Source organism: Citrobacter sp. MNAZ 1397 (assembly GCF_023613995.1).
In the GTDB taxonomy this organism is placed as follows: domain Bacteria; phylum Pseudomonadota; class Gammaproteobacteria; order Enterobacterales; family Enterobacteriaceae; genus Phytobacter; species Phytobacter ursingii.
Genome location: NZ_JAKIVH010000007.1, coordinates 57523 through 115193, shown reverse-complemented (window position 1 = coordinate 115193; position 57671 = coordinate 57523). Strand labels below are relative to the sequence as shown.

The following is a 57671-nucleotide window of genomic DNA, read 5'->3' as shown; positions in this document are numbered from 1 at the left end:
GTCTTTCACGAAACAACTGCTGTTGGGGCACAATCTGACTCTGGCGAGGCGCATCAGCACCCTGCACTAAATCCACAATGAACTTCGGATGAATGCACTCAAGCGTTCGCCCAGGCCCTTCCAGTAGTCGATTTTTCATAATTACTCTGCTGCGAATAGTGTTTGTATATCATCGCGTAAAAGACGTGCATCTTCTTGAATCCAGTTAGCAGTCTTGATGCAGTGTTTCAGGTGCTGACGCAATGCTAACACTGATGATTCGTTTTGCTGACGAATCGCGAGACTGTCACGCAAACTATCTTGTAGCCCTGCCAGACTGAGTGAGAACTCGGCAAAGAACGTCGCCATACCCGCCGTAACAGAAACATCGACCTGAGCAGCCAAAGCTTTACGAATTTGTTCACAAAAATTAGCAACATGCTGGACAAGCTTGTTATGCAATGACGCCACATCAATGACATAGCGTGTACGGGTCACCACATAATCATCCCAACCCCAGCTCGGATTATTTAGCCAGCGCGAAACCGTTTCACGTACGCTTCCGCTACGTGGCGCCTGCCCTGCCGGGGTATCTTCCGGCGCGATCGCATTGGTAAAAAGCTGGCGAGTATTAAAGTTGAGTGCGCTTGCCTGGAATGCCGGGAAACTGATACGAGCCCGGAAACCAGCGTGGCTGAGCTCTTCTTTAATGCGCATCTCAATCGGGCGCATCGCATCATTGAGTGAGCGGGCCAGGGTATTTTCCAGTTGGTCAAAACGCATCGCCAGTTCGCGACTGATCTTCTCCTGCGCGGTGACAAAAATCGCTTCGCAGGAGGAGCGCATTTTACTCAGGACAATCTGCGCCTGCCCTTCATCTTCCAGCACCAGTTGGCCTGGCGAAAATCCCGAATCAAGACGCAGGTCGGCCTGACTTTCGCTGGCCATTTCCATCATCCTGCCATCGCTAAACCAGGCGTTAATGACTTCAATAATTTCCAGTTGCTGGCCATGAATGAACACGTCCGCCGCCGCCAGCGCTTCATCCACCTCATGATCAATCTCATCGCTGACGCGCTCCTGACAATTTTTCAGTAGCGTCATATCTTCTTCAAGGCGTGTGATATTGTGCTCAAGGTTCTCAAACGCAACTGTCAGCCCCTGGTAGCGGAAGTCAAGATATTCCCGGGCGCTCTGGGCGTAATTAAGCAGCTTATGCGACGCCGAACGCAGCGCATACAGCGACGCGTTGGCGTGTGCGGCATGCAGCAACTTGCGAATCGGTTGCTCAAACAGCGAGTCTTCCCACAGCAGGTCGGCGGCGTGATGAATATGCTCAACGTCATCCAGGTCGGCCATTCTCCAGCGTCTGCCCAGCGCCGCTTCGGCAAAATCCTGCACCCAGCGCTGTTCTTCCGGGTCGGGTAATTTCCCCTGCTGTTTGATTTCATGGCGGGCGCGGTTAGCCAGATAGCCCCACATCGAAGAGACGGGAAAAATCTGCGTCGGGTTGATATACCCTTTCATTAACGTCCCGGCGATCAGCGCCCGTACCTGTTCTTCGTCATCGCTATTACGGTCTTTTTGATCGAACTTATTCACCAGCGCATACAGCGGAACAGAGCGCCCAACAGCGGAAATGGCGTGGCGTACCTCTTCATCAGAGATCGACTTAAGCTGGGTGTAATCCATCACCGCCAGTACCGCAGACGCGCGCGCCAGTTGCTCATTAAGCATTTTGTGCAGATGCGGCTGTCCCGCTTCGTTTGGCCCTGGGGTATCAAGCAGCGTCAATTGCCCCAGGTCGTTTTCAAGACCCGCCAGGTGAACAAATTCCACTTCAATAACCGGGATATTCTCTATAGAGGCATAAGCCGAGAAGGGAAAATCAACATCCAGCGCTCTGGACAGACGCACCAGGTCGTTAAGGCTCTTTAAACAATGAAAAATGGGCTGTGCGCCCAGATAATGTTTGTCGAATGCATCTCCTTTAGCGATGCGTTCGAGCAGGGCGCTCATGTCCTTATCGATTTCGAGCTTTTGCGCCAGCTTTTCACGGTCATAGGTATAAAGCCGCGTCTGGAGTTGCTGGGTCAACGTATCGATTGGCCCGACATGGGCGAAATGAAGTACAGGCTCTTTCTGGCCCGGTGTGTGGCGAATCAGTGTCGGTAGCGCCGTCATAGGGCGGTTGCGATTAGGCAAAACCTCAGTACCCACAATCGCGTTGATTGTGGTCGACTTACCTGCTTTCATCGTCCCGACAATCGCAAGTACCATCTCCAGTCGGGTGATTTTCCGTAATTCGTTGTGCAGAGTGGCTTGCTGCGTCTCAATGCCGCGAGCGCTAAAATGTAATGGCAGTACATTTGCGTTATCTGCTTTGCTGGAAGCCGCCTCATTAAGCGTTGCAATCGGCAGGGATTTGAGCGCCTGCAGATTATGCAAGGAGAGTTGTAACAACCTCTCTGCTTCCTGGCTTAATTCGAAAATTGTCTGTGTGTGCATGATAAAAGTCTTTCCTTAACGCAAATTTCTTACTTTTATTAAGCCGCGATGTTTTTATTTGTGAAGTTTCGGCTTTTATAATTACGTGTGGAAAATATCTTATAGAAGATAAATGCCTGATGGGAATCAGGAAAAATGTAATTTCTCGGTAGAGAATGACAGAGCGCGCCGTCCCGGACATAAAAAGCCCGAGAGATAGAGAGCGTAGCTCATTTTCAAGAACGACCAGGATATATCGTCATTTATTTACCCCCCCAATTTGCGAGGTAATTAACTGTCTTCGTCAGAAGACGCTGCTGACATGACTGTTTGCTAATTATTCACACCGGTTGCGTCACCTCACCTTATCTGAATTGGCAATGGGTAGCAATTTCCCGAGGAAAATATTCTAAATATCATACATAAGCTTTTTTCTCTCATCACCTGAGCTTAGCATCGCCTAAGGTAATGACAGGTTATGTCACCTGCATCACCTTTTTTATCTTTTTCTGAAAAAAAGAATAGCAACAGTAATTATACGGACTTGATGTATAATCGCGGACTTTTCTGGCATAAACCGCCTTTTTCGCTGGCCTGTTTCCAGCATCATATGTACTTTTTCGAGGATAACCCATGCAACTGCCAAACTGCCCGAAATGCAATTCTGAATACGCTTATGAAGATAATGGCATGTTCATCTGCCCGGAATGCGCCCATGAATGGAATGACAACGAAGCAGCTGCCGAAAGCGACGAATTGATTGTCAAAGATGCCAACGGCAATTTACTGGCCGACGGCGACAGCGTCACTGTCATTAAAGATCTGAAAGTAAAAGGAAGTTCTTCCATGCTGAAAATCGGCACGAAAGTGAAGAATATCCGTCTGGTCGAAGGCGATCATAACATTGACTGCAAAATCGACGGATTTGGCCCAATGAAGTTGAAATCCGAGTTTGTTAAAAAGAACTGATTGTCGTTCTACACGCCTGCGGATTAGAACTCATCTTCCAGTCGGCGCTCCTCGTCATCCAGTTGACGACGCTCCTGATCGAGCTGACGCTGCCGGTCATCGAGCTGGCGGCGTCGGTCTTCAAGCTGTCTGCGCCGGTCTTCATAGCGTCTGCTCTGCTCGTCACTACGGCGGCGATCGTCATCATACTGCCGATCATCGTCGTTACGGCTATCGCTGGGGTGATAGGCATCATTGATGGCCCGCTGAATATTGCCGATGGCATCATCGACAATATCAGCACGGGCAATATGGCTGGTAAGAGAGAGTGCGCTGATAAACAGCAAGATTGCGTAACGTTTCATAAAGCCAGTCTCAATAGTGGGCTGGCTTTACGTTAATCAAGCGCCATTCTCACGAGTAGCGGAGGAATCTCAAACTACGTCGGTTAGCCGCTTACAAACCATAGCGGTCAATGATCTGCCGATGGCGCTGTTCATCCAGCCCACCTTTAGCGGCGACGCTAAGCCAGTGCACCGGATGCGGCCAGTCACGCGTAAGCGTGAGCAACATACTGTCCACTTCCTGCGGCAGCATCGATAACGGCGTAGCCAGATTAAAATACACGCCTGGCAGCGGATGCTCAGGATGTTCGCGATCGGTTATTTCATAATCCGCTTCGCTGCTCACCCACACTTGCCCACCAAATTCGCGCACTTTTTTCTCAAACTGATCAAACATCTCCTCGCCCGGATAAACGCCATCTACAAACCATGATGGGGCATAGCTGCCTTCTTCAATGATTTCGACAACGTCATAGAGACCGATAAAATATTCCCGCTCGGCTTCATCTTCCGGAGGGGTATTGAGCAGTTCGACATCAAAGACCACGCTGTCGCCTAAATGCTGCTGCGCTTTCGGCCAGGCTGGCTGGAAGACTCTGGCCGTGGCAGGCCCGGTACGCTGAGCAAGGTAGTAAACATAGTCGTGCTCTTCCCTGAAACGTAGCCGCACAGCTCCCCAGTTTTCTTCAATGGGGCCGTCTTCGCTTTCGAATTTCATTCCCAGCTTCGTTCCGGCCTCACGCACCAGCGCCCACTCCTCCTGAATACTCGCCGCCGTGATCAGATCCCACAGCACATTGTTAGTCTCTTGTTCCTGCGCCTCAAGCATCGCAATAGCACGCTGAAGACGTGGGATAGCCCGCTCGCTGGCGCGCAGTTTCATTGCCGCACGGCTCGCCATCAACAACGGAGCAATCTTACTGCTACCTTCTGGCGTATTGAGCATCGACTCACTCAGGGTTTCCAGCGCCGCCCAATCCTCATTACCAAAGGCGACCTGCATTTCGAACCAGTACGCGACGTGGGGGAGCGTCTCGCGATAGTCCTTAGCGAGGGCTAATATCTCATCGAACCGCCGCGTACGTAGCAACACGCCCAGCAACTCGAACAGCAGAGGGGACTCACTCTGTGGATGGCGTAACCGCCAGGTTTGCAACAGCGCGATGGCTTCATCAGCGGCATGGCAAGCCTCCAGTGCGGATGACGCCAGCGCAACCAGTTGTTCATTATCAGGCAACTGCATGGCCGCCAGTTTCAGCCATTCCGCCTCTTGTTCAGGGTCACGCCCCTCGTTTTGTTTACTGCGCTCTTCAAGCCACTCATACAGCTCCTCAGCAGGAACCGGGAGCAGCACGTCTTGTTCTTTGCCGGCAATGTCGCGTTCAAGTTCCGCCAGAGCGCGATCGGCGCCCATTTGTTTACGTAAACGCGGCAAACAAGCTTTTGCCTGCCCTAACGCCCGGCGGGCAATCCAGGTCGCGTTGCGCGCCAGCGCCAGACGAATATGCACTATCGCGGTATCTATTGCTGCCCGCCAGGCCTGTCGGGCGATACGCTGCTCCAGGATTTGCTGTAACGACACGCCCGTCTGCCAGTTGTTATAAGACGCATCATGGCGGCAAAGCTGGTCAATAATCCTCACCCAACGGACGACGCCGCGTGTTTGCAGTTGCTTCCAGTGGATCAGACTGTTGCAGGCGTCATCCAGCCGTCCCATACAGGCATAGGCTTCCGCGCGGATCATCGTGCGCGTAAGCCGTATCTGTTCGGCGCAGCCTTCCAGTTCCTCAGGCGCGCAGAGGGGTTCAATCACCGCCAGCGCGTCTTCATAACGCCCTAAGTAAATCAATGCTTCGGCTTCGTTTTCCAGCAGGCCAGTGACATCAGGCTCCCCTGCATCACGCACTTTTTTTATCTGCCCCCGAATGTAATCCAGCGCCTGCTGCGTTTCGCCTTTATCGACCATGGCGCAGAATTGCTCGTCCGATAAACACTGGAAGCAGCTCCATAACGGCGTAATACGTTCCATTGTTTCCTGACACACGGCAATACGTTCATCCGCCCAGCCCGGGCCGTCGATATTGCCGTAGCAATCGCTGAGATCCTGAGTAACACAAACGGATTGGGGGCACGCAATAGCATCCGGTTGATGGGCCCGTTCAAAGAAAGTCACCGCATCACCCAGCGCTGTCTCACCTTCTCCCATGCCCAGTCGATGGCGCATCTCCCAATGGCCAATGAACACCTCAAGCCAGGGATTCCCCGCTGTCTTCTTAAATGATCGCGCCTCCGGCAGTAACGCTTCGCTCACATCAGGCTTAACGTCACAAATGGCGTTAATTAATTTATTCAAATGATCGGTAATATAGGGTTGGCCTGCAGCATGAAGATCCCTTTCATATTGGTTGTACCATTGCCATATATCCATTTTATTATTCCCCTTTATGTGCAAGAAATTGAGTCATTATTATCTGGTTAATATTATCCAGCGCCTGATGAAAATCATTGGGTCCCGAACGTTGCAGCTGAAAAGATAAAATGACCTTCAGGCTTTTCAATAACTGACAGGCAACATCAGTGTGCTTCCCGTTTTGCCAGGAAGCAGAAAGCGCCTTAATGGCCGGATTATTAAAATTAATATAGAGCTGTTTATCGGACTGCTCGCTGATCCGTTGAGTAAACTGCCGTGCCAGCATCAGTGCCGCAGTGCTCATTCGTCGATCGGCATCATCTTGTTCCAGTCGCTGTTTCAATTCGACTTCGCGATTCGGCACCACCACAAAAGGGAGCACCGCGGGCTCAAAGCGTGAAATAACACACTCTTCATCGTCAGCCAGTTGCTCGCGCCACCACTGTTCTTCTTGCTGACTAATTTCATGACAGGAGAACAATGATTGATTACCGCCCGAGGTGCCAATTTCAATCAATCGCGCTGAATAGAGCGTTGCCCAACGGCGAAGAAACGGTATAACGGCATAGCGATGCCCCAGCGCAACGGGGCGCCCGGAAAGACGAAATAACATCTCCTCGAAGGAGCTCTCTTCTCCCGGCATCACCAGTAGCGTATTTTGCTGGCGCAGATGGCTGACCGGAATCTCCCCTTTTGAGGTCGGGATGAGCAGATCATCTTTGAGCAGATCAAACAACCTTTCATCGCAAATCGCTGCGCCTAACAAGGCTTCATTATGACGCAGCAGCACACGCCGCCAGATAGCCGGCTGATTTTTTGCCAGCTCGCCCAGACCTTTAATTAACCCCTCGGCTAACGCATGCTGTGTGGCGAAATAGGCGTCATCACGCTGTAAATCTTCCCGATTCGCCGTAGGCGTCAGGATGTTGGACTCTACGACACCGCCTACAAAACCAGCCCACAGCGGCAACAGATCGTGCGCCTGATCGTCGAGCAGCATGCCGCGCAAAAAGAGCGACAGATTGCGGTTATCGCTGGTGCCGTAGGTCGCGCCATCCTGAATCCAGAGAATGCCGACCACATCGCTTTTGCCAGAAGGGGTGATATCAATGGTGCAAATAGGGGTAAAAGTACGTTCAAAACGGCTGGCAAACTCAATATTCTGCTTCTGCCGAAGCCCGGGATGGAGGACGACCGGCGAGTCGTGGTCCCGGCGCCAGGGGGGTGAAAGATGGTTGACCGCCGTTTCCGATTGACCCACAAACAGCGGTTCACGCATTAACACGCAATAGCGGCCAAGCAACGTTTCCAGCAACGGATTATCCGCAAGATAGCTGAACTCGTCTTTAAGGCTGAGGGTGACCGTAAAGCCTGGCTCCCTGGGGAAGGCAGATTCGATTCGGTACGTTTCCCCGTTATCTGAACGATAAACCCACCCTTCCTGAGGCGTTTTCCAGGAGGTGGTATGGACAGTAACCTGCCGTGCCAGCACGAATGACGATAAGAAACCCAGGCCGAACATACCAATGAGACCGGTGTCATCATCCTCCTGACGCAATTGCCGCGTATAGCCTATTCCGACCGTTGCCAGGAATTCATGGATTTCCTGTTTTGTCAGACCCGCGCCCGAGTCAGAAATCGTAATCGTTTTATTCTGCGGGTTTCCGGTCACCCGAATTTCAGGCGTGAAGGCAGAAGTAACGTCCTCCAGCCTGCGCCGGACTATCGCATCATGCGCATTTTGCACCAGCTCACGTAACGCGACGATGGGCGTGGAGTAAAGGTGTTTACTTAACACCTGCATAAGGCCATGCAGGTTTACCGCGGTATCATGCTGCTCAATAGCGACGATCTTATTATCCATAATTTTTTCAGATCTCTGATTTTTCAATTACATTGCAGACAGATAAGTATAGGTGCAGCTACAAAAAATTCGCGACTCCATATTATTATTTTCGGTCAGGAAGAATAAGCAGATAAAATCTTAAAGAATGTTGATTAATAGAATATGAATTATTACGGAAGATACTGTTCTTCCTGTAACGTGACGCAACATATATCAATGAGATGACAAGGTTATTAATTGCTGTCGCATACCATAACGAAATGGAATAGAATTTCGCTGTTCACTCTCTCCGTATTATCGCGGCTGCTGAACCCGATCAATCTGTGAGAGAAAATACAATGGAAAAACCCCATAGCCGGGACTGGCGCCTCGCCCAAAAGCGGCGCAAGAAATCCCGTGATGTTCACACCGCGCGTTTGCGTTTTCGTGGCGAAAAAAACTGGAAGATGCTGTACCTGCGTTCTGAAAAAGTCTCGCGGGCCGCACAACTGGGAATGGAGTATCCACGGATAACCCGTCGACAACGGACGAAGCGTGGCCTGGAAGAGTATCTGCTTGCCAATGAATGTCCTTTTCATTTGTAGCCGCAATCAATGGCGCAGCCCCACGGCGGAACAGGTGTTCCGCCGTTATGCCGGGCTTAATGTCCGCTCCGCAGGCACCAGCCGTAATGCCAAAAAACCGGTTTCTGCCGAATGGCTTCAGTGGGCGGATGTTATTTGCGTGATGGAACAGAAACATAAAAACCGGTTAATGGCCGACTTTCGCCGCATCATCGGCAACAAGCCGCTTCACGTTCTCGACATCCCTGATGACTACCGCTACATGGCGCCTGCATTGATCGCGCTGCTCGAAGAGATCGTTCCTCCGGTACTTGGCCTCGCCCCATAGTCTCAGTGTTCAGGGGTGCGTCAATGCCCGCAGCCGCTTTACGCCGCAATCCGTCGCAGCGCCTGCGCCAGTTGCACACGGGTAAAGGGTTTTCGCAGCAGTTCAACGTCCGGTAGCGCAGGATTATGTACCGGACGTAAATCCTGGCCGCTAATCAGTAACAGCGGCAAATGCGGATAGTGCTGACGGGCATAATTAATCACCTCTGCGCCGCTCATCTGCCCCGGCAGCATCAGGTCGCTGATCAGCATGCCAATATCCTCGGACGCAGCCAGCAACGCCAGCGCCTGTTCGCCGCACTCCGCCTCCAGCGTTAAGTACCCCAGCCCATGTAACTGTTCACAAAGGGTCTGTCGTACATCCGCCTCATCTTCCAGCACCAGGATTAATTTATCCGTACGGTCAGCTTCCTGTGCCGGTAACGGCTCAACCGGGCTCACGGCCTGCACCGACGCGCGTGGAAGTTGTAAACGCACTGTGGTTCCCTGCCCTGGCGCGCTATCAATAGCCACTCGCCCACCGGACTGGCGCACAAAGCCGTATACCATCGACAGCCCCAGGCCGCTGCCGCTGCCGGTCTGCTTGGTGGTGAAGAATGGCTCGAAAACGCGTGCCTTCACGTCTTGCGACATGCCGCAACCGCGATCGATCACTTCCAGCGCAACCATATCCTGCCTGCGTCCGTCGCTACGCGTGACGCGCTGATTCCAGGTACGGATCTTGATCGTTCCTTTCTGTCCTTCCATCGCATCCCGCGCATTCATCACCAGATTGATGATGGCATTTTCCAGTTGGCCAACGTCTATCCATGCAGGCCAGGCGGGTTGCTGAGCTTCAATTTCCAGCGTCAGCGTGGCAGGGAGAGAATGACGCATCAGTTCGCTTAAGTTTTCCAGCAGCGGCTGCATCTCCACGGCATGGGGGTGCAGAGATTGCTTGCGCGAGAAGGCCAGCAAACGCTGGGTCAGCATCGCTCCGCGCTCAGCCGCTTTTAGCGCGCGGGAGATACGCGGTGCATCCGGCGATTGCGGGTTCACCAGCTCAAGGCTCCCGATAATGACCGCCAGTAAGTTATTAAAATCATGCGCCAGCCCGCCCGTAAGCTGACCGACGGCTTTCATTTTCTGGCTGTGCAACAGCGCCTCTTCCAGCCCCTTGCGCTCGGTTCTGTCCAGCACGACGTTGACCATCCCGCGCCCAGGTACCGGGCTAAATCGCAGTTCAATGGTGCGGTTATCCGCCAGGCGAAGCTCCTGCGGTTTTGGCATCGGTCGCGCGAGGTTCTCCTGCACATGGTCCGGCAGCTCACTCACCTGACGCAGCAAGCCCTGATAGTGCTGACCACGTTGCAGCGCATCGGCAGAGAGGCCAAGCAACAGCGGGTACTGCGGGTTCCACACCACCAGACAGCCCTGGCTGTCAAACAGGGCAAAGCCGTCGCGCATGGCATGGAAGGTCGTTTCCAGTTGGGTGCTCTTCTCTTTGAGCAACTTTGAGGTGTGTTCCAGCGAGGCGGTATTGCGGGCAAAGACGTTAAAGGCCCGCGCCAGTTCGCCCAGTTCATCGCGCCGTTGCAGCGCCGGAACGGGAACATCCGGCTCACCGCGAGCCAGACGGGACATCGCCCGGGAGATCGCCGTTAAATTCGACCCCAGATTACGGTAGATATACCAGCCGGCAAACCCGGTAATCACCAGCGCCAGCAGAGCAAAGGCGCTGATAAAGATAATAATCGAGCGCATTTCACTGTGGCTTTGCGCGGTCCGCTGCTCAGAGGCCTGCGCAACCTGAGCAACGTACTGATTGATATCGGTATTCAGAATGGCGACCAGCGCTTTGATATGAAACATAAACCAGCTTATCGCCAGATCGCTGTCATCCAGTTGCGCCGCCAGAGGACCGAGCTTTGCCAGTTCATTGCTGAAATCCTGCAGGATACCGTTCACTACCGGGTTGTCGGTGCGGTCTGGCAACTGCGCGCGTATTTCCGTCAGTTGCTGTATCGTCGGGCGCGGCGAGGGAGTACGAATAGCGGCGGCAAGCAGCCGATCCATTTCGCCGAGTAAACGGGGATCGCCGATGGCGATGCCATCACGCAGGTTTATCTCCTGCAAATGGCGCAGATAACTTTGGTTCTGATACAGCGAACTGAGTAGCGCATTACGTTCAAGATGGCGACGTTGACCACGCTCCAGCATCTGCGTCACGCTCTGTTCGAGTTCATTGCTGCGCCAGGTAATGCGCTCCACCAGTTGCGGTTCCAGTTGGGCCAGCGGCGCACGGGCCAGTTGCTCCAACGATTTTTGCAGCGCCATCTGGGTCGCCTTAAGCCGTTCCGCTTCGCTTTTATATTCCAGCGCCCCCACGACCTGAGAAAGGCGCACTGCCGCCGTGGCGACATTCGCCGTATCACGCGCAAGGTTCATGCTGCCGGTCATGTCGTCCAGCGTCTGTTGCTGCACCTGTTCCTGGATTTGGCTGGCATGGCGAAACCCCAATACGGCAACGCCGCAAACCATCAGAGTCACGGTCATCACCAACAAATTGAAGAACAGTAACCGCCCGCGCGCGCTGGCGAAAAACGAGTTGTGCCGATAGGGCATAGCGGGCTCCGTTGTCAGTTTCTCCCCTCACCCTAACCCTCTCCCCAAAGGAGCGAGGGGACTGTTCGGTGCGGGCTGGGGTTTCTCTCCCAAAGCGCAGAAACGTGGGGGGTGTGGTCCTGGCGTTCCCCCTCTCCCTTCCAGGGAGAGGGCTGGGGTGAGGGTGAGGGTGAAGGAAGTCATGTTGCGTAACTGTGATCTTCGTTAACTATTCAGCAATATGACAAATATGAATGCCCAATGACATTCTGCATTTATTTTGCCGTGATGGACTGGCGCAATCGAAACCCTTGCAGGAGCAAGCCATGAGCAAGACGCCCGTTCTGGAGATGCGCAATATTGCCAAAGTATTTGGCAAGTTTTATGCGCTGAAAGGGGTGGATCTGACGGTATATCCTGGCGAAATCCACGCGCTGATGGGGGAAAACGGCGCCGGTAAAAGCACCCTAATGAAGATCCTCGCGGGGGCATACACCGCCACCAGCGGCGAGATATTGATTGACGGACAGCCGTTCAATATCAAAGGGCCAAAAGACGCGCTGGCGGCTGGCATCACGTTGATATATCAGGAGATGCAGTTAGCCCCTAATCTGACCGTCGCCGAAAATATCTTTCTCGGCAGTGAGATTTCCCGCGGCGGGCTGATTCAGCGTCGGGATATGGTCGCTCAGGCGCAAAGCGTGATTGACCGCCTCGGCGCCCAGTTCAAAGCCAGCGACCTGGTGATGAAACTCACCATCGCCGAACAGCAGCAGGTCGAAATCGCCCGCGCCCTGCACCGTAACAGCCGTATTCTGGTGATGGACGAACCCACCGCCGCCCTCTCCTCCCGTGAAACACACCGCCTGTTTGAACTGATCATGCGCCTGCGCGATGAAGGGATGGCAATCATCTATATCAGCCACCGCATGGCAGAAGTGTATGAGCTCTCCGACCGGGTCAGCGTCCTGCGTGACGGTCAGTATGTCGGTAGCCTGACCCGCGACAAACTCAACGCCTCAGAGCTGGTACGTATGATGGTGGGCCGCCCGCTCAGCGATCTCTTTAATAAAGAACGCGATATTCCACGGGGCGACGTCCGTCTCAACATTCATCACCTCACCGACGGCAAAAAAATCCAGCCGGCCAGCCTGCAGGTACGCGCCGGAGAGATCGTCGGCCTTGCCGGACTGGTCGGCGCAGGTCGTTCAGAACTCGCACAACTGATTTTTGGCGTGCGTAAAGCCACCGGCGGAGTGATTGAAATCGATGGCGAACCGGTAGTGATCCACTCCCCCCGAGCCGCCATTGATTTAGGCATCGGATTCCTTACCGAAAACCGCAAAGAACAAGGGCTGTTTCTGGAGCTGGCCGCGCAGGAAAACATCACGATGGCGACCATTGAGCGCGACGCCAGTTACGGTCTGCTCGATCGAAAAAAAGCGCAGTCCATCTCCGATGACGCCATCAAGTTACTCAATATCCGCGTCCCTCATTCACAGGTGCGGGCGGGCGGTCTTTCCGGCGGCAATCAGCAAAAGCTGCTGATATCCCGCTGGGTCGCCATCGGGCCGCGGATCCTGATCCTCGATGAGCCAACACGCGGCGTCGATGTCGGCGCCAAGAGCGAAATCTATCGCATCATGAGCCAGATGGCACACAAAGGGGTGGCCATCCTAATGATTTCCAGCGAGCTACCGGAAGTGGTCGGCATGAGCGACCGCGTGTATGTGATGCATGAAGGCAGCATCGCCGGCGAGCTGGAAGGCGAGCGTATCACCCAGGAAAACATCATGCAGCTTGCGACCGGTATGAACGAATCCCATCACCAGGCGGTACACCATGACTGAATCGAAAGAGACCTCTGTCCCCACGCCGCAACAGGTGGCGAAATCGGCCTCGGCGAAAAAAATGCTGATGGGCGATCTGATGCAAACGGTCGGCATCTTGCCAATCTTGATCCTGATCGTTGCTGTATTTGGCTTTATTGCACCTAACTTTTTTACAGAAAGTAACCTGCTGAATATCACCCGTCAGGCCTCGATCAATATCGTGCTCGCGGCAGGGATGACCTTCATCATTCTGACCGGCGGCATTGACCTGTCCGTCGGTTCCATCCTCGGCACAACGGCGGTGGCGGCGATGGTGGTGTCGTTGATCCCGCAACTGGCCTTCCTCTCCGTGCCTGCGGCGCTGATGCTTGGTCTGGTGCTGGGGTTGTTTAACGGCATACTGGTCGCTTTCGCCGGGCTTCCCCCGTTTATCGTCACGCTTGGCACCTATACGGCGCTACGTGGCGCAGCTTATCTGCTGGCGGACGGCACCACGGTCATCAACTCCAGTATCGGGTTCGAGTGGATCGGCAATAACTACCTCGGCCCCATTCCGTGGCTGGTGGTCATTGCGCTGGCTGTGATTGTGGTGTGCTGGTTCATCCTGCGTCGCACCACCCTTGGCGTTCACATTTATGCCGTCGGCGGCAATATGCAGGCGGCCCGTCTTACCGGTATCAAAGTGTGGCTGGTATTGCTGTTCGTTTATGGCATGAGCGGCCTGCTCTCGGGGCTTGGCGGAGTGATGAGCGCGTCACGTCTGTACAGCGCCAACGGCAACCTTGGCATGGGCTATGAGCTTGACGCCATCGCGGCGGTCATTCTCGGCGGCACCAGTTTCGTCGGCGGCATCGGCACCATCACCGGTACGCTGGTCGGGGCGTTAATTATCGCCACCCTGAACAATGGTATGACATTGATGGGCGTTTCTTACTTCTGGCAACTGGTGATCAAAGGGGCGGTGATCATCATTGCAGTGCTGATAGACAAGTACCGTACCCGACATCATCAAAGTGCATAACAACAAGATTTCCCTGAAAACCCTACGTGAGGAAAGACTATGCGTTTGAAGCCGTTAGTAACCGCGCTCTGTGCTGGCGCGCTGCTTGCCGCAGCGCCATTTGCGCAGGCGAAAGAACTGAAATCGATCGGGGTAACGGTAGGCGATCTTGCCAACCCGTTCTTCGTGCAAATCACCAAAGGGGCGGAGCTGGAAGCGCGTAAACTGGCGGGCGACAAGGTAAAAGTGACGCTGGTTTCCAGCGGCTACGACCTTGGTCAACAGGTAGCGCAGATCGATAACTTTATCGCCGCCAAAGTGGACATGATTATCCTCAACGCCGCTGATTCGAAAGGCATTGGGCCTGCCGTAAAACGCGCGAAAGATGCCGGTATCGTGGTCGTCGCGGTTGACGTTGCGGCGGAAGGGGCTGATGCCACCATTACCTCGGATAACACCCAGGCCGGGGAAATGGCCTGTAAGTACATTACCGACCGTCTGAAAGGCAAAGGCAATGTGGTCATCATCAACGGACCACCGGTCTCTGCGGTACAAAACCGTGTGGAAGGCTGCCAGACCGAATTCAAGCGCCACCCGGATATCAAAGTGCTGTCGTCTAACCAGAACGCCAAAGGCAGCCGCGAAGGGGGGCTGGAAGTCATGACCTCGCTGCTGGCCGCCAATCCGAAGATCGACGGCGTATTTGCGATTAACGATCCGACCGCGATCGGCGCCGATCTGGCCGCTAAACAGGCACAGCGTAACGAGTTCTTTATCGTAGGCGTCGACGGCAGCCCGGACGGTGAAGAGGCGCTGAAACGCGAGAACTCGCTGTTTGTCGCGACGCCAGCGCAAGATCCCCAGGTGATGGCGGCAAAAGCGGTGGAAATCGGTTATGACATTCTTCAGGGGAAACCCGCACCGAAAGAGCCTGTGTTGATCCCGGTGACGATGATCGACAAGAAAAACGTCGGCACCTATAAGGGCTGGACGGTTAAATAAGGTTTGTGCCGCCTGATGCCCTCACCCTAACCCTCTCCCACTGGGAGAGGGAATGTGTTCCTGACTCCTTTTTCACGGTCTGGTACGGTTTTCTCCCTCTCCCTTGAGGGAGAGGGCCGGGGTGAGGGGGTTTTCTGTAGACTCTGGGAGATCGCCATGAAACGCTCCGAAATCAATGAGATCCTCGGCCATACCCGGCAGTTTTTTTCCATGCACGACATCCACTTGCCGCCTTTCGCCAGCTTTCCCCCCACCAAATGGCAACAGCTTGATCACGACAGCTGGCGCGAAGTCTTCGACTTAAAGCTGGGTTGGGATGTCACCGCTTTCGGCGGTGACAATTTTTACACCCAGGGGCTCACCCTTTTCACCCTGCGCAACGGTTCTCCTAATGGCACCCCTTACGCCAAATGCTATGCGGAAAAAATCATGCACGTGCGCGACGGGCAGGTAACGCCCATGCATTTTCACTGGCGCAAACGCGAAGACATTATTAATCGCGGCGGCGGAAATCTGATTATCGAGCTATGGAACGCCGGTGCGCATGAAGAGACGATGTATACCGACGTGAGTGTGGTGATTGACGGTTGTATCCAGACACATTCTGCGGGCAGCCAGTTACGCCTCTCACCAGGGGAAAGCATTTGCCTGCCGCCCGGTCTGTATCACAGCTTTTGGGGTGAGTCTGGTTTCGGCGATGTGCTGGTCGGCGAAGTGTCGTCAGTCAACGATGACGAACACGACAACCACTTCCTGCACCCGGTGGATCGCTTTAACGACATTCTGGAAGACGAACCCGCGCAGCTGGTGCTGTGTAACGAATATGGTCTGTTTCTGAGCTAAGGAGAATACGATGGCTTTGATTTCGCTTGCCCAGGGTTTGGCGCACGCCCGTGAACATCAGTATGCGTTGGGCGCCTTCAACGTGCTCGACTCCCACTTTTTACGCGCGCTGTTTGCGGCGGCGAAACAGGAGCGATCGCCCTTTATCATCAATATCGCCGAGGTGCATTTCAAATATGTCTCCCTCGAATCGCTGGTGGAAGCGGTGAAATACGAGGCCGCCCATCATGATATCCCGGTGGTACTTAACCTCGATCACGGTCTGCATTTTGAATCCGTGGTGCGCGCGTTAAGGCTGGGTTTTACCTCGGTGATGTTTGATGGCTCTACGCTGGAATACGAAGAGAATATTCGCCAGACCCGGGAAGTGGTGAAGATGTGCCATGCGGTGGGCGTCTCGGTCGAGGCAGAACTCGGCGCCGTTGGCGGCGATGAAGGCGGCGCGTTGTACGGTCACGCGGATGAAGCCTGGTTTACCGACCCGGCCAAAGCGCGTGACTTTGTCGACCGCACGGGGATCGACACCCTCGCCGTCGCCATTGGTAACGCCCATGGCAAATACAAAGGGGAGCCGAAGCTCGACTTTGCTCGCCTGGAAGCGATTCGCCAGCAAACCGGCCTGCCGCTGGTGCTCCATGGCGGGTCCGGCATCAGTGACGCGGATTTCCGCCGTGCTATCGGGCTTGGCATCCATAAAATCAATTTCTATACCGGGATGTCGCAAGCGGCGCTGGACGCCATTGAAACACGCATGGCCAACCGCCAGCCCATCTACGACGAATTCGCCCAGCTCTTGCTGAGCGTGGAACAGGCCATCACCGACACCGTTGCCGGGCAGATGCGCATCTTTGGCAGCGCGGGGCAACTCTGATGGAACGAAAAGGCGTTATCGCCGCCGGAAATATGCTGGTCGATCACGTACACCAGATAGTGCAATGGCCGGAGCGTGGCTGGTTAGCTGAGATCACGCAAAGCGAGCGTTCAACCGGCGGAGCGCCGCTCAATGTCCTGCTGACACTGGCCAAAATGCGCACGGGCATGCCGCTACAGGCGGTGGGACTGGTGGGCGAAGACAGCGACGGTGATTATATTATGGCGATGCTCGACCAGTATCATGTCAATCGTCAGCATGTGCAGCGCACCAATTCAGCCCCGACGTCTATGTCGCAGGTCATGACCGATCCAACCGGGCAACGCACCTTCTTCCACTCCCCCGGCGCCAACCGTCTTCTGGATCTTCCGGCATTCGGCAGCCTGGACCCGACCATGAAAATCTTCCATCTCGGCTATCTGTTGCTGCTCGACAGCCTTGACCTGCCGGATGAGGAGTTTGGTACCCGCAGCGCCCGCCTGCTGGCGCAGATGCGCGAACAGGGCTACGAAACATCGCTCGATCTGGTCTCCCGTAAGGGCGACCCGCGTTATCAGCCGCTGGTGATGCCTTGTCTGCCGCATCTGGATTATCTGGTTATCAATGAGATGGAGGCAGGGGAATTTAGCGGGCTGGAAATGCGGCTGCCTGACGATTCGCCGCATATCGCCAACATCGCCACGGCCGCCTCGCAGCTACTCGCCGCAGGGGTACGCCAGCGCGTGGTGATCCACTGCCCGGAAGGGGCATGGGGCGAGGAACCTGGCCGCGAGGGGCAGTGGATAGCGACACAGATGCTCGCGCAGGAGGAAATTATCGGTAGCGTGGGCGCGGGAGACGCGTTTTGCGCCGGACTGCTCTACGGTTGCCACGAGCGCTGGCCGCTGGCGCAAAGCATTCAACTGGCTCATGCCTGCGCCCGCGCCAGCCTGCTCTGCGCGAACGCCATTGACGGGGCGAAATCGCTGGAAGAATTAAAACAAGAGATCGACAGCACGCCGTAGCGCCGCTATGCCGCCTGCTCGCTGTGTATGACATCCGCCGCAAACACATAGCCCAGCCCGCGTATCGTTTTGATTAACGCGGGTTGATGTGGATTGATCTCAATTTTACGGCGCAGGCGCATGATCAACACATCGATGGTGCGGTCGAACACCTCAATGCTCTCGCTGTGGGTCAGCTCCAGCAGTTGCTCACGACTCAGCACCCGCCGCGCGTTTTGTACCAGCGCCAGCAGCAAACTGTATTCCCCCTGGGTTAAATCGACGGTTTGCTGACGGGGGTCGCTGAGCTGGCAGCGTGCGGGATCAAGGTGCCAGCCATTGAAGGCGTAGCCGGCCATTTTCACCGTCTGCACATCTGCCGCCAGCACCCCCGTGCGACGCATCACCGCCTTCACCCGCGCCACCAGCACGCGTGGGGTAAAGGGTTTGCCGATATAATCATCGGCCCCCATTTCCAGCCCCACCACGACATCCGATTCGCTACCCAGCCCCGTGAGCATAATCACCGGCAGCTCAGGACGTTGTTTCTGCAGTTGGGTAAGCACCATCAGGCCGTTGATGTCAGGCAGAACCATGTCGAGTAGCACCAGCGCAATCTCAGGATGCCGCGCCGTAGTGGCAATCGCATCCAGTCCGTTATGGCACACATGTACCGTAAAGACATGCTCGCTCAACACGTCCCTGAGCAGCTCGCAGACCGCCAAATCGTCATCCACTACCAGAATTGCAGGTTTCATTGTCCGCATCCGTCAGGAAAAGTGACTCGTTGCTTTATTTTATTTGGCGCAACCATAAAGGCAGTGAATTAATGCTGTTTTTATAATCGCGGTCACATCCCCTCGTCTTCGACACGTCAAATTTGACGATGGCCTGCCCTTCGTCAGTATTTTGACCAAAATTCAGACGTAAAATCAGGCAATACCCACAAAAGAAGCATGGCATAAAAGATGCATAATGGGTCGAGTGAGCGCGCAAAGCGCGATCTTTCTTAACTGGAGCGATAGCGATGAAAAAAGTCGTCACGGTTTGTCCGTATTGCGCCTCAGGTTGCAAGATTAACCTGGTGGTGGATAACGGAAAAATCGTTCGGGCGGAGGCTGCGCAAGGAAAGACCAACCAGGGTACCCTGTGTCTGAAAGGCTACTATGGCTGGGATTTTATTAATGATACACAAATCCTTACGCCTCGTCTGAAAACCCCAATGATCCGTCGCCAGCGTGGCGGCAAACTGGAAGCCGTCTCCTGGGATGAAGCCCTGGATTACGTTGCCACTCGCCTGAGCGCCATTAAAGAGAAGTATGGCCCGGATGCGATTCAGACAACCGGCTCGTCCCGTGGTACGGGGAACGAAACCAACTACATTATGCAAAAATTTGCGCGCGCCGTTATTGGTACCAATAACGTGGACTGCTGCGCACGCGTCTGACACGGCCCATCGGTTGCAGGTCTGCACCAGTCGGTCGGCAATGGCGCAATGAGTAATGCCATTAACGAAATTGATAACACGGATCTCGTGTTTATCTTTGGCTATAACCCGGCGGATTCGCACCCTATCGTGGCTAACCACGTCATTCGGGCGAAACAGAACGGGGCCAAAATCATCGTCTGCGATCCGCGTAAAATCGAAACTGCGCGTATTGCTGATATGCACGTTGCATTGAAAAACGGCTCGAATATCGCGCTGTTAAATGCGTTCGGGCATGTGATTATTGAAGAAAACCTGTATGACCAGGCGTTTGTCGCCTCGCGTACCCAGGGTTTTGAAGAGTACAAAAAAATCGTCGAAGGCTATACGCCAGAGTCGGTGGAAGAGGTAACGGGCGTGCGCGCGGCGGATATTCGTAAAGCTGCCCGTATGTATGCCGGTGCGAAAAACGCCACGATTCTGTGGGGCATGGGCGTAACCCAGTTCTATCAGGGCGTGGAGACGGTGCGTTCACTGACCAGTCTCGCCATGCTGACGGGTAATCTGGGCAAACCGCATGTTGGGGTGAACCCGGTACGCGGGCAGAACAACGTCCAGGGCGCCTGCGATATGGGTGCGCTGCCGGATACGTTCCCCGGCTACCAGTTCGTCAAAGAACAGGCTCACCGCGATAAATTCGCGAAAGCCTGGGGCGTTACGGACCTGCCTGCGCATACCGGCTATCGCATCAGCGAACTGCCGCACCGCGCGGCGCATGGTGAAGTGCGCGCCGCCTACATCATGGGGGAAGATCCGCTGCAGACCGATGCAGAGCTCTCCGCCGTGCGCAAGGCGTTTGAGGATCTGGAACTGGTCATCGTGCAGGATATCTTTATGACCAAAACCGCGTCGGCGGCGGACGTCATATTGCCATCCACCTCCTGGGGCGAGCACGAAGGTGTGTTCACGGCGGCTGACCGTGGCTTCCAGCGCTTCTTTAAAGCGGTGGAACCGAAGTGGGATCTGAAAACGGACTGGCAGATTATCAGTGAGATAGCCACCCGTATGGGCTACCCGATGCATTACAACAACACGCAGGAAATCTGGGATGAGTTACGTCATCTCTGCCCGGATTTCTACGGCGCCACCTATGAGAAAATGGGTGAGCTGGGCTACATCCAGTGGCCGTGTCGTGACACATCGGATGCCGATCAAGGGACGTCGTATCTCTTTAAAGAGAAGTTCGACACCGATACCGGGCTGGCGAAATTCTTCACCTGCGACTGGGTCGCACCTATCGATAAACTCACTGACGAGTATCCGATGGTGCTCTCCACCGTACGTGAAGTGGGCCACTACTCTTGCCGTTCGATGACCGGCAACTGTGCGGCGCTCTCGGCCCTGGCGGATGAACCTGGCTACGCGCAAATCAACACCGCCGATGCCGCGCGCCTCGGTATTGAAGATGAAGCGCTGGTGTGGGTCAACTCGCGTAAAGGCCGGATTATCACCCGTGCGCAGGTCAGTGAACGCCCGAACAAAGGCGCGGTATATATGACCTACCAGTGGTGGATTGGTGCCTGCAACGAACTGGTGACGGAGAACCTGAGTCCGATTACCAAAACGCCGGAGTACAAGTACTGTGCGGTGAATGTGGAACGTATTCCCGACCAGCATGCTGCCGAGCAGTATGTGATCGACGAGTACAACAAACTGAAATCGCGCCTGCGTGAAAGCGCGCTGGGTTAATCGTGGCGTACAAAAAACGGGGTGCGATTATCGCACCCCGTTTTATTTTGTTATTTATGACATAACCATTAATTTATTATGGTTTTAAATTGAGCAGTGCTGAAATAACGGGCAAAATATTCTCTTCAAACGCGACGCGTTCAGGTTCACGCTTTTCACTTAAGAAGTCATCAGAAATGGGAATATCGCCACCGCCATGCTCGCTCTTACGGCTCAGGGCATAATGAAATGTTCTCATCTCTCCCACGCGCGAAATTGTATAGATCTCAGTAAAGCGGCTGAGATGTTTTTCCGGGAGGAATGGGGCTTTCTTCGTTATTCGCCCGGTGGCGACATCAAAAATGAGTACTTCCGCATTTTTAAGGGTGTAGATAAGCCCGTAGCCCGTCAGAATAGCGCCGAAAAGCAGAAACACGATGACTGATTGTAATGTTCTGCCATTCATTTGCGCCCAAATAAGGGTGCCGATCAGCAGGACAATACCGGCAATGACAAATACCAGTGCGCTGCCGACCTTCCACGGGCGATATACCAGACGTCGGTCATTCAATTCCACCAGCATAGAGGCTGGCATCATGCATCTCTCCGCTGGCTGATGCCCAGAAAGGTTTCCGTCTCTTCCATCATGGCCTGCGGCGCTTTCTGACCGGGGCCAAACTGCCTTATCGGCATTTTCGACGTTTTCCCGTCAACGTTAAAGACCACATTCACAATACTGTTACGAATCAGGCCAAAAAAGCGGTACTGACGAATCAACTCAAGCCCGGCGAAATTATCCAGCGATTGATTGTACGTCGTTTTACCACCGCCATTCTGGATATAAAAGATGCGCTTATCTAAATCGAATACCATCTTGATACGCAGCGTTGCCAGCATCACCCCTGCAACGGCAAATAAAACTAGCGCGACAATAATACCGCGCAGTGATGATTCATGTTTGAAATAAGCATAAACCCCCAACGCAGCAAACGCGATCGCAAGGGCTATTTTCAATCCCTTTTGATTTTTCACAATATAGCGATTGCCTTCGTGTAGATAAAAGTCTGACATTCCTGAACTCTCCTTATCATCAGGGAAACGTTAAACGCGCGCCAATATCCGCGACAGAAGTATTATGGCTACAATTATTTAATCTGCTATAAAAAAATCGCCCCCGCAATTTGGGGGGCGACACGCGCTATACAGATATTATAGGAACCTGTAAGGGGCTTTACGCCGCAACCAACTCAATGCGATTGCCGTCCGGGTCGGCAATAACCGCTTCATAAAAGCCATCGCCGGTCCATCTTGCGGGGCTGAGTAAACGCCCGTTAGCCTGTGCTTTTTGCGCCATCGCTTCCACATCCTTAACACTGCCGACAGTAATCGCGATATGCGCCCAGCCGACAAACTCCGGGTTAGCTGGCGCATCATCAAGCTCAGGCAAAGCCATCAGTTCAATGGTTGGCCCCTCGGTCAGGGAAATGAAGTGCGATGCGAACCCAGGACGATTTTTACTCAGATAGCGTTCGTTGCTCTGACCGCCGAACACGTCCTGCCAGAAAGCGACTTGCGCATTGAGGTTGCGTGTCCAGAGCGCGACATGTGCAATTTTCATCTTTTATCTCCATCGTGGTTATGCCCGGTGACAGCGTTGACAAGGCAGTTAAGAATGCTGGATTATGCTCATTATTGCTCGATGATATTTCAATAAAGAGGCTTTATGCTCGATTATGCAGCTTTCCCGCAACAGCGACAAGCACGTATTCGCCAGCTTTTGCAGGAAAACGGACGCGTTGTCTGTGCAGAACTGGCCAGCCAGATGCAGGTATCTGAACATACTATTCGCAGGGATTTACAAGAACTTAGCAATTCAGGCATATGCAAAAAGGTCTACGGCGGCGCGGTATTACCGTTGCCGGAAGCCGGGAATTTTCACAGCCGAAAAGTGAAAAACAGTTCAGAAAAGGACAAGATCGCGCAGCAATGCGCAGCGCTGGTGAAACCAGACACCTGTATTTTCATTGATGCCGGTACGACCAATCTGGCCATCGCCAGAGCGCTGCCCGCGGAGATCCGCATCACAGCAGTGACCAACTCCCCTGAAATCGCCGTAGAACTCATGACACGCGCGCATAGCGAGGTGATTCTCCTCGGTGGGCAGATTCATCAGGCCACCGGAGGATGCGTCGGCAGCGGCGCTGTGGCACAGATTCAGGAGATGTTATTCGATCAGGTGTTTATTGGCGGCTGCGCCATGGATCCGGATATTGGGTTGACGGGGTTTGATTTCGCCGACTGCGAATTTAAAAAGGCGGTGCTGAAACAGAGTAATCAGACGGTTGTCGCCCTGACGGCAGATAAACTGCCCGGCGTAGCGCGCTATGTGGTGGCACGGCCTCAGGCGCTTGACGTGATCGTCATTGAGGCGAATATCAGCGATGCACTGCGTACCGTCTTAAAGGAACATCACATTACGCTCATCACGGCCTGAAACAAAAGCGCCGCCTCCCGGACGGAAGGCGGCGTGAACATTACAGATCGGCCGTTTTGTCGAACTTCCCGAGCATTTCACGCTCGTAAGCCGCGGCTTTTTTGCGGTCGAACTTGTGTTCCCACTTGGCGATAACCAGCACCGCCAGCGCATTACCCACAACGTTCAGAGCGGTACGCGCCATATCCAGGATACGGTCAACACCGGCAATAAAGGCCAGACCTTCCAGCGGAATACCCACACTGCCCAGCGTTGCCAGCAATACCACAAATGAAACCCCCGGCACACCGGCAATGCCTTTCGAGGTAACCATCAGCGTCAGCACCAGAATGATCTCCTGGCCCAGCGACAGGTCGATACCGTAAAGCTGGGCAATAAAGATGGCCGCAATACTCTGGTACAGCGTAGAGCCATCGAGGTTAAAGGAGTAACCGGTCGGTACCACGAAGCTGGTGATTGACGCCGGCGCGCCATAGGCTTCCATCTTCTCGATGATACGCGGCAACACGCTTTCTGAACTTGCAGTGGAGTACGCCAGGATCAGCTCATCTTTGAGGATGCGGATGAGCGTCCAGATGCTGAGTTTGCACATCCGCGCCACGAGTCCCAGCACCACCAGCGCAAAGAACAGCACCGCAAAATAGACCAGCACCACCAGTTTCGCCAGCGGCCACAGGGAAGCAAAACCGAAGTTCGCAACCGTCACGGAGATCAGCGCAAAGACCCCGACCGGCGCGTAACGCATCACCATATGGGTCACTTTGAACATGGTTTCAGAGATAGAACGGAATACCGTAACCAGCGGTTCGCGGTGCGTTGCAGGCAGTGAAGAAAGCCCCAGGCCAAACAGTACCGAGAAGAAAATAATCGGCAGCATTTCGCCCTTCGCCATCGATGACACGATGTTGGTCGGCACCAGAGACAATATCGTATTCATTAAGCCATGCGCGTGGCTTTGCACTTCTGCCGTGGTGCTCTGGTATTTCGAAATATCCACCGTGGCGAGTTGCGACATATCAATGCCCGCCCCCGGCTGGAAAACATTCGCCAGTGTAATACCCAGCACAATGGCCACCGTGGTGATCACTTCGAAATAAATAATGGTCTTGGCGCCAATACGACCCAATTGTTTCGCATCACCTACACCGGCAATACCCACAACCAGTGTGGAAATAACAATCGGCACAACTATCATTTTAATCAAGTGAATAAAGATATCGCCTGCCGGAGACAGGAGGTTCGCAATCAGCCATTCGCGGCTGTCGCTTTGATAATGCAAGTAACTGCCCAGAAGAATACCCAGCACCAGGGCCAGCAAAATCTGCCAGGCCAGGCTGACTTTAAAATTTTTCATAACTCGAGACATCCTCAATGAAGCGACCTTCCCGGTGGGGAACGACTCATACGGAAAGGGTATGGTTAGCGTCACACGCTCTTGCGGGGTTTTTTAACGCGCATTATCAGTACCATTTGCAGGGCGTAGGGCGCAAGCCTTTACCAGAAGGGGGATTGACTGAATTTATGCATAAAAACGCTTTTTTATGCCATTTATCATGCATAACCAGTTGTTATGAAAAAACTTTTTTTCTGTCATTTTTAGATAATTAACCCCGGCAATTATTTTGCTTCAAAGATTCATTTGTTCAGTTTTCATACGGTTCAATCAATGCGTGATCTATAGCGCAAATAATAAACAAACCAGGCAAAGCCCCTATAATTAACGTTTATTTGACATATTATTAACATCCTACAAGGAGAGCAAAAGCCATGAGCCAAATCCATAAACACGATATTCCCGCAAATATTGCGGAACGTTGCCTGATTAATCCGGAGCAGTACGAGGCTAAATATCAGCAATCTATTACTGACCCGGATACTTTCTGGGGCGAGCAAGGCAAAATCCTTGACTGGATTAAACCCTATCAGAAGGTGAAAAACACCTCCTTCGCCCCGGGTAATGTCTCCATTAAATGGTACGAAGACGGTACGCTGAACCTCGCGGCCAACTGTCTTGACCGCCATCTTGCCGAACGAGGCGATCAGACGGCCATCATCTGGGAAGGCGATGACGCCAGCCAGAGTAAACAGATTACCTACCGCCAGTTGCATGCGGAGGTCTGTCGCTTTGCCAATGTACTGACAGATCTGGGCATTAAAAAAGGCGACGTGGTCGCTATCTATATGCCCATGGTTCCTGAAGCCGCGGTTGCGATGCTGGCCTGTGCGCGTATCGGTGCGGTCCACTCAGTCATTTTCGGCGGCTTCTCGCCGGAGGCCGTTGCCGGACGTATTGTTGATTCCAGCTCCCGGCTGGTGATCACCGCCGATGAAGGCGTGCGCGCCGGGCGCACTATTCCTCTCAAAAAGAACGTTGATGACGCCCTGAAAAACCCGAACGTGAAATCCGTTGAACACGTCGTAGTGCTTAAACGGACCGGTGGGAAAATTGACTGGCACGAAGGCCGTGACCTGTGGTGGGACGCGCTCACCGCTAACGCCAGCGCGGAACATCAGCCGGTTGAAGTCAATGCGGAAGATCCGCTGTTTATCCTCTATACCTCCGGCTCGACGGGTAAACCTAAAGGCGTACTGCACACCACCGGCGGCTATCTGGTTTACGCAGCCACCACCTTTAAATATGTCTTCGATTATCATGACGGCGACGTTTACTGGTGTACCGCCGATGTCGGCTGGGTTACCGGTCATAGCTATCTGCTTTACGGACCGCTGGCCTGCGGCGCGATCACGCTGATGTTTGAAGGTGTACCGAACTGGCCAACCCCAGCACGTATGAGCCAGGTCGTAGACAAACACAAGGTCAATATTCTCTACACCGCGCCAACGGCTATCCGTGCGCTGATGGCGGAGGGCGACAAAGCTATTGACGGTACCGATCGCTCTTCGCTGCGTATTCTCGGCTCAGTCGGCGAACCCATCAACCCGGAAGCCTGGGAGTGGTACTGGAAGAAAATCGGCAACGAGAAATGCCCGGTCATGGACACCTGGTGGCAGACCGAGACTGGGGGCTTTATGATCACCCCATTACCCGGTGCGATACAGCTCAAAGCGGGTTCTGCGACCCGTCCATTCTTTGGCGTACAGCCTGCGCTGGTGGATAACGAAGGTCATCCGCAAGAAGGCGCTACCGAAGGTAATCTGGTGATCACTGACTCCTGGCCAGGCCAGGCGCGTACCCTGTTTGGCGATCACGAGCGTTTCGAGCAGACCTACTTCTCTACCTTCAAAAACATGTACTTTAGTGGCGACGGCGCGCGCCGCGATGAAGATGGCTACTACTGGATCACCGGCCGCGTGGATGACGTGCTGAACGTGTCCGGCCACCGTCTGGGGACCGCGGAGATTGAATCGGCGCTGGTGTCCCACCCGAAAATCGCCGAAGCCGCAGTGGTGGGCATCCCACACAATATTAAAGGCCAGGCCATCTACGCTTACGTCACCCTGAATCATGGTGAAGAGCCAACGCCTGCGCTCTATACCGAGGTGCGTAACTGGGTGCGTAAAGAGATTGGTCCGCTGGCGACGCCGGATGTCCTGCACTGGACCGACTCTCTGCCCAAGACCCGCTCCGGCAAAATCATGCGCCGTATTCTGCGCAAAATAGCCGCCGGGGATACCAGCAACTTCGGCGATACCTCGACCCTCGCGGATCCGGGTGTTGTAGAGAAACTGCTCGAAGAGAAACAGGCCATCACCATGCCATCGTAACCTCGCATTCCCCCTCTCCCCGTGGGAGAGGGTCGGGGTGAGGGCATTACAACAACCCCCCCTCACCCTCTCCCTCAAGGGAGAGGGAATAACAACAAACCCTACCTTACCTCTGGAGAGTTCTGTGATGAATGACACCATTTATCAACGGATAGAAAACAATGCGCATTACAGGGAGCTCGTCGAAAAGCGGCAACGGTTTGCCTTCACTCTTTCCATCATCATGCTGATTATCTATGTCGGTTTTATTCTGCTGATCGCCTTTGCACCGGGCTGGCTCGGTACGCCGATCTCCGCGGGCAGTAGCGTCACGCGTGGTATTCCAATCGGTATTGGCGTGATTGTGATTTCGTTTGTGTTGACCGGCGTATACGTCTGGCGGGCAAATGGCGAGTTTGATCGTCTGACAAAAACCGTTCTGCAAGAGGTAAAAGCATCATGAAGCGTGTTCTGACGGCGCTCGCCGCCACACTGCCTTTTACGGCCAATGCCGCCGATGCCATTACCGGCGCGGTCCAACGCCAGCCAACCAACTGGCAGGCGATCATCATGTTCCTGATCTTCGTGGCGCTGACGCTCTATATCACTTACTGGGCGTCAAAACGCGTGCGTTCGCGTAACGATTACTACACGGCAGGCGGCAATATCACGGGCTTTCAGAATGGCCTGGCGATTGCCGGTGACTTTATGTCAGCCGCATCGTTCCTCGGGATCTCTGCGCTGGTCTACACCTCCGGCTACGACGGGCTGATTTACTCGCTGGGCTTCCTCGTCGGCTGGCCAATTATTCTGTTTCTGATTGCCGAACGTCTGCGTAACCTGGGACGTTACACCTTCGCCGATGTGGCCTCGTATCGCCTCAAACAGGGACCGATTCGCACGCTCTCCGCCTGCGGTTCGCTGGTGGTGGTGGCGCTCTATCTGATAGCCCAGATGGTCGGTGCAGGTAAGCTTATTCAGTTACTGTTCGGCCTCAACTACCACGTTGCGGTAGTGCTGGTCGGCGTATTGATGGTGATGTATGTCCTGTTCGGCGGCATGCTCGCCACCACCTGGGTACAAATCATCAAAGCCGTATTACTGCTGTTTGGCGCAAGCTTTATGGCCTTTATGGTGATGAAGCATGTCGGCTTTAGCTTCAATAGCCTGTTTAGCGAAGCGATGGCGGTTCACCCGAAAGGGGAGGCCATTATGCGTCCAGGCGGTCTGGTTAAAGATCCGATCTCCGCACTGTCGCTGGGCCTGGGGCTGATGTTTGGTACCGCAGGTTTGCCGCATATTCTGATGCGTTTCTTCACAGTGTCAGATGCGCGTGAAGCCCGTAAGAGTGTGTTCTACGCCACGGGTTTTATGGGGTATTTCTACATTCTGACCTTTATCATTGGCTTCGGCGCCATCATGCTGGTCGGGGCAAACCCGGCATTTAAAGATGCGGCGGGCGCGCTGATTGGCGGCAATAACATGGCAGCGGTGCATCTTGCGGATGCGGTCGGCGGCAACCTGTTCCTCGGCTTTATCTCTGCCGTAGCCTTCGCCACCATCCTGGCGGTGGTCGCCGGACTGACGCTCGCGGGCGCGTCGGCGGTGTCTCATGACCTGTATGCTAACGTCATTCGTAAAGACGCCACCGAACGTCAGGAGCTGAAAGTATCGAAGATCACCGTTCTGGTGCTTGGTGTAGTCGCCATCCTGCTGGGTATTCTCTTCGAAAAGCAGAATATTGCCTTTATGGTGGGGCTGGCGTTCTCCATCGCGGCGAGCTGTAACTTCCCTATCATTCTGCTCTCCATGTACTGGTCGAAACTGACCACCCGTGGCGCAATGATTGGCGGCTGGCTGGGCCTGCTGACGGCGGTGATTCTGATGGTTCTCGGCCCGACCATTTGGGTGCAAATCCTCGGCCACGCGCAGGCTATTTTCCCGTATGAATACCCGGCGCTGTTCTCTATCGCCGTGGCCTTTATCGGTATCTGGATCTTCTCGATTACCGACAACACGCAAGAAGGCATTCGCGAGCGCGAACAGTTCCGTGCCCAGTTCATCCGTTCACAAACGGGTGTCGGTATCGCCCAGGGCCGCGCACACTGATTTCCTCTCTCTCCTCCCCGGCTATTTTAGCCGGGGATCACATTTTTCCTCCGTCACAGTATCCATCCTTTCCGGTCGCGCTACAGTAAACAAGCAAAATGAAACATTGTTTTATTACTTGGTTTGTTTATTAACGTCAAAAGAGGATGCGATGAAAAAATATGCTCTTGTCGGGACAGGCGGACGCGCCGGATTGTATATTTCCGCCATCGGCGGCGAGTGGAAAGAGAACGCGCAACTGGTGGCTTTTTGCGATACCAACCAGACGCGAATGCATTACGCCAATACGTTATTACAAAATGAAGGCGCGGCGCCGGTATCAACCTGGAAAGCCACGCAATTTGAAGCGATGATCCATGAGACGCGCCCGGATATTATTATCGTCACCACCATGGACCGCACCCACGACGACTATATCGTGCGGGCACTGAAAGCAGGCTGTGATGTGATCACCGAAAAGCCGATGACCATTGATGAAAAACGGGCGCTGCGAATTCTTGATGCCATCGAAGATACCGGTCACACCGTTCGCGTGGCGTTTAATTACCGCTATGCGCCGCACCACAGTAAAGTGCGTGAATTGCTGATGAACGGCACCATTGGCGAGGTTTACTCCGTTCACTTTGAATGGCTGCTCAACACCGAGCACGGCGCGGATTATTTTCGCCGCTGGCACCGGGAAAAACGCAACAGCGGCGGCCTGCTGGTTCACAAATCAACCCACCACTTTGATTTAATGAATTTCTGGCTCAATAGCTATCCGGAGCGCGTCTACGCCGAAGGCGGCCTGCGCTTTTACGGCAAAGAAAACGCGGAAAAACGGGGTATGACGGAGTTCTATCCGCGCGCCCACGGCTATGCGGCGGCCAAAGAAGATCCGTTTGCCCTGCACATGGCGGACAATCCGCAGCTTAAGGCGCTCTATCTGGATGCGGAGCATGAAGATAACTACTGGCGCGATCAGAGCGTTTTCAGCGATGGCATCACTATTGAAGATACCCTCTCGGTGCTGGTGAAATACCAGAACCAGTGCCAGCTCAGCTATTCGCTGAATACGTATTTGCCCTGGGAAGGGCTGAATGTGGTGTTTAACGGCAGTGAAGGCAGGCTGGAGATGAAAATCGTCGAGAAATCCTATGTGAACGCCGGGGGAGAACGGGCGAACGAGGGGAGCCTGGAGTCCTGCAATATTACCGTCTTCCCGATGTTTGCCGCCCCCTGGGAGGCGAATTTTACCCTCGGCGAGGGCGGTCACGGCGGCGGTGATAACGCGATGCTGGCCGATCTGTTCGGCACGCCGGGTAACGATCCGCTCAACCGCGCCGCCGATCACCGCGCCGGTGCGATGTCGATCCTGACCGGCATCGCGGGTAATATTTCTCTGCAGCAACAGCGTCCGGTCAATTTCCGTGAATTCGAACTGGTGTCGCGTTTGAAAAAACAGGGTTAAAACATCAGCCGCGCCACCAGCGGCGCGGCTAATACCGTCACCACACCGGAGAGCATCATCACCAGGCTGGCGACCACCCCTTCCTGCTGACCCAGCTCGTAAGAACGCGCCGTCCCCGCACCATGGGATGCCGCACCAAACCCTGCGCCTTTTGCCATTCCTTCGCGAATCGAGAGGCGTAAAAAAAGCACATCCCCTACCGCCATGCCAAACACCCCGGTAATGACCACAAAGAGCGCCACCAGATCCGGCTGCCCGCCCAACGGCCCTGCCGCTGCCAGCGCAAACGGCGTCGTCACCGAGCGCACCGCCAGGCTGCGCTGAATGTCATCCGGCAGAGTAAATAAACGCGCCAGCCAGACTGAGCTGGTTACCGCGACCACCGTTGCGGTGATAACCCCGGCAGAAAGCGACATCCAGTGACGACGAATGACAGCAAGATTGTCATAGACCGGCACAGCAAACGCGATGGTCGCCGGGCCTAACAGCCAAAGCAGCCAGTGAGATTCACCGATATAACGCTGCCAGGAAATATGCCCGAACACCAGGATCAGCACCAACAGTATCGGGGTGAAGACTAACGGCATTAACGGGAGCTTATGGAATCGGCGGTACAGGCGTTTATTGAGATAATAGATAACCAGCGTCATGACAAGGCAGAGCACGCTCAGGGCAAAATCACTCATGATTCAGCCTGCTGATTTCGAAGCGATAAACCTTATCAACCACCCAGGCCGTGGCCCCCAGCACCATCAAGGTACTGAGAGCAATAACGGCAAAAATACGCCAGCCTTCCACCATCAAAAGCTGTGCGTAATTCACCACGGCGACAACGGCTGGCACAAAGAACAGTAGCATTTCGGCCAGCAGCCAGCGCGCGCCGGCTCTCACCCAGTTAAGGGGAACAATCCGGCATAAAATCAGCGCCAGCATCAGGATCATGCCCACCAGGTTAGCGGGAAGGGGAAGATGCAGCCACTGCACCAGATATTGCGCCACGATAAACAGCCCGGCATAGAGAAAAACCTGAACCGGAACCTGCAGTCGACGCACAATGGCAGGCGTAATACGACCTAACGCCATATCCATAGATAATTCTCGCGGAAATGAGACAGAGAGCACAGTATAGGGAGCCGCTACGCCATACTGAAATGAATTAAACTCATCGCATGCATAGTTTAAAGGAATAATTATGGACATCAGAACGCTGCGCTATTTTGTGGAAGTCGTGCGTCAACAAAGTTTCACTCGCGCAGCGGAACGGTTGTTCGTCACTCAGCCAACGATTAGTAAGATGTTGAAAAACCTCGAAGATGAGTTGAACTGTACGCTACTCATTCGCGACGGACGCAAATTACTTCTCACCGATACCGGGCGCGTGGTGTTTGAGCGCGGTCTGGCTATCCTTGCTGAGTTTCGTCAGCTTGAGGCGGAGCTCGATGATATCAACCACTTAAATAAAGGGCTGCTTCGCCTCGGCATCCCCCCGATGGTCGGCATGCTGATGGCCGGACCAATAGGCCTGTTTCGTCAGCGCTATCCCGGCGTCGAACTGAAAATCTCCGAGTTTGGCGGCCTGACAGTCCAGCAGGCAGTCATCAACGGCGAACTGGATCTGGCGATGACCGCCCTGCCCGTCGAAGAGGAAAGCGGTCTTTCTACGCTGCCGCTGTTTAGCCATCCCCTCTGTGTGCTGGTGCCGCGCTCCGGCGACTGGCTGAACGCCAGGTCGGTGACGCCTGAACAACTGGCCGGGCACCCGCTGCTCATCTATAACGAAGATTTCGCCCTCAGCCGCCAGCTTATGCAGCTGTTTAACGAGCATGGCGTCAAGCCCCGAATCGCCGTGCGTAGCGGGCAGTGGGATTTTCTGGCCGCGATGGTACAGGCAGGGGTAGGGATCGCGATTTTGCCGGAGCCTATTTGCCAACGGCTGGATAAACAGACGCTGCGCTGGGTCCCGCTGGAGAGTGATTTACGCTGGCATCTGGGGATGATTTGGCGTGAAGGTGGCTATTTGTCCCGCAGTGCGCAGGCCTGGCTGCAATGCTGTGAAGGGTTCTGGGTGAATACGAATATTGCGGATTTGCCGCCGGGCGAAGGAAAGATGTAGCCCAAGCGGGGGAATACCCCGGATGCGGCGTAAACGCCTTATCCAGGCTACAAAATCGATGAGGGCGGCTGGCCGGGAGCCCGGGGCGCCAGGGTGGTGGCGGTGAGCCATCACCCTGGCACGTTCACGGGTTCTGACGTGACAGAGAAGCAATGAACATGAAGTGAACGGAATGACCACCAGCGCCGCATTTCCCCCTCCCCCAGGCCCTCACCCTCAGAGAGGGGAAAACCTACTTATTCTCTATCAGCAGCGCTTCCAGCAAATCGAGATCGTGCAGCATCTTCTGAAGCGTCTCGTTGCTGATTTGCCGTGTTGCGCGCAGGTGGTAAAGCTCCGCCCGTTCAGAACGCAGGGCTGCAAGACGGAAACGGCGCTCAAGGTTCTCTTCGAGCAACGAACTTTCCGCATTGTTGCGCCCATCCGCACGGCGACGCAAATTACCAATGACCCTTGAGCTCACTTCCGTGAGCAGTTGATTATCGATGTTTTCTTCTGCATCGGCGGCCAGTCGTTCTTCCATTTTCTGAATGGCCACAATCGCCACTTCCGCGGTGATCGCCCGCGCGAGGCGCTCTTCTTTATGCTGCTGAGTATGATCGCGGACCTCAATATGTTGCAGCAACGCAGGCAGGGCAATGACGCCGACAAACAGTGAAAACAGAATCACCCCCGCCGCCAGGAAGACCAATTCATAGCGGGCAGGGAACCCTGAGCCATCGGGCAAAAACAGCGGAATGGATAACACACCGGCCAGCGTAATCGCGCCGCGCACCCCCGCAAAGGAAGCGATCAGCAATTCTCGCGTGCTCCAGGAGCCAAACTCCATCGGCTTTTTGTGCAAAAAGCGACTGCTGAATTTCTTCATCGTCCACAGCCATCCAAAGCGCACCAGCATCAGCGCACCGTAAATCAGCACGATATCGGTGAACAACATCCAGGTTTCGACATTCGGATCAACTTCTGCCGCCGCCAGCGAGGATTCCAGAATGCCCGGCAATTGCAGGCCCAACAGCAGGAACACCATGCCGTTAAACACAAACTCCAGCATTGCCCAGGTACTGTTGGCACGCAGGCGCATCGCCAGTGGGGCAGAGCGCATCACGCCGGAACGGGTAATGGTCATCCCGGCAGCCACCGCCGCCAGGATGCCCGAAAAGCCAATATGTTCCGCAATCAGGTACGAGGCAAACGGCAGCAGGAACAACAGAACGATTTGCGTGGCAGGTTCATCCCCCCCCCAACGGCTCAGAAAACGCAGCGAGCGACCATACAACCAGCTCACGACAAAGCCGGCGAGAATGCCGCCCAGCGCCACTTTCACGAACTCCAGCGTCGCCCCGCCGACGGTAAAGACCATTGTGCCCATGGCGACCGCCACGGCAAATTTCAGTGATACCAGGCCGGATGCGTCATTCATTAACGCTTCGCCCTGCAAAATTCCCATGATTTTTTTCGGGATGCGCCCTTCCCCGACGATGCCAGAAAGCGCTACCGCATCGGTGGGTGAGAGGACCGCCGCCAGCGCGAACGCCGGGACCAGGGGGATACCGGGTACCAGCCAGTAAATCAAAAAACCAATCCCGACGACAGTAACCACCACCAGGGCCAACGCAAGACCGAGGATCTCCCTGCCATGTTCAAGGAATTCACGCGTGGGGGTTTTCCAGCCATCGGCGAACAGTAACGGCGGAATAAACAGAACGAGAAACAGTTCCGGATCGAACTCCACATGCAACCCGAACGTCGGGAAAGCCAGCAGTGCGCCGATGGCGATTTGCATAAGAGGAAGGGGGATCTGGAAGGGCATTACACGCGTGACAACGCCCGAGAGCGATACCACTAAGGTCATGATGAGGATGGTAAAAAAGATTTCCATGCGTTCCCTGTTGCGATGTTTTTTATTAAGGCGTCATGCCTTGATGATAGAACATTCAGCTTAACGCAAAGGAAACAGGATGTGCGCAAAAAATGAAAACGGGCGGCCTGAGCCACCCGTTTTACACATGAAGCGGGATATTAGATTGCCCAGCCGCCAGCATAGAAAGCAACCAGCGCCACGGCGATAACCACAGTACCGATATTCAGTTTACGGAAATCACCGGAGACCACGCGACCAATCACCAGAGAGGCAAAACCGATCATAATGCCGGTAACGATGTTACAGGTGAGTACGATGAATACTGCGGTGATCAGACCGGACATCGCATCAACGAAGTCGGCAAAGTCGATCTTCGCCACGTTGCTCAGCATCAGCAGACCTACGTACATCAACGCCGGAGCCGTAGCGTAAGCCGGAACCAGGTAGGAGAGTGGAGAGAGGAACAGAATCAACAGGAACAGCACGCCAACGGTGATCGCTGTCAGGCCGGTTTTACCGCCTGCCGCCGTACCCGCCGCAGACTCGATGTACACCGCTGCAGGCGCTGCGCCCACCAGACCGGAGAACACGCTGCTCAGGGAGTCGGTGGTCAGCGCTTTGCCGCCATCGATAATCTGGCCGTCTTTATCCAGCAGATTCGCCTGTCCGGCTACCGCACGGATAGTACCGGTAGCATCAAATACCGCCGTCATCACCAGCGCCAGCACACTTGGCAGCACGACCGGGTTCAACGCGCCAACGATATCCAGGCTACCGATCAGGGAGTTGCCTTTATCATCGCTCAGCGATGGCATAGCGAAAATACCGGAGAAGTGCACGCTCGGGTCGAAGATCAGCCCGACAATCGAGACACCAATGATGGTCAGCAGGATGCCACCCGGTACTTTCAGTTTTTCCAGACCGATGATCACCGCGAGGCCAATCAGCGACATGATCACCGGGAAGCTGGCGAAATGACCCAGCGTGACCGGCAGGCCGTCCAGCGGGTTCTTGATAACCAGGCCTACGCCGTTCGCTGCGATCAGCAGCAGGAACAGACCGATACCGATACCGGTGCCGTGCGCAACACCTTGCGGCAGGTTGCGCAGGATCCAGCTACGGATGCCGGTTGCGGAAATAACGGTAAAGAGCACACCCATCAGGAACACGGCACCCAGAGCGACCGGAACACTGATATGTTGACCCAGCACCAGGCTGAACGCGGTGAACGCGGTCAGTGAGATGGCGCAACCAATCGCCAGCGGCAGGTTTGCCCACAGACCCATGACAATCGAACCTACACCAGCAACCAGGCAGGTAGCGACAAACACCGCCGCTGGCGGGAAGCCCGCTTTACCGAGCATGCCAGGCACGACGATAACGGAATAGACCATCGCCAGAAACGTGGTTAAACCAGCAACAATTTCCTGACGAACAGTACTGCCGCGAGCAGAAATTTTAAATAAGGCGTCAAGCGAACCGCCGGTACGCGCAGAAGGCGTAGACATAGGAAACATCCCCTGAGAGTTTTTATCTTTCGTTGATATGCGTGGCGGACAGTGTCCACTGCCGGTTAAACGTCGTCTCCCTGAGCTGCGTTGTGACGAAGGGGTGTCACAAAAAGCAAACGATTAACTCCGCGCATACAAAACGGTTGGTCAAAAAAGGCAAACGATTATCCAGCGTTTAGATATCGCTTTTCAACTGAACTTTGCCGCTTTTTGCTAATTTTCGCTTATGACGATGAAGAATTAACCGACCGATGCGCAAACGTTATCGTCCCTGCGCAACTTTGCAACATTTCAGGATCATTATTACGCACCGGGGAGATCAAAAGGGCCGCCCTGCTCAATCGCTCGTTGCCAGGCCGGGCGCATTTCAACGCGCTTTTTCCATGACTGCGTATGCGGAAGATCGGTAATACCGCCTCGCGACAGCAATGCGAAAATCGGGAAACTCATCTGAATGTCGGCCATGCTTAACTGCTCTCCGGCAAACCAGGGCTTCACCGCCAGCTGCGACTCGATAAAACGCGCATGGATTTCAATTTGCTTATTAAGCCAGGCTTTCTGGATGCCCTGGCCAAGCATTTTTCCTATCGTTCGCACACCAAACGGCACCGGTGGTTTACCGAGACTGGTGAAAACCAGCTTCATTAATAATAAAGGCATCAACGATCCTTCGGCATAATGCAGCCAAAAGCGATACTGCTGACGTAACTCTCTCTCCTGTGGCTTCAACTGGCTGTTTGTATCGTAGGTCTCCTGTAAATATTCCAGGATAGCGCCGGATTCAGCAATGATGAGATCGTCGTCCTCAAGCACCGGTGATTTGCCCAACGGATGCACTTTTTTGAGTGACGCTGGGGCCAGCATGTTTTTTTCACGTTGGTAATGAATGAGTTGATACGGTAAACCCAATTCTTCCAGCGCCCACAGAATGCGCTGAGAACGAGACTGGTTAAGGTGGTGAACTTTGAGCATGACAGGCTCCCGCTGAGTTATTCGAATTAACTATAGAAAAGCTTGCCCTTTGGATGAAAAATTTCCTAAAAAAAAGGGTTCTGATGTGGCGAAATTTTCGCCATTGCCTAGACTAAAAGTGTCAGCACAATCCGGAACCTCCAACATATTGAGGGGTGCTGATGTCGGGGGAAACCCTCCCATAACAGATTGGGATAGAGAGAAAGACAAAGACCGGACCGACTAAAGCGCCCCAGGTGGGCGCTTTAGTTTTTTGCATTGCTGTCGCCCCATCAGCGCCACCGGGGGACTGCCTTTTTTCGGCTAATCGCTTTCCAGCAGCCGTGCCCCTGTGCCCTGAGCACCTAACTGGTCCCCCGGATTTCGCAGCGGGCAATCACTGTGGGACAGACAACCGCAGCCAATACAACCATCCAGATCATCACGTAACGCCACCAGCGTGTGAATACGCCTGTCTAACTCTTCGCGCCACTGTGACGAAAGGTGCTTCCACTCTTTCGCGCTTAGCGTATGCCCTTCCGGCAGTACGCCAAATGCATCGCCGATGGTCGACAGAGGAATACCAATACGCTGGGCGATTTTAATGATCGCCACATAACGTAATACATCGCGCTTATAGCGCCGTTGATTACCGGCATTACGGGTACTTTTTATAAGCCCTTTGCTTTCGTAAAAATGCAGCGCGGAAACGGCCACGCCGCTGCGTTTCGCCACTTCGCCGGGCGTAAGCAGCGTCTTGATACGCGGTGTTTTCTTTTCCATAAAACCTCTTTACCTCAAGTTAACTTGAGGAATTATACTCCACCGCAGACAAAACGACGAATCGAGAAAGAGGCAGCTCTATGTCCCATCAGCAAATTATTCAGACCCTTACGGAATGGATTGATGAACATATCGACCAACCGTTGAACATTGATGTAGTCGCCAGAAAGTCAGGATATTCAAAATGGTATTTGCAGAGAATGTTTCGTACCGTGATGCATCAGACGCTGGGCGACTATATTCGTCAGCGCCGTCTGCTACTGGCTGCGGAAGCACTGCGTACTACGCGGCGTCCCATTTTTGATATTGCGATGGATCTGGGCTACGTTTCGCAACAAACGTTTTCACGCGTGTTTCGTCGGGAATTCGATCGGACTCCCAGCGACTATCGCCACCATGCGTAAGTGTCGCCGGGATGATTACTTTAGTGAAGGTGGCTGCGCGACCCAGGCTTTAAACTCCTGTGGCGGCAGTGCCTTCGCAAAATGCCATCCCTGACAGTACTGCACGCCACGCTTAAGTAACCAGGTTACCTGTTCTGCTGTTTCCACACCCTCCGCGATAATCTTCAGGCGCAAACTGTGTGCCATCTCAATGATGTGCTCGGCGATCAGGTGGCTGGTGCTATTGGTCGTCAGGGTATCGATAAAGGATTTATCGATCTTTAAGATATCGACATTGAGGGAGTACAGGTTGTGCAAGTTCGAGTAACCGGTTCCGAAGTCATCAATCGCCACCTCGTAACCTGCATGGCGAAACGCCTGAATGACCGGTGTGGTTTTGGGCACATCAATAAATCCACGTTCGGTGACTTCGATTTTAATTTGTTCTGCGCGAACGGAGTATTCCCTGGTTTTATTGGTAATGAGTGCAATCAGACGGGAAGAATGGAAATCGACAGCCGACAAATTGATCGAAATATAAAGATGCGGCCATGCCGCTAAGAATTCTCCCAGGTCGCTGAAGACTTCATCAACGACATAATCGGTTACCCGCTCAATCATCCCTTCTTTCTCTGCCAGCGGAATGAATTCCGCCGGACTCATTACCGGACCATTAAAACCCGGCCAGCGCAATAAGGCTTCAGCGCCTACACATTGGCCGTTTTTGATATCAATAATGGGCTGGTAATGAAGTTGAAGCTGATGTTTAGTTAATGCTCTGTGGAGCATTCGTCGTGGGGAGTTAAACTCCTGCCGTGTTCGCGACCACATCAATAAAATAATAATGCTGCAAATCATGCCTAACGGCAGCGTTAATGTTGCCTGATGATAAAGGTACTGGAAATATGTGTCGCTGGAGGTCGAAACAATGATTGCAATAGGACGTTTATCAGAATGGTCTACTGTATAAAAACGGCCATCCTGTTGAAAGGTAAGGTCATTTTTACGAACAAGTTTATTCAGCGTTTGTAGATCGGCCTGATCGCTGACAGAAAAAAAGAGACCCGTGACCGTATCGTATATACCATAAGCTAACGAACTGTCGTCTGACATCACTTCGCTGTAGGAAAGCGGATTAACTACCGCGACATAATTTCCTTTCTGCATATAGACCATTTTATATCCGGGATAAAATGGTGTATCACGATAGTAATAAATAGAGATGGCGGGTTTGCGTTTATACTCGGCAGGCGAAATAGCATACGATTGCGTGGGATAAAGAGCTGTGGAGCATAAAAACTGCTCGCCGTGCGCGTATATTAAATCGGCAACATACAGGCTACCGCGAATGATATTGAGCATGTAGTTACGATGCTCAGGAGAACAAACCTGCCCATGATATTTCTCTGCAGCGCTTCGGACCTGATCGACTTGTCCGATAACCAGTTCAGTTTTATCTAAAGCAAGTTGCGCAAAAGAACGAAGATGTAAACCAGTTTCTTTTACTGCACGGATGTGAGCAAACCATAGCGACAGCATCACCGGTAGGAGCACTACCATGATGATCCCGACGACTCTCAGCATCTTACGCTGCGCGCTATGATTCATTTCCGCCTATATCCCTGCATTTAGTGTGCCTGTAATGAAGGCAGGATGCTTTGATAAACAGGTGATTACGTTGCATGAATCAAACGACATTAGCAACTTACTTTTTTCATTAAAAACCTAATATTTGGTTATGACGATAATATTTGCCCGTAAGGCAAACTAAAAGTATGCGTTGTGTTTATATTAAGGAAAATATTTATCCAGTCGCCAGGCAGGGCTTTTAGTTTACGCAACAGACAATAGTTGATTAAGTCAAACTCTCCGCAGGATAAAAAAAAGACAGGGCGATCGGGTATTTTTTCATCTATTGCGCAGCCTGCCGGAAGGGAATTGGGAATATTTATAAAATTGCTTCGGCAACCACCGTCCGGCTGCGTCCGGTACGCTTCGCATCGTACAGTGCATCGTCCGCAAGCGTAAGCAAAACTGAAGTATCTGACACTCCCCCGGTAACAAATACAACACCGGCGCTAAAGGATAAGGTTATCTTTTCACCCCCATTAAAAAGCGGTTTATCGGCAAGCACTGCACGAATTTTTTGACTAAAACGCAGCGCAGTTTGACTGTCAGTTTGTGGTAATAACATCAGAAATTCCTCACCGCCCAGACGACCCAGCGCGTAATGCGGCATGCCAAGCTCGCGAATTTTCTCGCAAAAATGGAATAGCGCCGCATCTCCTGTCAGATGGCCCCAGCGATCGTTGATGTTTTTAAAATGGTCCAGGTCCAGCATAAGGATACTGAAATGACTGCGGGGATCACCCGGTTCACAGGTGGCAATGGCTTCTCTGAACTGCCGTAATATGGAGAACCTGTTAAAGCAACCGGTCAGGTCATCGGTTGTCGCTTTCACTGCCAGTTGCTGTTCAGCCTTCTTACGTTCGGTGATGTCCAGCCCAATACTGAGGATGGATTTATCCGGAAGCAAAATATTTGACCATAATACGGTCAATACTTCGCCCGTGCGCCTTACCGGGTGCCATTCATACATATCCACCGCAGGCGAAGCGCTGACAGAGGCCCGAACCCTGTGACGTACCTCATCATCAGGGAAAAATAATGCTAATGGATCAGGTTGACAGTTTAACTCCTCAATTGTCCAGCCAAACAGGCGTTCGCACTCCCCATTCCATAATATGCAGCGATTACTTTTATCGAATGAATTCATTAATACGGGGGCGCGATCAAATAAAGCTTTATATTGCGCAACAATCCGCTGCATTTCTCTGGCCATGCGTTCTTTGATAATAATTCCGGCGAGATAATCTTTTAATTTTTCGACAAGAATGATTACTACACTTTTAATAATACCCATCGAAGATAAGGGCTGTGGAAACGCCAAAAAGAAATATCCCTCAACACCATTCACGCTTGAAATTAATTTACAGAGAATGCCTCCATGGAATTTATCGGCAGCATGGTGAGTGGGAGAAAATAATATTGTTCCGACTTGTCGTCGCCAACAAATAATGCGCCAGGCATGCTGATGACGCCGCAATTGCGACTGTTCCAGGAAGGTTTGTGCATCTCCCAGGGTGCATGGAATCTGCCCCGCGCTCTCATGCTGGAAGTCCCCGTCCTGTTCAACCACAACCCAGGAAAGCGTTGAACCCACGGCACTATTAATTGCCAGTAAAATTTCTTTTAGCGTGCGTTGCGCATTGAAGCACGGCATCAACTTCGCGAGGATAGTAAGCGCCACTGCGCCATCATCCACAGGAATGGCGGTATTCTCTTTTTTCATTTTTTTTCAGTCGCAGATGATTAAACACCGGACCATACCCACAATGAGCTGTACAGGAAAAAACGAAAAACTAAATTCAGATGGCCAGCGCTGATTTACAGAAAATGCAGCGAAATGCGTTTAAAAGACGCAAGTTGAGGATATATCCATGCAGATCAGAATTCTAAAAAATGGCATCAAGATATATATAACTATTCGATCAAGAATAATCGATGTTCCGAAAAGTGCCAACTCTGGCAAAATAGGCATGAAATCACAATAGAAGTATCTTCATGAATTTAAAAGGATTCCTCGTGGCCATAGCAAAACGATATCGTCACATCGGGGATCGCTTCCCCTGGACGCAAAATGCCCCTTTGCACAGACAATTTTGCTCATTTGCACACTGGCGAATAAAAGAACAAATGTGATATAGTTCACACATTCTTGAGACAGAGAACACTGTTTCAACGTAGAACGTTATTTCAGCAGATTTTCTGCGCCTGCACACATTGATCAGGCTCATGGCGTATCCCCTTGTGCCTGAAAGTTTTTCTTTCGAGGATCGTTTTCATGGCAACATTAACCACCAGTGTCGTTCTTCTTCGTTGGCAGATACTGAGTGCAGTGCTGATGTTTATGGCCAGCACATTGAACATTCGCTTTCGTAAAGCAGATTATGTAGGTCTTGCTGTGATAAGCAGCGGCCTCGGTCTGGTAGCCGCTTGCTGGTTCGCGACGGGCCTGCTGGGCATTACGATGGTCGATGTCCATGCCGTCTGGCACAACGTCATCAATATCATGACGGAGATGTCAGAGAAATCTTCTCCCGAATGGCCGATGGTGATTACCTGACAGTAAGCCCTTCATAACGTCATAACGTCACCAGGTCACAAAAAACCCCGCAGCGCGGGGTTTTTGTCGATACGTTTCCCAGAACGGGTCGCGCTGATAAGGCCGATGGCCTGCAATCAGAACGGAATATCGTCGTCGAAGTCCATCGGCGGTTCGTTAGACGGCGCCGGAGCGGACTGCTGTGGGCGAGACTGCGCGCCGCCGCTGAACTGGTTACCGCCCTGCGGCTGTTGAGGTTGACCCCAACCACCTTGCTGGCCCTGGCCGCCGCCCATATTGCCGCCTGCCGGAGCACCGCCGCCCTGACGGCCACCCAGCATCTGCATGGTGCCGCCCACGTTAACCACGACTTCGGTCGTGTATTTCTCAGCGCCGGACTGATCGGTCCATTTGCGGGTACGCAACTGACCTTCGATATAGACCTGAGAACCTTTACGCAGATATTCACCGGCCACTTCCGCCAGTTTGCCGAACAGCACAACGCGGTGCCATTCAGTCTGCTCTTTCATTTCGCCGGTCGCTTTATCACGCCAGGATTCGGAGGTCGCCAGCGTAATGTTGGCCACTGCACCACCACTCGGCATATAGCGTACTTCCGGGTCCTGCCCCAGATTACCGACGAGAATCACCTTGTTTACGCCTCTGCTGGCCATGATCGTGTCTCCTGAAAACATTTCTAAATAGTGTAAGCGCGGGAGTGTACCATTTCCACGTGGTCTTTCGAAAGTTTCGAAGCATCTTCCAGAGTTCTCGCGGACTGTACATTGTTGCACAATTTGCCAAGTACCGCATTCCAATACTGTATATCCAGCCAGGTTAAATTGTGTCATAATTAGCCGTTTCTGACCGCCGGTTGTCCTTCAAATCGACCAGGCATGCCGAGTTATTACCGGGAAAGGTGAATGGATAAGATCGAAGTACGGGGCGCGCGCACCCATAATCTCAAAAACATCAACCTCGTCATTCCACGCGACAAATTGATTGTCGTTACCGGTCTGTCGGGTTCGGGTAAATCTTCACTGGCTTTCGACACTCTTTATGCCGAAGGGCAGCGTCGCTACGTTGAATCTCTTTCCGCTTATGCCCGTCAGTTTCTTTCGCTGATGGAAAAGCCTGACGTTGACCATATTGAAGGGCTCTCTCCTGCTATTTCTATTGAGCAGAAGTCGACCTCGCATAACCCGCGCTCTACCGTCGGGACAATTACCGAAATTCATGACTATCTGCGTCTGTTGTTTGCCCGCGTAGGCGAGCCGCGCTGCCCGGACCATGACGTTCCGCTGGCGGCGCAGACTGTCAGCCAGATGGTCGACAATGTACTGGCGCAGCCGGAAGGCAAACGTCTGATGCTGCTGGCGCCGGTGATAAAAGAACGTAAAGGCGAACACACCAAAACGCTGGAAAACCTGGCAAGCCAGGGTTATATCCGCGCGCGTATTGATGGCGAGGTTTGCGATCTGTCCGATCCGCCGAAGCTGGAGCTGCAAAAGAAACACACCATTGAAGTTGTGATCGACCGCTTTAAAGTGCGCGAGGATCTGGCGCAGCGTCTGGCAGAGTCATTCGAAACAGCGCTGGAGCTTTCCGGAGGCACGGCCGTGGTCGCCGACATGGATGATTCCAAAGCCGAAGAGCTGCTTTTCTCGGCCAACTTCGCCTGCCCTATTTGCGGCTATAGCATGCGCGAGCTGGAACCGCGCCTGTTCTCCTTTAACAATCCCGCAGGTGCCTGCCCGACCTGTGATGGCCTCGGCGTACAGCAATATTTCGATCCTGACCGCGTGATCCAAAACCCGGAACTGTCGCTGGCTGGGGGCGCTATTCGCGGCTGGGATCGCCGTAATTTCTACTATTTCCAGATGCTGAAATCTCTGGCCGATCACTACAAATTTGATGTGGAAGCGCCATGGGAGAGCCTCAGCCCTACCGTACATAAAGTGGTGCTGTTCGGCTCCGGCAAAGAGAGTATTGAATTCAAATACATGAACGACCGTGGCGATACCTCCGTGCGCCGCCACCCGTTCGAAGGCGTGCTGCATAATATGGAACGCCGCTATAAAGAGACGGAATCCAGCGCGGTGCGTGAAGAGCTGGCGAAATTTATCAGCAACCGTCCTTGTGCCACCTGCGAAGGTACGCGCCTGCGTCGTGAAGCTCGCCATGTTTTCGTGGAAAATACGCCGTTACCGACCATCTCTGACATGAGCATCGGTCACGCAATGGACTTCTTCAATAATCTGAAACTGTCCGGCCAGCGCGCGAAAATCGCTGAAAAAGTGCTGAAAGAGATTGGCGATCGCCTGAAATTCCTGGTTAACGTCGGCCTGAATTACCTGACGCTTTCCCGTTCCGCTGAAACCCTTTCCGGCGGTGAGGCGCAGCGTATCCGTCTCGCCAGCCAGATTGGCGCAGGTCTGGTGGGCGTCATGTATGTGCTGGATGAGCCGTCCATCGGCCTGCATCAGCGCGATAACGAACGTCTGCTCGGTACGCTGATCCACCTGCGTAACCTCGGCAACACGGTCATCGTGGTCGAACATGATGAAGATGCCATTCGCGCCGCAGACCATGTTATCGATATCGGCCCGGGCGCCGGGGTGCATGGCGGACAGGTGGTCGCCGAAGGCCCGCTGGAGGCGATTATGGCCGTGCCGGAATCCCTCACCGGGCAGTATATGAGCGGCAAACGCCAGATTGCGGTGCCGAAAAATCGTGTTAAAGCCGATCCGGAAAAAGTGCTCAAACTGACCGGGGCGCGCGGCAACAACCTGAAAGACGTAACGCTGACGCTGCCGGTAGGGCTTTTCACCTGCATCACCGGGGTCTCTGGTTCGGGTAAATCCACGCTGATCAACGACACGTTGTTTCCGATAGCCCAGCGCCAGTTGAACGGTGCCACCATCGCCGAACCCGCACCTTATCGTGATATTCAGGGGCTGGAACATTTCGACAAAGTCATTGATATCGACCAGAGTCCGATTGGCCGTACGCCACGTTCCAACCCGGCGACCTATACCGGTGTTTTCACCCCGGTTCGTGAACTGTTTGCCGGTGTGCCGGAATCCCGTTCACGCGGCTATACCCCAGGGCGTTTCAGCTTTAACGTCCGTGGTGGACGCTGCGAAGCCTGCCAGGGCGACGGCGTGATCAAGGTTGAGATGCACTTTCTGCCGGATATCTATGTGCCGTGCGACCAGTGCAAAGGCAAACGCTATAACCGCGAAACGCTGGAGATTAAGTACAAAGGCAAAACTATCCACGAAGTGCTGGATATGACTATCGAAGAAGCCCGTGAATTCTTTGATGCCGTCCCGGCGCTGGCGCGCAAGCTGCAGACATTGATGGACGTAGGCCTGACGTATATCCGCCTGGGTCAGTCAGCGACGACGCTCTCCGGCGGTGAGGCACAGCGCGTGAAGCTGGCGCGAGAACTGTCGAAACGCGGTACCGGCCAGACGCTCTATATTCTGGATGAACCGACCACCGGTCTGCACTTTGCCGATATTCAGCAACTGCTGGACGTCCTGCATCAGTTACGTGACCAGGGCAATACCATCGTGGTGATTGAGCATAATCTGGACGTGATCAAAACCGCAGACTGGATTGTCGATCTCGGTCCGGAAGGCGGCAGCGGCGGCGGGGAAATCCTCGTGTCCGGCACGCCAGAAACCGTCGCCGAGTGTGAAGCCTCACACACGGCGCGATTCCTGAAACCGATGCTGAAATAACCTTCCGGGCTGTATTAAGCCCTGGATGAGGCGGAGTAAAGCTGTTGCCTGACCTGTTCAGGCAACAGTTCTATCGCCTGCTTGTATGAGGCATCCACAAGGTAGTAAATCTGCGAATCCGGTAGCGAGCCATCAAGATAGACGGTGCTCCAGTGTGCTTTGTTCAGGTGCTTGCTTGGGCGCACGTCACTATGTTGCTGACGCAGTAGCTCAGCCAGTTCCGGACTGGTTTTCAAAGAGGCCGCCGGGCGGCCTTCCACCTCTTTTACCATCGCGAACAACACGTCTGAAACTTTTATCTGCGTGGCCTTCCAGTCGCTGTGTACGCTCTGCTCAGCACCCGGCTTTGCCATGCAATACTGCAATAACTCCGAAATTGTCATCTTTATTCCCCTTGTAGCGTCGCGATGATCTTTCGCGAACCGCCGTGGATGCGATGCTCTCCCAGCCAAATCCCCTGCCACGTCCCAAGCTGAACGCGCCCGCTGGCGACAGGAAGTGATAACGACACACCCAGCACAGAAGACTTGATATGCGAAGGCATATCGTCCGCGCCTTCATAGTCATGCTCGTAGTGGGCGTTATCCGGCACCGCTCGCAGAAAATGCTGTTCCATATCGTGACGTACGGTAGGGTCGCAATTTTCATTGAGGGTGAGAGAAGCGGAAGTATGCTGGAGAAGCAGATGCAACAAGCCTGTTCTGATGCGAGACAGATCGCGGATCTGCCCCAGCACCTCATCAGTGATCAGATGAAAACCCCGGGGTTTTGCCCCAAGTACAAGAGTCTGTTGATACCACATCTGCTGCTTCCTTTTAAAAGACGAATCTTTTTAAGTGTGCAGCAAGTCGGCGAAAGGTAAAACCCGACAGACCAGATTTGCTTAAAAAAACAACAGCACAATCTTAATACTCGGAATTTACGATCACCTCTTCACCAAATGCCCCCGCTTGCGGCAGCGGACGATAGGTTGAATTCGATGCGCGCAGGATGCGTACCGGTCGGGCCTCACTCGCTTTCGCCGCCGTCATATCGTCGTCCGAGTCGCCATAGAAGATTTTGATTTGCTTATCGGCCAGCCACTGCGTCTTACTGTTCTGACCGTCTTGCACCCCAGCAAAAATCACCGGGTTCATATTCGCTGCCGGAATCAAAAAATCTTCCTGCAGGGTTTTGGTGACGGTTTCCGTCGCCGTCTGAGTACGACCGGTAATGAAATAAATACTGTCGCCGCGTTTCACATGCAGCGCGATCAACGCCCGCGCGACCTCTTTGGGAATACTGAATTCATCCCAGCCGTTGTTCATTTTCTCCCAGAATTCCGGGTTCCGGAGATAGGCTTCGCTATCCGGAGAGTACATTTTTTTGCCGCGCCAGAAACCAGGACTGGAAAACAGAACCGTATCGTCGATATCAAACCCAACGGCCATCGGTGGGCGATCCACAAGGCTGCGTTCGAGCTGAACGACGGAGACCCAGTGAATGGGGGCCTGTTCAGCCAATTTGGCAACGTTGGTACCTGTGCTGTCCGGCGTCGGCGTCGAAGCCTGGGCAAAGAACGCGCCGGTGAGCGAAAACGATAAGCAGAGGGCTAATGTGAACTTTCGCATATTTATCCCTAAATTTTCAGTCCGTTATTGTCAGATGGCGTGTAAAGCATCAAAAAGCTCTCCGACCATACCCTCAGACACGGGTGAAAGGAAGGCGTTTCTGCGGTTTCATCAGCGTAAACAGGAATATTCGTAGCAGGATCGCGACATTTTCCTCCCTGAAGGGAGGAAAAAATGCGTCATTTACATCACAGCGGCAAATGCCTGAGCGACACGGTGCACATTGCGGCTATTAAGCCCGGCAACGCACATACGGCCACTGGCAATGAGGTAGACACCAAACTCTTCACGCAGACGGTCAACCTGGGCAGCACTCAGGCCGGTGTAACTGAACATACCGCGTTGTTTAAGCAGATAGTCAAAGTTTCGCCCCGGAACGGCCTCTTTCAGCACATTCACCAGTTCCTGACGCATCGCCAGAATGCGTGTTCGCATTGTCTCGACTTCCGCCAGCCATGAGGCTTTCAGCGCCGTATCGCCCAGTACCGTGGCAACAACCTGCGCACCGAAGTTTGGCGGGCTGGAGTAGTTTCGACGCACCGTCGCTTTCAACTGGCCCAGGACGCGAGACGCCGTTTCCGCATCTTCACAGATAACAGAGAGTCCGCCTACACGTTCGCCATAGAGGGAGAAAATTTTGGAAAACGAATTGCTGACCAGCGCCGGTAAACCCGCGTCAGCAATCGCACGGATTGCGTACGCATCCTCTTCCATACCGCCGCCAAAACCCTGGTAGGCAATGTCGAGGAAAGGAATCAGGTTACGGGCTTTCAGCACGTTTACCACCTCATCCCACTGCGCGTTCGTTAAATCTGAGCCGGTCGGGTTATGGCAGCATGGGTGTAGCAGAACGATGCTCTTCTCCGGCAGGGTATCGAGTTTTTCCAGCAGCGCGGTAAAACGTACACCATTGGTTTCGCTGTCGAACCAGGGATAGGTGCTGACCTTAAAGCCCGCGCCTTCAAAAATGGCGACATGGTTTTCCCAGGTGGGATCGCTGACCCAAACAGCGGAATCCGGGAAGTAGCGTTTCAGAAAATCAGCACCCACTTTAAGCGCGCCGGAGCCGCCCAGCGTCTGGATCGTTGCCACGCGTTTTTGCGCCACCACCGGGTGCTCTGCGCCAAATAACAACGGCACTATGGTGTGACGATAAGTATTCAAACCTTCCATCGGCAGATAGAGAGACGCACCGTGTGGCTGAGCATTGAGGCGGGCCTCGGCTTCGGCAACGGCCTGTAGCTGTGGGATGATGCCATCTTCGTTGTAATACAACCCGATGCTGAGGTTAACTTTGTCGCTGCGAGGGTCTTCTTTGAAACGCTCCATCAGACTCAGGATGGGGTCGCCAGCGTAGGCGTCAACTTTTTGGAACACTTGGCGGTTCTCCAGGTTTACAGTAGGAAGAATAAGACACAATAAACCGGAAGAGAAAGAAGATCGAGCGGGATGTTTGCACCTGATCGTCTGATGCCCTCACCCCGGCCCTCTCCCACGGGGAGAGGGAGAAAACCAAACGCCAGCGCGGCAAAATCATATCCCGGATAAGGCGCTTGCGCCGCATCCGGGTACTCCCCCGGCGGCGCAAAAGCTTGCCAGGGCTACGGGCGGGGTCGACGCTATGTTAATCGACGTATTTCAAAGCAGCACGTGACGTCAGGCGCGTAATCAATTCGTAGGCGCTGATCCCGGTGATTTCCGCAATGCGCTCAACGGGCAAACCGTCCCCCCAGAAGACAACCGAATCGCCAACGGCATCCTGGGCATCCGGCCCTAAATCGACGCAAATCATATCCATCGCCACCCGGCCAACAATCGGGACTTCGCGACCATTGACCAGCACCGGCGTCCCGGACGGGGCCGCACGCGGATAACCATCGCCATAGCCCATCGCCACCACCCCAAGGCGTGTGTCACGCTCGCTCACCCAGGTTCCACCATAACCGACCGCATCCCCCGCATTGTGCTCGCGTACGGCAATCAGGCTGGAGGTCAGGGTCATCGCGGGCTGGAAGCCAAAGTCAGCCCCCCAGGGGTGACGATCGAGCGGTGACACCCCATAGAGAATGATGCCCGGACGTACCCAGTCAAAATGGGCCTGCGGCCACAGCAGCGTACCACCGGATGCGGCAATTGAACGCTGGCCCGGCTTGCCATCACTAAAGGTGGTGAAGATATCGAGCTGACGTTCTGTCGCGCCACAGTCCGGCTCATCGGCACGGGCAAAGTGGCTGACAATGTTCACCGGCTGGCGCACATTCTTACACTGGCTCAGGCGCTGGTAAACCGCATCTGCCTGCGCCGGGTGAAAGCCAAGGCGGTGCATACCGGTATCAAGCTTCATCCACACGGTAACAGGCTCAGCGAGCTGCGCCGCCTCCAGCGCCGCGAGTTGTTCCACGCTATGCACTACGGCATCAAGGTGATGCGCTGAAACCAGCGGTAGCTCGTCAGCGGTAAAAAACCCTTCAAGCAAGAGGATGCGATGGGTAATGCCCCCCTCGCGCAGGCGAAGGGCCTCTTCGAGACGGGCGACGCCGAAAGCGTCGGCATCGGGGAGCGTTCGCGCGGTCTCAAGAAGACCGTGTCCGTAAGCGTTCGCTTTCACAATCGCAACCAGGCGGCTGGCGGAAGCCAGTTCGCGCAGACGTTGAAGGTTGTGTCGCAGAGCGCGGCGGTTGACTACAACAGTTGCCGCTTGCATTTGAATTCCTTATTAAAAGAATCTCCAAAGTCATTCGCGTTGCAGCAAGGCGGCAAGTCCGGGCATCCCCGGGCGCTTAGTAAACTAAGTGACCGGGGTGAACGGGCGCAGTTAACGCAGCTGCGGCGTGAAGGAGGAAGGAGATTTACTCGTCGTCGTATTGTGGGCCGGCATAATTATCAAAACGCGACCACTGTCCGTTAAAGGTCAAACGTACCGTACCGATTGGGCCGTTACGCTGCTTACCAATAATGATTTCAGCGATCCCTTTTAAGTCGCTGTTTTCGTGATAAACCTCATCACGATAAATAAACATGATCAAGTCGGCGTCCTGCTCGATAGAGCCGGATTCACGCAGGTCGGAGTTGACCGGACGCTTATCCGCACGCTGTTCCAGTGAGCGGTTAAGCTGCGACAGGGCAACAACCGGCACCTGTAGCTCTTTCGCCAGCGCTTTCAGAGAGCGGGAAATCTCCGCAATCTCCAGTGTACGGTTATCGGACAGCGACGGCACGCGCATCAATTGCAGGTAGTCGATCATGATAAGCCCGATACCGCCATGCTCACGTGCAATACGTCGCGCACGGGAGCGAACCTCTGTCGGCGTCAGACCGGATGAGTCATCAATGTAAATATTGCGTTTTTCCAGCAGGATGCCCATGGTGCCGGAAATACGCGCCCAGTCCTCGTCATCAAGTTGACCGGTACGAATACGCGTCTGGTCCACACGCGACAGGGATGCCAGAGAACGCATCATAATCTGCTCGGAGGGCATCTCAAGACTGAAGATGAGAACCGGTTTATCCTGCAACATTGCCGCATTTTCAACGAGGTTCATCGCAAAGGTGGTTTTCCCCATTGATGGACGCGCGGCGACAATGATCAGATCCGACGGTTGTAAACCGGCGGTTTTTTTATTGAGGTCGTCATAGCCGGTGTTGACCCCGGTAACACCGTCGTGTGGCTGCTGGAATAGCAGCTCAATACGGGCAACCGTCGCCTCAAGCACATCCGCGATGTTTTTCGGACCTTCGTCTTTGTTGGCCCGGCTTTCCGCAATTTTGAAAACCCGCGACTCAGCAAGATCGAGCAGGTCTTCACTGGTGCGACCCTGAGGGTCGAAACCGGCACTGGCGATTTCATTGGCGACGGAGATCATCTCGCGCACAACCGCACGTTCACGCACGATATCTGCGTAAGCGCTGATGTTCGCCGCACTTGGCGTATTTTTGGACAGTTCAGCCAGATAAGCAAAGCCGCCGACGATATCCAACTGCCCTTGCAGTTCCAGCGATTCCGCCAGCGTAATCAGGTCAATGGGTTTGCCCATCTCCTGTAAACGGTGCATCTCAGTAAAGATATGGCGATGCGGACGAGTATAGAAATCATCTGCCACAACGCGCTCGGCCACATCGTCCCAGCGCTCGTTATCCAGCATTAAACCGCCCAACACCGACTGTTCCGCTTCAATGGAATGGGGCGGCACTTTCATCCCCTCGACCTGAAAATCGCGGGGTTCAGTCTGTTTGTTGAAGGGTTTATTTCCTGCCATAGTGAATGGAGTTACCAACGTAATGAATGGTTCGAAAGATTATCATTCGGGAGGAAGCATGGCGACAAGAATTGAATTTCACAAGCATGGTGGCCCAGAGGTTTTACACGCTGTCGAATTTAATCCCGCCGCTCCGGCGGAAAATGAAGTCCAGGTCGAAAACAAAGCCATAGGGATTAATTATATCGACACTTACATCCGTAGCGGTCTGTATCCACCCCCCTCGTTGCCGAGCGGTCTGGGGACCGAGGCGGCGGGTGTGGTCAGCAAAGTGGGCTCTGGCGTAAAACATGTCAAGGCAGGCGATCGCGTGGTGTACGCTCAATCCGGGCTTGGCGCCTACAGCTCCGTGCATAATGTGCTGGCAGATAAAGTTGCTATTCTGCCCAATGCCATCTCGTTCGAGCAGGCTGCCGCCTCCTTCCTGAAAGGGCTCACCGTCTTTTATCTGCTGCGCAAAACTTACGAAATTAAACCTGATGAAGCCTTCCTGTTCCATGCGGCGGCGGGTGGCGTAGGGCTGATTGCCTGCCAGTGGTCGAAGGCGCTGGGGGCAAAATTAATTGGTACTGTCGGCTCCGCTCAGAAAGCGCAACGGGCCCTGCAAGCTGGCGCATGGCAGGTAATTAACTATCGCGAAGAAAGCATTGTTGAGCGCGTAAAAGAGATAACCGGTGGGAAAAAAGTACGCGTTGTCTATGACTCGGTGGGTAAAGACACCTGGGAAGACTCTCTCGATTGCCTGCAACGCCGCGGCCTGATGGTGAGCTTTGGTAACGCCTCCGGGCCGGTATCAGGCGTCAACCTGGGCATTCTGAACCAGAAAGGTTCGCTGTATGCGACCCGCCCTTCCCTCAATGGCTACGTAACGAACCGAGAAGAGCTGGAAGAGGCCAGCAATGAACTGTTCTCGCTGATTGCCAGCGGCGTGATCAAAGTGGATGTGGCACAGTCGCAGAAATTTGCCCTTACCGATGCACGACGCGCACACGAAGTCCTGGAAAGTCGCGCAACCCAGGGGTCGAGCCTGTTGATTCCATAAACCTGGTCCTCCGAATGATTCACGTTGCAGGCAGGCGGCCAGTGAGTAAATGCCCGGGAGCTTACTCAAATAAATGACCGGGATGAATGAGCGCAACCATTAAGCCTGCGGCTTGAAGCATAGGGGTAGAAAGAATTAGGGCTTCCCGAAGGAAGCCCATTCTTTTTTTAGTTCGGCTGTATGTAGGGTACAGCTCGATGAATTCGTTAACGCGGCGATAGTGACAGATTTGATAAGTAAATCCTATTCGCTTCTTAGCAAAGCGCCCGGAAAAGTGTCGAGGTTGTGATCAAGTGCTCAATACTTTAGTAACGCCAACGGTTATTGCGCTGATATTGAGGAATTTTAGGGGTTTTGATCGCCCGCATAATCCACACCACCGCCACTGCCAGTAACAACCAGGGCAATAGCTTGATCATCAAAGCAAAAAGGCCACCTAAAAACATCACTGCGGTTGCCACCAGCAGTGCTGCAATAATGCCCAGCAATGAAACGCCGGTGGCGAGTAGCACAATAAAAAAGCCGATAACAAACAGTAATTCAAGCATGGCGCGCTCCAGATAATAGATAATGACATCGGGACTATGACTTACAAGATGCATTACAAGAAGCATGCCAGTTTTAGTGCATTGATTTATAAAAGAAAAGGCTCCGCATCATGATGCGAAGCCTGGTGAATTTGACCATTTTTTAGCGAAATTATTCGCGATTTGCCACAAGGCTCAGCGCGTGTTCCAGCACCGCGACATCGGCCCCGGCTTTATGGGCATTCTCGCTCAGGTAGCGACGCCACTGGCGGGCTCCAGGTATCCCCTGAAACAGTCCCAACATATGGCGGGTGATATGCCCCAGGTACGTTCCCTGCTGCAATTCACGCTCAATGTAGGGATACATTGCCCGTACTACCGCTACCGGGTCCGCATCCACCACATCCGCGCCGAAAATTTCCCGATCAACGCGCGCCAGAATGCCCGGATTCTGATAGGCCTCACGCCCAACCATCACCCCATCCATGTGCGCGAGATGGGTTTTGGCCGCTTCCAGCGAGGTAATGCCGCCGTTGATCGACATCGTCAAATGCGGGAAATCGCGTTTAAGCTGGTAGACACGCGGATAATCCAGCGGGGGAATTTCACGGTTCTCTTTCGGGCTTAAACCAGAAAGCCAGGCTTTACGCGCGTGGATGATAAACATCTCACATTCGCCTTTGCCGGAAACCGTGCTGATAAAATCACAAAGAAATTCGTAGCTGTCCTGATCGTCAATGCCGATACGGGTTTTTACCGTCACCGGAATAGACACCACATCGCGCATCGCTTTCACACAATCGGCCACCAGTTGTGCATTGCCCATCAGGCAGGCGCCAAACATGCCGTTCTGCACACGATCGGATGGACACCCCACATTCAGGTTGATCTCATCATAACCGCGCTGCTCCGCCAGCTTCGCACAATGTGCAAGCTGTGCAGGATCACTACCACCGAGTTGCAATGCGACCGGATGCTCTTCCTCGCTGTATGCCAGATAGTCGCCTTTGCCATGAATAATGGCCCCAGTGGTGACCATCTCGGTATAGAGCAGCGTATGGCGTGAAAGCAGGCGCAGGAAATAGCGGCAATGGCGATCCGTCCAGTCGAGCATCGGCGCGATGGAGAAACGGTGAGCGGGATAGGCAGCAGACTGATTTTCTGGCGACATGGCGAATAAATGAGCTTTAGGTAAAAAAGGGGCGCTACTATAGCACAGAGAACCGCCGCCGGGCAGCGAGGACATTTGCCTGACCACAAAGAAAAACCGGAGGCGCAAGGCCTCCGGTTGTGCATCAGAATGTCATGCTCAACTGCGCACCGGCCCCCCAGGTTTTGTTCTCACCGACTAAACCCATTAGATCAACGTGCACACGGTTAAATGGCGCAAAACCGACACCGCCTGTGAAGACATTGCTTTCATCACCTTTCACATCAGCACGGTAGCCAGCACGCACCGCCAGCCAACTCAGAGGACGAACTTCCGCACCGACACCAACGAACTGCGAATTTTTCTCGCTCTTAAAGCCTTTGGTTTCCGTCAGATCACCGTCAGCGCTCAGTGTCAGCAGATCGTTATGCCACGCCGCTCCAGCGGTAACCAATGGACTGATCTGGTAGGTATCTTTGTAGTTTTTAACTTCGCCGGTTCTGCCATTGGTGATAAAAACATCTTTGGTGTCGATATTACGCGAGACCAGGTTTTGTCCACTCAGACCGAGGGTGACGTTATCTGTTAAATCCGCCGCCAGGCCAACATCAATGTTAAAGCCCGTGTCATCCTTGCGGTACTTACTGTTGTTCCATTCATTTTTGTCGTAATCATAAATCGACGTGGTGTAGTTATAGATCCACGACTTTTGCAGTTTTGGCGTAACGCCGACGGAAAGAGGAACGCCGCCCACGTCGAATTGATGCGCCATTGCGATACCAAAGTCCGTAATGATAGCCGCACGACCTGATGCCGTGGAGTTAAGATTTTTTGTGATCTCGTCCGAGCCATTAGGTGAGAGAACAGCGCCGAGGGCAACTCCCGTGGCGACGGTATCACTGTTCTGGATGCTACGAAGGTAGGTGATATCGTTTTGATCAATATTCGAACTCACACGGGCATGCGCATAGCCTTTAGTCACAAAGGCAACAGATAATACATCGTTAGGAATAGTGACAGCGATACCGGCCCCGGCATTCGCACTCGCGGTTTTGCCATCAAGATAATCAAGCGAATCCGCAAGATCTTTTGCCGCCATCTGGAACTGATCGACAGTCCCAACAGGGTTAAGCAGCACTTCGCGCAGGGTGAGATTATTAACTATGTCTTTGTAATAATCGATTTTATCACTGATATCATTAATTTCATCGCGCAGGTTGTCCTCATCGGTTATCTGTGCGCCAACGGTCGGTAAGATGACCGTAACATTGTCTTCCGGTTTCGCCTTTGCCAGCAACGCCGGGTTAATGAATGCACCACTGCCGTAATTTGCGGAGGCAACACCTGTCCCCCCCATTGCATCATTACGTGCCTCTGCCCAGGTATTTGCCGCTCCGGCTTGATTTGCCACGAAAAAGGAGACAGCGATAGCGACCACCGAAAGTTTAAGATTGTTTTTCACAGTTATGCGTCTCGTAATCAAATGAGTTTATGACCCTGCTAGTTGTGACATGGACAGGGTGGCTCTATTGCTGCGAATAACATCCAAAAAACATCCTATTTCTACGGAATGTAATAAAACGTTACAGAAGATGTTGTTATATGAAGTGACCATCAATATTTATAGAAGACACATGGGGATTGCGAAAGGTGAAGGCGCGGTCGCGATCTCGGCGTTTAGTACAGAACATGATAAAGTGGGGGCTTATGTCGCCATTTCATGAGAGAACGCCTATGGATAAGTCCACTTCGCAAGAGATGCTCGCGCAGGCCGAAAAACTGTGTGTGCAACGCAATGTGCGCCTGACTCCCCAGCGCCTCGAAGTGTTACGCCTGATGAGTCTGCAACAGGGGGCCATCAGCGCCTACGACCTGCTCGATCTCCTGCGTGAGGCAGAGCCTCAGGCCAAACCCCCTACTGTGTATCGCGCGCTGGATTTTCTGTTAGAACAAGGCTTTGTGCATAAAGTGGAGTCCACAAATAGCTATGTGCTTTGCCATCTTTTCGATCAACCGACGCACACCTCCGCGATGTTTATCTGCGATCGTTGCGGCGTGGTAAAAGAAGAGCAGGCGGAAGGCGTGGAAGATATTATGCACGCACTGGCGGCAAAACGCGGTTTTGCGCTGCGCCATAACGTCATTGAAGCACATGGATTATGCGCTGATTGCGCCGAGGTTGAAGCGTGCCGACATCCCGGCGAATGCCATCATGACCACACGATTCAGTTGAAAAAAAAATCGCGCTAGTCGCGATTTTTCTCTTTTAAACGGACAAATAAATTGAGGGTGGTACATCCGTGTACCGTTCGGGCAGGGTAGCCATTGGGGGTCTACACATTGAGGGGGATGTGAAGGCTACCAGCGGTAATCATTCCGCGTTTCCCAGTCCACGACTTCTTTTTCTGCCTGATCTTTGGCGTAGCCGTAACGTTCCTGAATTTTACCGACCAGTTGGTCACGTTTACCTTCGATGATGGTCATATCATCGTCAGTCAATTTACCCCACTGTTCCTTCGCTTTACCTTTGAACTGTTTCCAGTTGCCGCTGACTTCGTCTTTATTCATCATAATTTCCTCATCGTTGGTCATGAACAGCGTTATTCCTTTCGTTACGCTCTAAATATCCTGAACGTGATT

Annotated in this window: 51 protein-coding genes (1 of these 51 running past the window's edge); 21 read left to right on the top strand and 30 right to left on the bottom strand. The window is 53.5% G+C overall.

What is annotated here, in order from left to right; translation table 11 throughout:
• Positions 1–139: the beginning of a diguanylate cyclase regulator RdcB family protein gene (locus L2097_RS23510; protein WP_085005867.1), read on the bottom strand. The gene continues 743 nt to the left of window position 1, outside the view; the window shows 139 of its 882 coding nt (coding positions 1–139); it begins with the start codon at positions 137–139; its stop codon lies off the left edge, out of view.
• Positions 140–141: 2 nt separating this feature from the next.
• Complete coding sequence (crfC, locus tag L2097_RS23505) at positions 142–2487, bottom strand: clamp-binding protein CrfC (RefSeq protein WP_250353776.1); 2346 nt, start codon at positions 2485–2487, stop codon at positions 142–144.
• 612 nt (positions 2488–3099) lie between these two features.
• Here crfC and L2097_RS23500 point away from each other — a divergent pair.
• Positions 3100–3435, top strand: coding sequence for a zinc ribbon domain-containing protein YjdM (locus tag L2097_RS23500; RefSeq protein WP_039077861.1), 336 nt, complete (start codon positions 3100–3102; stop codon positions 3433–3435).
• A 23-nt stretch (positions 3436–3458) separates the two neighbouring features.
• Here the strand turns inward: L2097_RS23500 and yjdP are convergent, their stop codons facing one another.
• From yjdP to L2097_RS23485, 3 genes are all read right to left on the bottom strand, one after another.
• Entirely contained in the window at positions 3459–3779 is a 321-nt protein-coding gene (gene yjdP, locus L2097_RS23495; protein WP_047372137.1) for a DDRRRQL repeat protein YjdP, read from the bottom strand.
• Positions 3780–3870: 91 nt separating this feature from the next.
• Positions 3871–6186, bottom strand: coding sequence for an ATP-binding protein (locus tag L2097_RS23490; protein ID WP_250353775.1), 2316 nt, complete (start codon positions 6184–6186; stop codon positions 3871–3873).
• A gap of 4 nt (positions 6187–6190) precedes the next feature.
• Complete coding sequence (locus tag L2097_RS23485) at positions 6191–8032, bottom strand: ATP-binding protein (RefSeq protein ID WP_085005870.1); 1842 nt, start codon at positions 8030–8032, stop codon at positions 6191–6193.
• Between the two features lie 320 nt (positions 8033–8352).
• On the opposite strand from L2097_RS23485, the gene L2097_RS23480 reads away from it, so the two are divergent.
• Both L2097_RS23480 and L2097_RS23475 read left to right on the top strand, forming a co-directional pair.
• The gene (locus L2097_RS23480; protein WP_250353774.1) at positions 8353–8598 is read left to right on the top strand and encodes a hypothetical protein; all 246 of its coding nucleotides are present in this window, start codon (positions 8353–8355) and stop codon (positions 8596–8598) included.
• On the top strand, positions 8576–8905 hold the full coding sequence (locus tag L2097_RS23475) for a low molecular weight protein tyrosine phosphatase family protein (protein ID WP_250353780.1): 330 nt from the start codon (positions 8576–8578) through the stop codon (positions 8903–8905). Before L2097_RS23480 ends, L2097_RS23475 begins: the two co-directional genes overlap by 23 nt.
• 38 nt (positions 8906–8943) lie before the next feature.
• On the opposite strand, the gene L2097_RS23470 is transcribed toward L2097_RS23475, so the two are convergent.
• Complete coding sequence (locus L2097_RS23470) at positions 8944–11508, bottom strand: ATP-binding protein (protein WP_250353773.1); 2565 nt, start codon at positions 11506–11508, stop codon at positions 8944–8946.
• A 305-nt stretch (positions 11509–11813) separates the two neighbouring features.
• Here L2097_RS23470 and L2097_RS23465 point away from each other — a divergent pair, with 305 nt between their 5' ends.
• From L2097_RS23465 to L2097_RS23440, 6 genes are all read left to right on the top strand, one after another.
• Positions 11814–13337, top strand: coding sequence for a sugar ABC transporter ATP-binding protein (locus L2097_RS23465; protein ID WP_250353772.1), 1524 nt, complete (start codon positions 11814–11816; stop codon positions 13335–13337).
• Positions 13330–14340, top strand: a complete 1011-nt coding sequence (locus tag L2097_RS23460) for an ABC transporter permease subunit (protein WP_047372151.1) — start codon at positions 13330–13332, stop codon at positions 14338–14340. Before L2097_RS23465 ends, L2097_RS23460 begins: the two co-directional genes overlap by 8 nt.
• Before the next feature lie 39 nt (positions 14341–14379).
• A complete protein-coding gene (locus L2097_RS23455; protein WP_103280785.1) occupies positions 14380–15321 on the top strand; it encodes an ABC transporter substrate-binding protein in 942 nt (313 codons plus the stop codon).
• 156 nt (positions 15322–15477) lie between these two features.
• Complete coding sequence (locus L2097_RS23450) at positions 15478–16164, top strand: D-lyxose/D-mannose isomerase (protein WP_047372153.1); 687 nt, start codon at positions 15478–15480, stop codon at positions 16162–16164.
• Positions 16165–16174: 10 nt separating this feature from the next.
• Positions 16175–17035, top strand: a complete 861-nt coding sequence (locus tag L2097_RS23445; RefSeq protein WP_250353771.1) for a ketose 1,6-bisphosphate aldolase — start codon at positions 16175–16177, stop codon at positions 17033–17035.
• Entirely contained in the window at positions 17032–18039 is a 1008-nt protein-coding gene (locus tag L2097_RS23440; protein WP_139800465.1) for a carbohydrate kinase family protein, read from the top strand. Before L2097_RS23445 ends, L2097_RS23440 begins: the two co-directional genes overlap by 4 nt.
• 5 nt (positions 18040–18044) lie before the next feature.
• Here the strand turns inward: L2097_RS23440 and L2097_RS23435 are convergent, their stop codons facing one another.
• Positions 18045–18776 carry a response regulator gene (locus tag L2097_RS23435; protein WP_047372156.1) on the bottom strand — a complete coding sequence of 244 codons (732 nt, stop codon included), beginning with the start codon at positions 18774–18776 and terminating at the stop codon, positions 18045–18047.
• A 269-nt stretch (positions 18777–19045) separates the two neighbouring features.
• Here L2097_RS23435 and fdhF point away from each other — a divergent pair, with 269 nt between their 5' ends.
• On the top strand, positions 19046–21193 hold the full coding sequence (fdhF, locus tag L2097_RS23430) for a formate dehydrogenase subunit alpha (protein WP_082137092.1): 2148 nt from the start codon (positions 19046–19048) through the stop codon (positions 21191–21193).
• A gap of 76 nt (positions 21194–21269) precedes the next feature.
• Here the strand turns inward: fdhF and L2097_RS23425 are convergent, their stop codons facing one another.
• From L2097_RS23425 to L2097_RS23415, 3 genes are all read right to left on the bottom strand, one after another.
• Positions 21270–21770, bottom strand: a complete 501-nt coding sequence (locus L2097_RS23425) for a hypothetical protein (RefSeq protein WP_047372159.1) — start codon at positions 21768–21770, stop codon at positions 21270–21272.
• Positions 21767–22243, bottom strand: a complete 477-nt coding sequence (locus tag L2097_RS23420; RefSeq protein WP_047372160.1) for a hypothetical protein — start codon at positions 22241–22243, stop codon at positions 21767–21769. The genes L2097_RS23425 and L2097_RS23420 overlap by 4 nt, the downstream gene beginning before the upstream one ends.
• Before the next feature lie 160 nt (positions 22244–22403).
• A complete protein-coding gene (locus L2097_RS23415) occupies positions 22404–22790 on the bottom strand; it encodes a VOC family protein (protein WP_250353770.1) in 387 nt (128 codons plus the stop codon).
• Between the two features lie 105 nt (positions 22791–22895).
• Here L2097_RS23415 and L2097_RS23410 point away from each other — a divergent pair, with 105 nt between their 5' ends.
• Positions 22896–23666, top strand: a complete 771-nt coding sequence (locus tag L2097_RS23410) for a DeoR/GlpR family DNA-binding transcription regulator (protein WP_047372162.1) — start codon at positions 22896–22898, stop codon at positions 23664–23666.
• Between the two features lie 40 nt (positions 23667–23706).
• Here the strand turns inward: L2097_RS23410 and gltP are convergent, their stop codons facing one another.
• A complete protein-coding gene (gene gltP / locus L2097_RS23405) occupies positions 23707–25020 on the bottom strand; it encodes a glutamate/aspartate:proton symporter GltP (protein WP_047372163.1) in 1314 nt (437 codons plus the stop codon).
• Positions 25021–25433: 413 nt separating this feature from the next.
• On the opposite strand from gltP, the gene acs reads away from it, so the two are divergent.
• From acs to L2097_RS23385, 4 genes are all read left to right on the top strand, one after another.
• Entirely contained in the window at positions 25434–27392 is a 1959-nt protein-coding gene (gene acs / locus L2097_RS23400) for an acetate--CoA ligase (RefSeq protein WP_142516843.1), read from the top strand.
• Positions 27393–27519: 127 nt separating this feature from the next.
• Positions 27520–27834 (top strand): DUF485 domain-containing protein, encoded by a 315-nt coding sequence (locus L2097_RS23395; RefSeq protein ID WP_085005881.1) that lies wholly within the window; start codon positions 27520–27522, stop codon positions 27832–27834.
• Positions 27831–29480: a cation/acetate symporter ActP gene (actP, locus tag L2097_RS23390; protein ID WP_047372166.1), complete on the top strand. Its 1650-nt coding sequence runs from the start codon at positions 27831–27833 to the stop codon at positions 29478–29480. Before L2097_RS23395 ends, actP begins: the two co-directional genes overlap by 4 nt.
• Positions 29481–29631: 151 nt before the next feature.
• Positions 29632–30930 (top strand): Gfo/Idh/MocA family protein, encoded by a 1299-nt coding sequence (locus L2097_RS23385; RefSeq protein WP_250353769.1) that lies wholly within the window; start codon positions 29632–29634, stop codon positions 30928–30930.
• On the opposite strand, the gene L2097_RS23380 is transcribed toward L2097_RS23385, so the two are convergent.
• Together L2097_RS23380 and L2097_RS23375 are read right to left on the bottom strand one after the other, a co-directional pair.
• Entirely contained in the window at positions 30927–31616 is a 690-nt protein-coding gene (locus L2097_RS23380; RefSeq protein ID WP_047372168.1) for an LrgB family protein, read from the bottom strand. The two genes, L2097_RS23385 and L2097_RS23380, sit on opposite strands and share 4 nt — an antisense overlap.
• Complete coding sequence (locus L2097_RS23375) at positions 31609–32019, bottom strand: CidA/LrgA family protein (protein WP_047372169.1); 411 nt, start codon at positions 32017–32019, stop codon at positions 31609–31611. Before L2097_RS23375 ends, L2097_RS23380 begins: the two co-directional genes overlap by 8 nt.
• 103 nt (positions 32020–32122) lie before the next feature.
• On the opposite strand from L2097_RS23375, the gene L2097_RS23370 reads away from it, so the two are divergent.
• The gene (locus L2097_RS23370; RefSeq protein WP_047372170.1) at positions 32123–33043 is read left to right on the top strand and encodes a LysR family transcriptional regulator; all 921 of its coding nucleotides are present in this window, start codon (positions 32123–32125) and stop codon (positions 33041–33043) included.
• Positions 33044–33275: 232 nt separating this feature from the next.
• On the opposite strand, the gene L2097_RS23365 is transcribed toward L2097_RS23370, so the two are convergent.
• The 4 genes from L2097_RS23365 to soxR all read right to left on the bottom strand — a co-directional run bounded on the left by L2097_RS23365 (position 33276) and on the right by soxR (position 38149).
• Positions 33276–34922: a Na+/H+ antiporter gene (locus tag L2097_RS23365; RefSeq protein ID WP_250353768.1), complete on the bottom strand. Its 1647-nt coding sequence runs from the start codon at positions 34920–34922 to the stop codon at positions 33276–33278.
• A gap of 140 nt (positions 34923–35062) precedes the next feature.
• The gene (ghxP, locus tag L2097_RS23360; protein ID WP_047372172.1) at positions 35063–36412 is read right to left on the bottom strand and encodes a guanine/hypoxanthine transporter GhxP; all 1350 of its coding nucleotides are present in this window, start codon (positions 36410–36412) and stop codon (positions 35063–35065) included.
• Positions 36413–36718: 306 nt separating this feature from the next.
• The gene (locus L2097_RS23355) at positions 36719–37387 is read right to left on the bottom strand and encodes a glutathione S-transferase family protein (protein ID WP_250353767.1); all 669 of its coding nucleotides are present in this window, start codon (positions 37385–37387) and stop codon (positions 36719–36721) included.
• A 303-nt stretch (positions 37388–37690) separates the two neighbouring features.
• Positions 37691–38149 carry a redox-sensitive transcriptional activator SoxR gene (gene soxR, locus L2097_RS23350; protein ID WP_047372174.1) on the bottom strand — a complete coding sequence of 153 codons (459 nt, stop codon included), beginning with the start codon at positions 38147–38149 and terminating at the stop codon, positions 37691–37693.
• Positions 38150–38229: 80 nt separating this feature from the next.
• On the opposite strand from soxR, the gene soxS reads away from it, so the two are divergent.
• Complete coding sequence (soxS, locus tag L2097_RS23345) at positions 38230–38553, top strand: superoxide response transcriptional regulator SoxS (protein WP_047372175.1); 324 nt, start codon at positions 38230–38232, stop codon at positions 38551–38553.
• Positions 38554–38568: 15 nt separating this feature from the next.
• On the opposite strand, the gene pdeC is transcribed toward soxS, so the two are convergent.
• Together pdeC and L2097_RS23335 are read right to left on the bottom strand one after the other, a co-directional pair.
• On the bottom strand, positions 38569–40140 hold the full coding sequence (pdeC, locus tag L2097_RS23340; RefSeq protein WP_250353766.1) for a cyclic di-3',5'-guanosine monophosphate phosphodiesterase PdeC: 1572 nt from the start codon (positions 40138–40140) through the stop codon (positions 38569–38571).
• A 340-nt stretch (positions 40141–40480) separates the two neighbouring features.
• A complete protein-coding gene (locus L2097_RS23335) occupies positions 40481–41884 on the bottom strand; it encodes a GGDEF domain-containing protein (RefSeq protein ID WP_250353765.1) in 1404 nt (467 codons plus the stop codon).
• Positions 41885–42436: 552 nt separating this feature from the next.
• On the opposite strand from L2097_RS23335, the gene L2097_RS23330 reads away from it, so the two are divergent.
• The gene (locus tag L2097_RS23330) at positions 42437–42718 is read left to right on the top strand and encodes a YjcB family protein (RefSeq protein WP_047372177.1); all 282 of its coding nucleotides are present in this window, start codon (positions 42437–42439) and stop codon (positions 42716–42718) included.
• A 116-nt stretch (positions 42719–42834) separates the two neighbouring features.
• On the opposite strand, the gene ssb1 is transcribed toward L2097_RS23330, so the two are convergent.
• Positions 42835–43371 (bottom strand): single-stranded DNA-binding protein SSB1, encoded by a 537-nt coding sequence (gene ssb1, locus L2097_RS23325; RefSeq protein WP_039077898.1) that lies wholly within the window; start codon positions 43369–43371, stop codon positions 42835–42837.
• Between the two features lie 249 nt (positions 43372–43620).
• Between ssb1 and uvrA the strand changes: the two genes are divergently transcribed.
• A complete protein-coding gene (gene uvrA / locus L2097_RS23320; protein ID WP_047372178.1) occupies positions 43621–46446 on the top strand; it encodes an excinuclease ABC subunit UvrA in 2826 nt (941 codons plus the stop codon).
• A gap of 14 nt (positions 46447–46460) precedes the next feature.
• On the opposite strand, the gene L2097_RS23315 is transcribed toward uvrA, so the two are convergent.
• The 6 genes from L2097_RS23315 to dnaB form a co-directional block, all read right to left on the bottom strand.
• A complete protein-coding gene (locus tag L2097_RS23315) occupies positions 46461–46829 on the bottom strand; it encodes an MmcQ/YjbR family DNA-binding protein (protein ID WP_047372179.1) in 369 nt (122 codons plus the stop codon).
• Positions 46830–46831: 2 nt separating this feature from the next.
• The gene (locus tag L2097_RS23310) at positions 46832–47248 is read right to left on the bottom strand and encodes a secondary thiamine-phosphate synthase enzyme YjbQ (RefSeq protein WP_047372180.1); all 417 of its coding nucleotides are present in this window, start codon (positions 47246–47248) and stop codon (positions 46832–46834) included.
• A gap of 103 nt (positions 47249–47351) precedes the next feature.
• Positions 47352–48056: an acid phosphatase AphA gene (gene aphA / locus L2097_RS23305; RefSeq protein ID WP_047372181.1), complete on the bottom strand. Its 705-nt coding sequence runs from the start codon at positions 48054–48056 to the stop codon at positions 47352–47354.
• A 183-nt stretch (positions 48057–48239) separates the two neighbouring features.
• Positions 48240–49433 (bottom strand): aromatic amino acid transaminase, encoded by a 1194-nt coding sequence (tyrB, locus tag L2097_RS23300; protein WP_047372182.1) that lies wholly within the window; start codon positions 49431–49433, stop codon positions 48240–48242.
• A 247-nt stretch (positions 49434–49680) separates the two neighbouring features.
• On the bottom strand, positions 49681–50760 hold the full coding sequence (alr, locus tag L2097_RS23295; RefSeq protein ID WP_250353764.1) for an alanine racemase: 1080 nt from the start codon (positions 50758–50760) through the stop codon (positions 49681–49683).
• A gap of 145 nt (positions 50761–50905) precedes the next feature.
• Positions 50906–52312: a replicative DNA helicase gene (gene dnaB, locus L2097_RS23290; protein ID WP_047372184.1), complete on the bottom strand. Its 1407-nt coding sequence runs from the start codon at positions 52310–52312 to the stop codon at positions 50906–50908.
• Between the two features lie 58 nt (positions 52313–52370).
• Between dnaB and L2097_RS23285 the strand changes: the two genes are divergently transcribed.
• Complete coding sequence (locus L2097_RS23285; protein ID WP_047372185.1) at positions 52371–53354, top strand: quinone oxidoreductase; 984 nt, start codon at positions 52371–52373, stop codon at positions 53352–53354.
• A 305-nt stretch (positions 53355–53659) separates the two neighbouring features.
• Here L2097_RS23285 and pspG read toward each other — a convergent pair whose 3' ends face one another.
• From pspG to L2097_RS23270, 3 genes are all read right to left on the bottom strand, one after another.
• Positions 53660–53902 carry an envelope stress response protein PspG gene (gene pspG, locus L2097_RS23280; RefSeq protein WP_250353763.1) on the bottom strand — a complete coding sequence of 81 codons (243 nt, stop codon included), beginning with the start codon at positions 53900–53902 and terminating at the stop codon, positions 53660–53662.
• Positions 53903–54053: 151 nt separating this feature from the next.
• Positions 54054–55052, bottom strand: coding sequence for a tRNA dihydrouridine(20/20a) synthase DusA (gene dusA / locus L2097_RS23275; protein WP_250353779.1), 999 nt, complete (start codon positions 55050–55052; stop codon positions 54054–54056).
• Positions 55053–55176: 124 nt separating this feature from the next.
• The gene (locus L2097_RS23270) at positions 55177–56493 is read right to left on the bottom strand and encodes a conjugal transfer protein TraF (protein ID WP_047372187.1); all 1317 of its coding nucleotides are present in this window, start codon (positions 56491–56493) and stop codon (positions 55177–55179) included.
• Between the two features lie 272 nt (positions 56494–56765).
• Here L2097_RS23270 and zur point away from each other — a divergent pair, with 272 nt between their 5' ends.
• Positions 56766–57281: a zinc uptake transcriptional repressor Zur gene (gene zur, locus L2097_RS23265; protein ID WP_047372189.1), complete on the top strand. Its 516-nt coding sequence runs from the start codon at positions 56766–56768 to the stop codon at positions 57279–57281.
• Positions 57282–57389: 108 nt separating this feature from the next.
• Here zur and L2097_RS23260 read toward each other — a convergent pair whose 3' ends face one another.
• On the bottom strand, positions 57390–57599 hold the full coding sequence (locus L2097_RS23260) for a CsbD family protein (protein WP_039077936.1): 210 nt from the start codon (positions 57597–57599) through the stop codon (positions 57390–57392).
• Positions 57600–57671: the final 72 nt, after the last annotated feature.

Coding starts and splice junctions, on each gene's coding strand:
- soxR (WP_047372174.1), bottom strand. CDS start 38,149: ATGGAAAAGAAAACACCGCGTATCAAGACGCTGCTTACGCCCGGCGAA.
- L2097_RS23450 (WP_047372153.1), top strand. CDS start 15,478: ATGAAACGCTCCGAAATCAATGAGATCCTCGGCCATACCCGGCAGTTT.
- L2097_RS23445 (WP_250353771.1), top strand. CDS start 16,175: ATGGCTTTGATTTCGCTTGCCCAGGGTTTGGCGCACGCCCGTGAACAT.
- L2097_RS23480 (WP_250353774.1), top strand. CDS start 8,353: ATGGAAAAACCCCATAGCCGGGACTGGCGCCTCGCCCAAAAGCGGCGC.
- zur (WP_047372189.1), top strand. CDS start 56,766: ATGGATAAGTCCACTTCGCAAGAGATGCTCGCGCAGGCCGAAAAACTG.
- pspG (WP_250353763.1), bottom strand. CDS start 53,902: ATGCTTGAATTACTGTTTGTTATCGGCTTTTTTATTGTGCTACTCGCC.
- L2097_RS23330 (WP_047372177.1), top strand. CDS start 42,437: ATGGCAACATTAACCACCAGTGTCGTTCTTCTTCGTTGGCAGATACTG.
- L2097_RS23415 (WP_250353770.1), bottom strand. CDS start 22,790: ATGAAAATTGCACATGTCGCGCTCTGGACACGCAACCTCAATGCGCAA.
- ghxP (WP_047372172.1), bottom strand. CDS start 36,412: ATGTCTACGCCTTCTGCGCGTACCGGCGGTTCGCTTGACGCCTTATTT.
- L2097_RS23285 (WP_047372185.1), top strand. CDS start 52,371: ATGGCGACAAGAATTGAATTTCACAAGCATGGTGGCCCAGAGGTTTTA.
- dusA (WP_250353779.1), bottom strand. CDS start 55,052: ATGTCGCCAGAAAATCAGTCTGCTGCCTATCCCGCTCACCGTTTCTCC.
- gltP (WP_047372163.1), bottom strand. CDS start 25,020: ATGAAAAATTTTAAAGTCAGCCTGGCCTGGCAGATTTTGCTGGCCCTG.
- L2097_RS23315 (WP_047372179.1), bottom strand. CDS start 46,829: ATGACAATTTCGGAGTTATTGCAGTATTGCATGGCAAAGCCGGGTGCT.
- L2097_RS23335 (WP_250353765.1), bottom strand. CDS start 41,884: ATGAAAAAAGAGAATACCGCCATTCCTGTGGATGATGGCGCAGTGGCG.
- L2097_RS23475 (WP_250353780.1), top strand. CDS start 8,576: ATGAATGTCCTTTTCATTTGTAGCCGCAATCAATGGCGCAGCCCCACG.
- L2097_RS23470 (WP_250353773.1), bottom strand. CDS start 11,508: ATGCCCTATCGGCACAACTCGTTTTTCGCCAGCGCGCGCGGGCGGTTA.
- yjdP (WP_047372137.1), bottom strand. CDS start 3,779: ATGAAACGTTACGCAATCTTGCTGTTTATCAGCGCACTCTCTCTTACC.
- aphA (WP_047372181.1), bottom strand. CDS start 48,056: ATGCGAAAGTTCACATTAGCCCTCTGCTTATCGTTTTCGCTCACCGGC.
- dnaB (WP_047372184.1), bottom strand. CDS start 52,312: ATGGCAGGAAATAAACCCTTCAACAAACAGACTGAACCCCGCGATTTT.
- crfC (WP_250353776.1), bottom strand. CDS start 2,487: ATGCACACACAGACAATTTTCGAATTAAGCCAGGAAGCAGAGAGGTTG.
- L2097_RS23365 (WP_250353768.1), bottom strand. CDS start 34,922: ATGGAAATCTTTTTTACCATCCTCATCATGACCTTAGTGGTATCGCTC.
- L2097_RS23420 (WP_047372160.1), bottom strand. CDS start 22,243: ATGTCAGACTTTTATCTACACGAAGGCAATCGCTATATTGTGAAAAAT.
- ssb1 (WP_039077898.1), bottom strand. CDS start 43,371: ATGGCCAGCAGAGGCGTAAACAAGGTGATTCTCGTCGGTAATCTGGGG.
- actP (WP_047372166.1), top strand. CDS start 27,831: ATGAAGCGTGTTCTGACGGCGCTCGCCGCCACACTGCCTTTTACGGCC.
- L2097_RS23395 (WP_085005881.1), top strand. CDS start 27,520: ATGAATGACACCATTTATCAACGGATAGAAAACAATGCGCATTACAGG.
- L2097_RS23425 (WP_047372159.1), bottom strand. CDS start 21,770: ATGATGCCAGCCTCTATGCTGGTGGAATTGAATGACCGACGTCTGGTA.
- L2097_RS23375 (WP_047372169.1), bottom strand. CDS start 32,019: ATGGATATGGCGTTAGGTCGTATTACGCCTGCCATTGTGCGTCGACTG.
- L2097_RS23410 (WP_047372162.1), top strand. CDS start 22,896: ATGCTCGATTATGCAGCTTTCCCGCAACAGCGACAAGCACGTATTCGC.
- L2097_RS23385 (WP_250353769.1), top strand. CDS start 29,632: ATGAAAAAATATGCTCTTGTCGGGACAGGCGGACGCGCCGGATTGTAT.
- pdeC (WP_250353766.1), bottom strand. CDS start 40,140: ATGAATCATAGCGCGCAGCGTAAGATGCTGAGAGTCGTCGGGATCATC.
- L2097_RS23370 (WP_047372170.1), top strand. CDS start 32,123: ATGGACATCAGAACGCTGCGCTATTTTGTGGAAGTCGTGCGTCAACAA.
- L2097_RS23310 (WP_047372180.1), bottom strand. CDS start 47,248: ATGTGGTATCAACAGACTCTTGTACTTGGGGCAAAACCCCGGGGTTTT.
- L2097_RS23485 (WP_085005870.1), bottom strand. CDS start 8,032: ATGGATAATAAGATCGTCGCTATTGAGCAGCATGATACCGCGGTAAAC.
- L2097_RS23435 (WP_047372156.1), bottom strand. CDS start 18,776: ATGAAACCTGCAATTCTGGTAGTGGATGACGATTTGGCGGTCTGCGAG.
- L2097_RS23355 (WP_250353767.1), bottom strand. CDS start 37,387: ATGCTCAAAGTTCACCACCTTAACCAGTCTCGTTCTCAGCGCATTCTG.
- soxS (WP_047372175.1), top strand. CDS start 38,230: ATGTCCCATCAGCAAATTATTCAGACCCTTACGGAATGGATTGATGAA.
- L2097_RS23455 (WP_103280785.1), top strand. CDS start 14,380: ATGCGTTTGAAGCCGTTAGTAACCGCGCTCTGTGCTGGCGCGCTGCTT.
- L2097_RS23460 (WP_047372151.1), top strand. CDS start 13,330: ATGACTGAATCGAAAGAGACCTCTGTCCCCACGCCGCAACAGGTGGCG.
- L2097_RS23490 (WP_250353775.1), bottom strand. CDS start 6,186: ATGGATATATGGCAATGGTACAACCAATATGAAAGGGATCTTCATGCT.
- acs (WP_142516843.1), top strand. CDS start 25,434: ATGAGCCAAATCCATAAACACGATATTCCCGCAAATATTGCGGAACGT.
- L2097_RS23465 (WP_250353772.1), top strand. CDS start 11,814: ATGAGCAAGACGCCCGTTCTGGAGATGCGCAATATTGCCAAAGTATTT.
- L2097_RS23500 (WP_039077861.1), top strand. CDS start 3,100: ATGCAACTGCCAAACTGCCCGAAATGCAATTCTGAATACGCTTATGAA.
- alr (WP_250353764.1), bottom strand. CDS start 50,760: ATGCAAGCGGCAACTGTTGTAGTCAACCGCCGCGCTCTGCGACACAAC.
- L2097_RS23260 (WP_039077936.1), bottom strand. CDS start 57,599: ATGAATAAAGACGAAGTCAGCGGCAACTGGAAACAGTTCAAAGGTAAA.
- L2097_RS23380 (WP_047372168.1), bottom strand. CDS start 31,616: ATGAGTGATTTTGCCCTGAGCGTGCTCTGCCTTGTCATGACGCTGGTT.
- uvrA (WP_047372178.1), top strand. CDS start 43,621: ATGGATAAGATCGAAGTACGGGGCGCGCGCACCCATAATCTCAAAAAC.